This is a genomic window from Streptomyces sp. NPDC044064 (assembly GCF_056434245.1).
In genome coordinates this window covers 1-55856 of sequence record NZ_JBWKFN010000017.1, presented here as the reverse complement: position 1 = coordinate 55856, position 55856 = coordinate 1, and the positions used below count along the sequence as shown (strand labels likewise).

52 protein-coding genes and 5 pseudogenes are annotated in these 55856 nt (G+C 68.7%); 22 read left to right on the top strand and 35 right to left on the bottom strand.

What is annotated here, in order from left to right:
* The first annotated feature begins 882 nt into the window (after positions 1 to 882).
* From AC07DS_RS26420 to AC07DS_RS26400, 5 genes are read left to right on the top strand one after another with little or no spacing between them, the layout of a single operon-like run.
* Complete coding sequence (locus tag AC07DS_RS26420; protein WP_479149092.1) at positions 883 to 1779, top strand: TauD/TfdA dioxygenase family protein; 897 nt, start codon at positions 883 to 885, stop codon at positions 1777 to 1779.
* Positions 1776 to 2669 carry an ABC transporter permease gene (locus AC07DS_RS26415; RefSeq protein WP_479149091.1) on the top strand — a complete coding sequence of 298 codons (894 nt, stop codon included), beginning with the start codon at positions 1776 to 1778 and terminating at the stop codon, positions 2667 to 2669. Before AC07DS_RS26420 ends, AC07DS_RS26415 begins: the two co-directional genes overlap by 4 nt.
* Positions 2666 to 3397 carry an ABC transporter ATP-binding protein gene (locus AC07DS_RS26410; protein ID WP_479149089.1) on the top strand — a complete coding sequence of 244 codons (732 nt, stop codon included), beginning with the start codon at positions 2666 to 2668 and terminating at the stop codon, positions 3395 to 3397. Before AC07DS_RS26415 ends, AC07DS_RS26410 begins: the two co-directional genes overlap by 4 nt.
* A 42-nt stretch (positions 3398 to 3439) precedes the next feature.
* A complete protein-coding gene (locus tag AC07DS_RS26405; RefSeq protein WP_479149088.1) occupies positions 3440 to 4492 on the top strand; it encodes an aliphatic sulfonate ABC transporter substrate-binding protein in 1053 nt (350 codons plus the stop codon).
* 38 nt (positions 4493 to 4530) lie between these two features.
* Positions 4531 to 5859 (top strand): LLM class flavin-dependent oxidoreductase, encoded by a 1329-nt coding sequence (locus AC07DS_RS26400; protein ID WP_479149086.1) that lies wholly within the window; start codon positions 4531 to 4533, stop codon positions 5857 to 5859.
* A 71-nt stretch (positions 5860 to 5930) separates the two neighbouring features.
* On the opposite strand, the gene infA is transcribed toward AC07DS_RS26400, so the two are convergent.
* Both infA and AC07DS_RS26390 read right to left on the bottom strand, forming a co-directional pair.
* Complete coding sequence (gene infA / locus AC07DS_RS26395) at positions 5931 to 6155, bottom strand: translation initiation factor IF-1 (protein WP_145883924.1); 225 nt, start codon at positions 6153 to 6155, stop codon at positions 5931 to 5933.
* A 95-nt stretch (positions 6156 to 6250) separates the two neighbouring features.
* Positions 6251 to 7048 carry a GNAT family N-acetyltransferase gene (locus AC07DS_RS26390; protein WP_479149084.1) on the bottom strand — a complete coding sequence of 266 codons (798 nt, stop codon included), beginning with the start codon at positions 7046 to 7048 and terminating at the stop codon, positions 6251 to 6253.
* Positions 7049 to 7449: 401 nt separating this feature from the next.
* Between AC07DS_RS26390 and AC07DS_RS26385 the strand changes: the two genes are divergently transcribed.
* Entirely contained in the window at positions 7450 to 8037 is a 588-nt protein-coding gene (locus AC07DS_RS26385) for a hypothetical protein (RefSeq protein ID WP_479149082.1), read from the top strand.
* A 19-nt stretch (positions 8038 to 8056) separates the two neighbouring features.
* Complete coding sequence (locus tag AC07DS_RS26380) at positions 8057 to 8974, top strand: ribosome-inactivating family protein (RefSeq protein WP_479149081.1); 918 nt, start codon at positions 8057 to 8059, stop codon at positions 8972 to 8974.
* Positions 8975 to 9330: 356 nt separating this feature from the next.
* Here the strand turns inward: AC07DS_RS26380 and AC07DS_RS26375 are convergent, their stop codons facing one another.
* On the bottom strand, positions 9331 to 10398 hold the full coding sequence (locus tag AC07DS_RS26375) for a DNA polymerase III subunit beta family protein (protein ID WP_479149079.1): 1068 nt from the start codon (positions 10396 to 10398) through the stop codon (positions 9331 to 9333).
* Positions 10399 to 10579: 181 nt separating this feature from the next.
* On the opposite strand from AC07DS_RS26375, the gene AC07DS_RS26370 reads away from it, so the two are divergent.
* A complete protein-coding gene (locus AC07DS_RS26370; protein ID WP_479149078.1) occupies positions 10580 to 11143 on the top strand; it encodes a dihydrofolate reductase family protein in 564 nt (187 codons plus the stop codon).
* Between the two features lie 52 nt (positions 11144 to 11195).
* Here AC07DS_RS26370 and AC07DS_RS26365 read toward each other — a convergent pair whose 3' ends face one another.
* Together AC07DS_RS26365 and AC07DS_RS26360 are read right to left on the bottom strand one after the other, a co-directional pair.
* Positions 11196 to 11615 carry a VOC family protein gene (locus AC07DS_RS26365; protein WP_479149376.1) on the bottom strand — a complete coding sequence of 140 codons (420 nt, stop codon included), beginning with the start codon at positions 11613 to 11615 and terminating at the stop codon, positions 11196 to 11198.
* A 128-nt stretch (positions 11616 to 11743) separates the two neighbouring features.
* Positions 11744 to 12259: a hypothetical protein gene (locus AC07DS_RS26360; RefSeq protein ID WP_479149076.1), complete on the bottom strand. Its 516-nt coding sequence runs from the start codon at positions 12257 to 12259 to the stop codon at positions 11744 to 11746.
* Between the two features lie 235 nt (positions 12260 to 12494).
* Here AC07DS_RS26360 and AC07DS_RS26355 point away from each other — a divergent pair, with 235 nt between their 5' ends.
* The gene (locus AC07DS_RS26355; RefSeq protein WP_479149074.1) at positions 12495 to 13826 is read left to right on the top strand and encodes a cytochrome P450; all 1332 of its coding nucleotides are present in this window, start codon (positions 12495 to 12497) and stop codon (positions 13824 to 13826) included.
* 350 nt (positions 13827 to 14176) lie between these two features.
* Here the strand turns inward: AC07DS_RS26355 and AC07DS_RS26350 are convergent, their stop codons facing one another.
* Positions 14177 to 14839, bottom strand: a complete 663-nt coding sequence (locus AC07DS_RS26350) for a response regulator (protein ID WP_479149072.1) — start codon at positions 14837 to 14839, stop codon at positions 14177 to 14179.
* Positions 14814 to 15986: a sensor histidine kinase gene (locus tag AC07DS_RS26345; protein WP_479149070.1), complete on the bottom strand. Its 1173-nt coding sequence runs from the start codon at positions 15984 to 15986 to the stop codon at positions 14814 to 14816. Before AC07DS_RS26345 ends, AC07DS_RS26350 begins: the two co-directional genes overlap by 26 nt.
* A gap of 175 nt (positions 15987 to 16161) precedes the next feature.
* Here AC07DS_RS26345 and AC07DS_RS26340 point away from each other — a divergent pair, with 175 nt between their 5' ends.
* Positions 16162 to 18423 (top strand): MMPL family transporter, encoded by a 2262-nt coding sequence (locus tag AC07DS_RS26340; RefSeq protein ID WP_479149068.1) that lies wholly within the window; start codon positions 16162 to 16164, stop codon positions 18421 to 18423.
* Positions 18424 to 18493: 70 nt separating this feature from the next.
* Here AC07DS_RS26340 and AC07DS_RS26335 read toward each other — a convergent pair.
* Positions 18494 to 19287, bottom strand: a pseudogene (locus tag AC07DS_RS26335) (transposase); the annotation flags it as partial.
* Positions 19288 to 19360: 73 nt separating this feature from the next.
* Positions 19361 to 20305, bottom strand: coding sequence for a helix-turn-helix domain-containing protein (locus tag AC07DS_RS26330; RefSeq protein WP_479149066.1), 945 nt, complete (start codon positions 20303 to 20305; stop codon positions 19361 to 19363).
* Between the two features lie 103 nt (positions 20306 to 20408).
* Here AC07DS_RS26330 and AC07DS_RS26325 point away from each other — a divergent pair, with 103 nt between their 5' ends.
* Positions 20409 to 21440 (top strand): saccharopine dehydrogenase family protein, encoded by a 1032-nt coding sequence (locus AC07DS_RS26325; protein WP_479149065.1) that lies wholly within the window; start codon positions 20409 to 20411, stop codon positions 21438 to 21440.
* Between the two features lie 120 nt (positions 21441 to 21560).
* Here AC07DS_RS26325 and AC07DS_RS26320 read toward each other — a convergent pair whose 3' ends face one another.
* Positions 21561 to 21890 carry an integrin alpha gene (locus tag AC07DS_RS26320; RefSeq protein WP_479149063.1) on the bottom strand — a complete coding sequence of 110 codons (330 nt, stop codon included), beginning with the start codon at positions 21888 to 21890 and terminating at the stop codon, positions 21561 to 21563.
* On the opposite strand from AC07DS_RS26320, the gene AC07DS_RS26315 reads away from it, so the two are divergent.
* Complete coding sequence (locus AC07DS_RS26315) at positions 21889 to 22101, top strand: hypothetical protein (protein ID WP_479149061.1); 213 nt, start codon at positions 21889 to 21891, stop codon at positions 22099 to 22101. The genes AC07DS_RS26320 and AC07DS_RS26315 overlap by 2 nt on opposite strands.
* Here the strand turns inward: AC07DS_RS26315 and AC07DS_RS26310 are convergent, their stop codons facing one another.
* From AC07DS_RS26310 to AC07DS_RS26295, 4 genes are all read right to left on the bottom strand, one after another.
* The gene (locus tag AC07DS_RS26310) at positions 22102 to 22401 is read right to left on the bottom strand and encodes a trypco2 family protein (protein WP_479149060.1); all 300 of its coding nucleotides are present in this window, start codon (positions 22399 to 22401) and stop codon (positions 22102 to 22104) included.
* 510 nt (positions 22402 to 22911) lie between these two features.
* Positions 22912 to 23085 carry a hypothetical protein gene (locus AC07DS_RS26305; protein ID WP_479149059.1) on the bottom strand — a complete coding sequence of 58 codons (174 nt, stop codon included), beginning with the start codon at positions 23083 to 23085 and terminating at the stop codon, positions 22912 to 22914.
* The gene (locus tag AC07DS_RS26300) at positions 23082 to 23207 is read right to left on the bottom strand and encodes a hypothetical protein (protein WP_479149057.1); all 126 of its coding nucleotides are present in this window, start codon (positions 23205 to 23207) and stop codon (positions 23082 to 23084) included. Before AC07DS_RS26300 ends, AC07DS_RS26305 begins: the two co-directional genes overlap by 4 nt.
* A 488-nt stretch (positions 23208 to 23695) precedes the next feature.
* Positions 23696 to 24085, bottom strand: a complete 390-nt coding sequence (locus tag AC07DS_RS26295; RefSeq protein ID WP_479149056.1) for a DUF6221 family protein — start codon at positions 24083 to 24085, stop codon at positions 23696 to 23698.
* 504 nt (positions 24086 to 24589) lie between these two features.
* Between AC07DS_RS26295 and AC07DS_RS26290 the strand changes: the two genes are divergently transcribed.
* Positions 24590 to 25222: a hypothetical protein gene (locus AC07DS_RS26290; protein ID WP_479149054.1), complete on the top strand. Its 633-nt coding sequence runs from the start codon at positions 24590 to 24592 to the stop codon at positions 25220 to 25222.
* Positions 25223 to 25371: 149 nt separating this feature from the next.
* Here the strand turns inward: AC07DS_RS26290 and AC07DS_RS26285 are convergent, their stop codons facing one another.
* The 3 genes from AC07DS_RS26285 to AC07DS_RS26275 all read right to left on the bottom strand — a co-directional run bounded on the left by AC07DS_RS26285 (position 25372) and on the right by AC07DS_RS26275 (position 29314).
* Complete coding sequence (locus tag AC07DS_RS26285) at positions 25372 to 26577, bottom strand: ISAs1 family transposase (protein WP_479149052.1); 1206 nt, start codon at positions 26575 to 26577, stop codon at positions 25372 to 25374.
* A 227-nt stretch (positions 26578 to 26804) separates the two neighbouring features.
* On the bottom strand, positions 26805 to 28217 hold the full coding sequence (locus tag AC07DS_RS26280) for a M1 family metallopeptidase (protein ID WP_479149050.1): 1413 nt from the start codon (positions 28215 to 28217) through the stop codon (positions 26805 to 26807).
* A 245-nt stretch (positions 28218 to 28462) separates the two neighbouring features.
* Positions 28463 to 29314: an alpha/beta fold hydrolase gene (locus AC07DS_RS26275; RefSeq protein WP_479149049.1), complete on the bottom strand. Its 852-nt coding sequence runs from the start codon at positions 29312 to 29314 to the stop codon at positions 28463 to 28465.
* A gap of 103 nt (positions 29315 to 29417) precedes the next feature.
* Between AC07DS_RS26275 and AC07DS_RS26270 the strand changes: the two genes are divergently transcribed.
* Complete coding sequence (locus AC07DS_RS26270) at positions 29418 to 29831, top strand: winged helix-turn-helix transcriptional regulator (protein ID WP_361811258.1); 414 nt, start codon at positions 29418 to 29420, stop codon at positions 29829 to 29831.
* A gap of 20 nt (positions 29832 to 29851) precedes the next feature.
* Here AC07DS_RS26270 and AC07DS_RS26265 read toward each other — a convergent pair.
* A pseudogene (locus AC07DS_RS26265) lies at positions 29852 to 30680 on the bottom strand (IS5 family transposase).
* Positions 30681 to 30824: 144 nt separating this feature from the next.
* Here AC07DS_RS26265 and AC07DS_RS26260 point away from each other — a divergent pair.
* The gene (locus AC07DS_RS26260) at positions 30825 to 31169 is read left to right on the top strand and encodes a hypothetical protein (protein WP_479149047.1); all 345 of its coding nucleotides are present in this window, start codon (positions 30825 to 30827) and stop codon (positions 31167 to 31169) included.
* Positions 31170 to 31314: 145 nt separating this feature from the next.
* Here the strand turns inward: AC07DS_RS26260 and AC07DS_RS26255 are convergent, their stop codons facing one another.
* Entirely contained in the window at positions 31315 to 32148 is an 834-nt protein-coding gene (locus AC07DS_RS26255) for a PIG-L family deacetylase (protein ID WP_479149045.1), read from the bottom strand.
* Between the two features lie 249 nt (positions 32149 to 32397).
* The gene (locus AC07DS_RS26250; protein WP_479149043.1) at positions 32398 to 33591 is read right to left on the bottom strand and encodes an FAD-dependent monooxygenase; all 1194 of its coding nucleotides are present in this window, start codon (positions 33589 to 33591) and stop codon (positions 32398 to 32400) included.
* 102 nt (positions 33592 to 33693) lie between these two features.
* On the opposite strand from AC07DS_RS26250, the gene AC07DS_RS26245 reads away from it, so the two are divergent.
* Both AC07DS_RS26245 and AC07DS_RS26240 read left to right on the top strand, forming a co-directional pair.
* Positions 33694 to 34410 (top strand): TetR/AcrR family transcriptional regulator, encoded by a 717-nt coding sequence (locus AC07DS_RS26245; RefSeq protein WP_479149041.1) that lies wholly within the window; start codon positions 33694 to 33696, stop codon positions 34408 to 34410.
* A gap of 171 nt (positions 34411 to 34581) precedes the next feature.
* The gene (locus AC07DS_RS26240) at positions 34582 to 35178 is read left to right on the top strand and encodes a hypothetical protein (protein WP_479149039.1); all 597 of its coding nucleotides are present in this window, start codon (positions 34582 to 34584) and stop codon (positions 35176 to 35178) included.
* A 55-nt stretch (positions 35179 to 35233) separates the two neighbouring features.
* Here the strand turns inward: AC07DS_RS26240 and AC07DS_RS26235 are convergent.
* A pseudogene (locus AC07DS_RS26235) lies at positions 35234 to 35492 on the bottom strand (NmrA family transcriptional regulator); the annotation flags it as partial.
* 175 nt (positions 35493 to 35667) lie between these two features.
* On the opposite strand from AC07DS_RS26235, the gene AC07DS_RS26230 reads away from it, so the two are divergent.
* Positions 35668 to 36033 (top strand): DUF6210 family protein, encoded by a 366-nt coding sequence (locus tag AC07DS_RS26230; protein WP_479149374.1) that lies wholly within the window; start codon positions 35668 to 35670, stop codon positions 36031 to 36033.
* Positions 36034 to 36054: 21 nt separating this feature from the next.
* Here the strand turns inward: AC07DS_RS26230 and AC07DS_RS26225 are convergent.
* From AC07DS_RS26225 to AC07DS_RS26215, 3 genes and pseudogenes are all read right to left on the bottom strand, one after another.
* Positions 36055 to 36152: pseudogene (locus tag AC07DS_RS26225) on the bottom strand.
* A gap of 104 nt (positions 36153 to 36256) precedes the next feature.
* Positions 36257 to 37183 carry a phytoene/squalene synthase family protein gene (locus tag AC07DS_RS26220; RefSeq protein ID WP_479149037.1) on the bottom strand — a complete coding sequence of 309 codons (927 nt, stop codon included), beginning with the start codon at positions 37181 to 37183 and terminating at the stop codon, positions 36257 to 36259.
* 206 nt (positions 37184 to 37389) lie between these two features.
* Positions 37390 to 37884, bottom strand: a complete 495-nt coding sequence (locus AC07DS_RS26215) for an NUDIX hydrolase (protein WP_479149035.1) — start codon at positions 37882 to 37884, stop codon at positions 37390 to 37392.
* A gap of 140 nt (positions 37885 to 38024) precedes the next feature.
* Between AC07DS_RS26215 and AC07DS_RS26210 the strand changes: the two genes are divergently transcribed.
* Positions 38025 to 38555 (top strand): hypothetical protein, encoded by a 531-nt coding sequence (locus AC07DS_RS26210; protein ID WP_479149034.1) that lies wholly within the window; start codon positions 38025 to 38027, stop codon positions 38553 to 38555.
* 54 nt (positions 38556 to 38609) lie between these two features.
* On the opposite strand, the gene AC07DS_RS26205 is transcribed toward AC07DS_RS26210, so the two are convergent.
* The 11 genes from AC07DS_RS26205 to glyA all read right to left on the bottom strand — a co-directional run bounded on the left by AC07DS_RS26205 (position 38610) and on the right by glyA (position 52522).
* Complete coding sequence (locus AC07DS_RS26205; protein WP_479149033.1) at positions 38610 to 40097, bottom strand: sialidase family protein; 1488 nt, start codon at positions 40095 to 40097, stop codon at positions 38610 to 38612.
* A 211-nt stretch (positions 40098 to 40308) separates the two neighbouring features.
* Positions 40309 to 40956, bottom strand: coding sequence for a class I SAM-dependent methyltransferase (locus AC07DS_RS26200; RefSeq protein WP_479149031.1), 648 nt, complete (start codon positions 40954 to 40956; stop codon positions 40309 to 40311).
* Positions 40957 to 41091: 135 nt separating this feature from the next.
* A complete protein-coding gene (locus tag AC07DS_RS26195; protein WP_479149029.1) occupies positions 41092 to 42336 on the bottom strand; it encodes an SUKH-4 family immunity protein in 1245 nt (414 codons plus the stop codon).
* 259 nt (positions 42337 to 42595) lie between these two features.
* On the bottom strand, positions 42596 to 43360 hold the full coding sequence (locus tag AC07DS_RS26190; RefSeq protein WP_479149027.1) for an alpha/beta hydrolase family protein: 765 nt from the start codon (positions 43358 to 43360) through the stop codon (positions 42596 to 42598).
* Between the two features lie 522 nt (positions 43361 to 43882).
* The gene (gene purU, locus AC07DS_RS26185; RefSeq protein ID WP_479149025.1) at positions 43883 to 44737 is read right to left on the bottom strand and encodes a formyltetrahydrofolate deformylase; all 855 of its coding nucleotides are present in this window, start codon (positions 44735 to 44737) and stop codon (positions 43883 to 43885) included.
* Positions 44738 to 44748: 11 nt separating this feature from the next.
* Complete coding sequence (locus AC07DS_RS26180; RefSeq protein ID WP_479149024.1) at positions 44749 to 46146, bottom strand: L-serine ammonia-lyase; 1398 nt, start codon at positions 46144 to 46146, stop codon at positions 44749 to 44751.
* The gene (locus tag AC07DS_RS26175) at positions 46146 to 46736 is read right to left on the bottom strand and encodes a sarcosine oxidase subunit gamma (RefSeq protein WP_479149022.1); all 591 of its coding nucleotides are present in this window, start codon (positions 46734 to 46736) and stop codon (positions 46146 to 46148) included. The genes AC07DS_RS26180 and AC07DS_RS26175 overlap by 1 nt, the downstream gene beginning before the upstream one ends.
* Complete coding sequence (locus AC07DS_RS26170) at positions 46726 to 49596, bottom strand: 2Fe-2S iron-sulfur cluster-binding protein (protein WP_479149020.1); 2871 nt, start codon at positions 49594 to 49596, stop codon at positions 46726 to 46728. The genes AC07DS_RS26175 and AC07DS_RS26170 overlap by 11 nt, the downstream gene beginning before the upstream one ends.
* Complete coding sequence (locus tag AC07DS_RS26165; RefSeq protein ID WP_479149019.1) at positions 49593 to 49928, bottom strand: sarcosine oxidase subunit delta; 336 nt, start codon at positions 49926 to 49928, stop codon at positions 49593 to 49595. The genes AC07DS_RS26170 and AC07DS_RS26165 overlap by 4 nt, the downstream gene beginning before the upstream one ends.
* A gap of 15 nt (positions 49929 to 49943) precedes the next feature.
* Positions 49944 to 51188 (bottom strand): sarcosine oxidase subunit beta family protein, encoded by a 1245-nt coding sequence (locus AC07DS_RS26160; protein ID WP_479149018.1) that lies wholly within the window; start codon positions 51186 to 51188, stop codon positions 49944 to 49946.
* Positions 51188 to 52522 carry a serine hydroxymethyltransferase gene (gene glyA / locus AC07DS_RS26155; protein WP_479149016.1) on the bottom strand — a complete coding sequence of 445 codons (1335 nt, stop codon included), beginning with the start codon at positions 52520 to 52522 and terminating at the stop codon, positions 51188 to 51190. Before glyA ends, AC07DS_RS26160 begins: the two co-directional genes overlap by 1 nt.
* A gap of 100 nt (positions 52523 to 52622) precedes the next feature.
* Between glyA and AC07DS_RS26150 the strand changes: the two genes are divergently transcribed.
* From AC07DS_RS26150 to AC07DS_RS26140, 3 genes and pseudogenes are all read left to right on the top strand, one after another.
* Positions 52623 to 53288 (top strand): GntR family transcriptional regulator, encoded by a 666-nt coding sequence (locus tag AC07DS_RS26150; RefSeq protein WP_145883899.1) that lies wholly within the window; start codon positions 52623 to 52625, stop codon positions 53286 to 53288.
* Between the two features lie 199 nt (positions 53289 to 53487).
* Positions 53488 to 54624 carry a sugar ABC transporter substrate-binding protein gene (locus AC07DS_RS26145; protein ID WP_479149014.1) on the top strand — a complete coding sequence of 379 codons (1137 nt, stop codon included), beginning with the start codon at positions 53488 to 53490 and terminating at the stop codon, positions 54622 to 54624.
* Positions 54625 to 55034: 410 nt separating this feature from the next.
* A pseudogene (locus AC07DS_RS26140) lies at positions 55035 to 55856 on the top strand (hypothetical protein); the annotation flags it as partial.

Below are 55856 nucleotides of genomic sequence, written 5' to 3'. Positions count from 1 at the left end.
AGGTGTTCGTGGACCAACGACTTGGTGCATGGCGTTGGCCGGGAACGACCGTCACGGGCGGCTGGGGGCACAGAGGCAGGAACGGAGCCGCGGGGGAGCGACAGGGCACCTGGCGTGCGGCGTCACCGTCCGGCGGAACAAGCCGTGGTCGTGACGCGCACGTAGTCGACGTGGCGGCGGGTCACGAGCACGGTCATGAGGCCAGCAAACCACAGCCGCCGCGAACCACACCAGTGACACGATGAGGAAGCAGTAGCCGCCGTACAGGGGACTCGATCACCCGGAGGTCATACGTCTCGGCGAGGCCCGTCGTCAGCTCTCCCTGTCCGCAATGCAAGACCTGCCCGGAAGTTCTTGACCGACATGGTGGACGTCTGCTGAACTCCCGTTTCATGAACCCGCGCGTGGACCTGACTCGGCGGCGCCACATCGATCTGGCGCACGTCTCCAGCGCGTTTTGTTGTCGCTGATCCGGCCAGTGGTCCCCAGCAGCAGCCGGTGTGCACCGACGGTGCGCCGGTCACAGGCGGTGCGAAGTCGCCCGTAATGCGGCGCTGTTCTGTGGGATCGCCGTATCCGCCTCCTGAACTCCTCTTTCTCCGGCTCCTGCGCACATCTCTCCGTCCCGGCTGTGGGGAGAAGTGTCGGCGGAACCGGGGATCGCACGGGCAAAGAGGCTGTTCGAGCAGGCCGAAGCGGTCACTGAAGACAGTCGAGCCGTCAGCCGGTTAGGGCCGACCGAGCAGCGTGCCATCAGGTTCGGCGGGTCGCCGCCGGCCGTCCGGCATACCCGGTGATCGGCCCGTCTGCCGATCGTTCACTCCCACCCTTCACCCCTCAGCACCCGGTGGTGCGCCCGCTTCCCCCGAGAAGGACCTCCTCATGTCTCTGTCCATCCGCAAGCTCACCGGCCGCGTCGGTGCGGTCGTCGAGGGCGTCGACCTCACGGCGCCGCCCGATCCCTCGACGGTCACGGCACTCCGTGACGCGCTGGGCGAGCACAAGGCGATCGTCTTCGACGACGTCGACCTCGACAACGCCGGTCAGGAGCGCGTGGCCCGGTGGTTCGGCGAACTCACCACCGCCCACCCGAACGTGCCGGCTGCCGACGGCACGACCCACGTGCTCGCCGTCGACAGCGAGACGTCCAAGGCGAACGAGTGGCACACGGACGTCACCTTCGTGGTCAACCCGCCGCAGCTCACGACGCTCAGGTCCATCGTGACCACGCCCTACGGCGGCGAGACGCTCGTCGCGAACGCCGGCGCCGCCTACCGCGACCTGCCCGAACCGCTGCGGGCCCTCGCGGACTCGCTGCGCGTCGTGCACACCAACCAGTACGACTACGCCCGCCCCGACGCCACGATGCAGCAGCAGCAGGAGTACGACCGGATCTTCGTCGCGACGCCCTACGAGGCCGAGCACCCGGTCGTGCGGGTGCATCCGCTGACAGGCGAACACGGGCTGTTCATCGGCGGGTTCGCCAAGCGGATCGTCGGCCTGTCGAGCAGCGAGTCGGCCGACCTGCTGCGCATCTTCCAGTCGTACGTGACGCGTCCGGAGAACATCCTGCGCTGGACCTGGTCCCCCAACCAGCTGCTGATCTTCGACAACCGGATCACCCAGCACTACGGAGTGGACAACCACGACGACCACCCGCGCCGCCTCAACCGGGTGACAGTCGCGGGAGACACACCGGTCGGTGCCGACGGCCGTCGCAGCGAGCAGCTCGTCGGGGACGCCTCGCACTACAGCGGTGTGCCGGCGGTGGCGGCATGACCGAGGCACACATCCTGGCGCCGGTCCTCACCAAGGGCCCCGACGCCGAGACGAGGAGCGCGCGGCAACGCGAGGTGTTCCTGCCGGGCGACGCCCGCCGTCGGACGCCGATCAGCACACTCCGCGAGCGACTGCGCTGGCCATTGGGCATCTACACGACGCCGGTCGTGATCCTCATCGCCTGGGAGGTGCTCGCCAGGGCCGGAGTGCTGGCGAAGACCTACGCTCCGGCACCGACCTCGATCGTGAAGTCCGCCGCCGATCTGTGGCAACAGGGCGTCCTCGGCCCGGATCTGGCCATCTCGCTGCAGCGGGCCGGCATCGGTCTCGCGATCGGACTGACAGCAGGCATCGTCACCGGTGTGCTCGGCGGGCTGCTGCGCAGTGGTGAGTACCTGTTCAACGGCGTCGTGCAAGTGCTCAACACGATCCCTCTCCTTGCGGTGCTGCCGCTGATGATCGTGTGGTTCGGCATCGACGAACTCACGAAGGTGCTGCTGATCTCCTTCGGAGCCGGCGTCCCGATCTATCTCAACCTGTTCGCCGCGATCCGGGGCGTCGACCAGCGGCTGATCGAGATGGCACGCGCAACGGGCGCGGGTACCTGGCGCCTGGTGACGCGCGTGCTGGTGCCCGGGGCCCTGCCGGGGTTCCTCGTCGGTCTCCGGTCCTCTCTCGCGTACAGCGTTCTGGGCCTCGTCGCAGCCGAAACGGTCAACGCCGACCAGGGACTCGGCTTTCTCATCACTCAGGGGCAGACCTACCTGCAGACCAACCAGGTCTTCGTGGGGCTGGTGATCTACTCGCTCCTCGGTCTGCTCGCCGACCAGTTCGTCCGGGTTCTCGAGCGGGTACTGCTGCGGTGGCGACCCAGTTATGAGGCGTCATGAGCAGCGCAGTTGCGACGGAGCCCCGTCGGCAGACCGGGGTCGTCGTCGAGCAGGTGGTCCGTCAGTTCGGCGACCGAGTGGTGCTCGACCACCTCGACCTCGCCATCGCCGACGAGGAGTTGGTGATCCTGCTCGGCCCCTCCGGCTGCGGCAAGAGCACCCTCCTGCGTCTGCTCGCCGGACTGGACCGGCCCGACGGAGGGCGCGTGGAGGTCCCGGCGAAGCGGGCGATCGTCTTCCAGGCCGACCGGCTGCTGCCGTGGCAGCGCGTCCTGCGCAACGTCACGCTCGGCCTGCACGGACCCGACGCGGAACAGCGGGCCCGCGACGTGCTGGCCGAGGTCGGGCTCGCGGGCCGTGAAAAGGCATGGCCCAAGGAGCTCTCCGGCGGCGAGGCCCAGCGGGTGTCGCTCGCGCGGGCACTGGTCTCGGAGCCCGAACTCGTGCTGCTGGACGAACCGTTCGCCGCACTCGACGCCATCACACGGCTGCGCATGCACGACCTCGTACGCAGGCTGCGGACCAAGCACCAAGCCGCCATGTTGCTCGTCACCCACGACGTCGACGAGGCGATCGCCCTTGGAGACCGCATCGTCGTCATGAGCAACGGCCGTATCGGCACCTCGCACGAGGTCCACCTCTCCGCCACGGACCGCGAAGCGAGCGTCGCCCGCGAGGAACTGCGCGCCCGCCTCCTGGCAGACCTCGGCCTCGCCGGCCAGCACTGACCTGCCCGAACACCCTCACCCAGCACAGAAGGCACGACAGACATGCGCACCAGAACCACCAGAGTCATCGGCACCGTCGGCCTGCTCGCCCTGGCCAGCACCCTCGTCGCCTGCGGATCGGAGTCGGACACCGCCGCACCACTGAGCAACGTCGGCGCGGCGAGCACCGCCAAGCACCCCGAGTGGAGCAGGTACACCTTCACCATCGGCGACAACGGCGGTGACGGCAGCCAGGCCCTGGCGAAGCTGACCGGCGTGTTCGACAACGCCTCCTACAAGGTCAAGTTCGCCCGCTTCACCTACGGCCCGCCGCTCGTGCAGGCTGCCGCGTCTGGCGACATCGACCTGGGCAGCGTCGGTGACGTACCGCCGATCACCGGGGCCGCCAAGGAGTACGGCTTCAAGGTCGTCGCCGTCAATCGCTCGCTCACGCCCGATCAGGCGGTGGAGAACATCATCGTGCCGAAGGGCTCGCAGCTGAAGACGGCCGCCGACCTCAAGGGCAGAAGGATCGCTGTTCCGCAGGGCAGTTCGGCTCATGGTCTGGCCCTGAACGCACTGAAGAGCGTCGGTCTCACCCCCAAGGACGTGAAGCTGGTCTTCCTCGACCCGGCGGCCGCAGCAACGGCGTTCAACACCGGCAAGGTGGACGCCTGGTCGATCTGGAACCCGCAGTCGGCGATCGCGGTCAAGAACGGCGCCCGGATCCTGGTGAAGGGTCTCCCGCCGATCGACCAGACGAGCAGCTACTACGTCGCAAGCGCCACGTCGCTGACCGACAAGACCAAGCGCGCGGCTCTCACGGACGTCCTGAAGAGGCTCTCGCGAGAGTTTGCCTGGGCGGTCAAGAACCCCGACAAATACGCGCAGGCACTCTCGCAGGAGCAGGGCATCCCGCTGGACGACGCCAAGACGTCCCTGGCTGCCTACTCGAACCGGGTCACTCCGGTCGAGCAGTCGGACATCGCGCTGGAGCAGAAGCTCGCCGACGCCTTCCTGGAGGCGGGGCAGATCACCAAGAAGGTCGACGTCGCGTCGATCACCGACAACCTGCTCCCGGCCGGCTACGACAGCTCGAAGCTCGCGGTCGACTGAGCCTCGCCGTCCACCTCGAAACGCAAAGGAGAGAACCCATGAGCCCGAGACGGCGACAGCTCCATCTCAACGCCTTCCTCATGGAGGCCGGCCACCACGAGGCAGCGTGGCGGCTCCCGCACAGCAATCCCCGGGCGGACTTCGATCTGCGGCACTGGATCGAGCTGGCACAGCTGGCCGAGAGCGCCAAGTTCGACTCGCTGTTCCTCGCGGACGGCCCGGCCCTCATCGGCACCGGCGAGTTCCGGCCGCCGGGCCAGCTCGAGCCGTTGACACTGCTGACCGCGCTGTCCCAGGCGACCAGCAGGATCGGCCTCATCGCGACCGTCTCGTCGACGTACAACGAGCCGTACAACCTCGCCCGTCGGCTCGCGTCCGTCGACCACGTCAGCGGCGGCCGCGCCGGCTGGAACATCGTCACCTCGGCAGGGGCGGACGAGGCGGCCAACTTCGGCCTGGACGACCGCCCCGACCACGCCGAGCGCTACGCCCGCGCCGACGAGTTCCTGAAGATCGCCAAGGCGCTGTGGGACAGCTGGGAGTCCGAGGCCGTCGAGGCGGACAGGACCACGGGCCGCTACGCCGACCCCGGGCGCCTGCACCGGATCGGTCACCAGGGGAGGTACTTCAAGGTGGCCGGCCCGCTCAACGTCGAGCGTCCGCCGCAGGGCTACCCGCTGCTCGTCCAGGCGGGCTCCTCCGAGGACGGCAAGGACTTCGCGGCCCGCCACGCCGAGGCCATCTTCACCGCCCACACGACCTTTGAGCGCGCGTCCGCCTTCTACGCCGACATCAAAGCGCGGACCAGCACTGCGGGGCGCGACCCGGAAGGCGTCATCGTCCTGCCGGGCATCGTTCCGTACATCGGATCGACCGAGGTGGAGGCCCGGGCGCTTGCGCAGGAGTTCGACGAACTGCGCGTCCCGGAGTACGGACTGCGCCAGCTGGCCGCCGTGTTCGAAACCGAGCCCTCGGTCTTCGAACTCGACGCGTCCCTGCCGGACTTCATCCTAGCCAGGCCCAAGCTGGAGGGCTCGCAGAGCCGTTCCGACCTCATCATCGATCTCGCGGTGCGCGAGCGGCTGACGGTCCGGCAGATCATCTCCCGGCTCGGTGGCGGGCGCGGCCACTTCGAGTTCGTCGGCACGCCCGAACAGGTCGCAGACACGATCATCGACTGGTTCGAGGGCGGTGCCGCGGACGGGTTCAACATCATGGCGCCCGCCCTGCCGTCGGGCCTCGCGGCCTTCGTCGAGCACGTACTGCCGATCCTGCGGAGCAAGGGGCTGTTCCGCGAGGAGTACGAGGGCACGACCCTGCGCGAGCACTACGGGCTCCCGGTCCCGGCGAACCAGTTCCACGACTGACCTGCCGGCGACTCCCACCGCTTCCCACAGCGGCGGGAGTCCGCCCGCGCCGGCCCGGCAGGGTCGTTCCGCTACGCCCTGTACCGGTAGCGGATCCGTCCGCGGGTCAGGTCGTAGGGGCTGAGTTCCACGAGCACCCGGTCGTAGGGGAGGATCTTGATGTAGTTCTTCCGGATCTTCCCGCTGATATGCGCGAGCACTGTGTGCCCGTTCTCGAGTTCCACCTTGAAGGTGGCATTGCGCAGGCACTCGACGACTGTGCCTTCGACTTCTACACCCCCTGATGTTTTTGTCATGGTCTCTCACTTCTCCTGTTCTGTGACGGTGTATTCGGCAGGAAACGAACGCGGTGCGCGCTCGGCACGGTCGCTCTGCGCGATATGAGGGAACATCAGCGGCGGACGAACTCCAGAGTTCCGGCTGCGCGCCGGGCACCGATGCTCTCGAAGAGTGCGGTAGCCGCCGCGTTGGACTCGTTCACCTCAGCCCACGCCGAAGCGGTCCCGGAGCGGTGCAGCGAACCCAGAGCGTGGGCCAGCAGCGCCAGGGCGATGCCGTGGCGTTGCCAGTCGGCTCGGACCGCGATCAGCCCGATCCGTGGCTGCCGGGTCAGCGGCGCTACCCGGACCAGCCCCACGTACTGGTCGGAGTGCTGCGCGACCGCGTACTTGGACGGATCGACCACGGTGGTCCCCGCCGGCCGTGGCAGCACCTCGGCCGGCATCGTCTGCCATCCGACGGCGGCTTCGACCTCGTCGCGGATGATGCGGTCCAGGGCACGCAGCGGGCCCTCCTCCGCCTCACCGGCAGGCACGATCGTCACGCCCGACGGGGGCCGAACCGAACCGAGCCCGGTGACCTGTGGGTCGGTGGGCACGTCATAGCCCCACTCGCGGCGTACAGCGGTGAAGCCGGCCCGCTCCCAGGCGGACCTCGAGTCGTGGTCGGCCTCGTCGACGACGGTGTAGAGCGGTGTCTTCAGGTCCGCCAGCATGGCATCGGCGATGTGGTCGAAGACCGCGCCGTGCCACGCGTCGACACTGATGAAGAGCCGCCCGTCGGGCCGACGTGAAGCGTCGCCGCGGCCGACCGCCCGATCGTCCTCCACGGCGGCCCACTGCATGTCCGAAGTCCGCGTGACCACGACCGCGTGGTTGGGCGTGCCCGGAGTGGAATGCGCAAAGTTCATAGGTGTTGCCTCTCAGGAGTGCCTTGTCCGAGGCGCTCCCGGCGACACCTAAGTCAACCGCCCACCGTGACGAAAAGGGGGAGCACCCACACCGATACAGCCTTCATGGGTCTCACCTCCTCGCGTTCTCTCACGGCTGCCCAGACGGTACCAGCGACTGCCGGTCCGCCCAACTCATTTAGACCGTGGCCTACGTGGTGACGCGGACGAGTCGCTTGCAGCAGCACCAAGGAGACGATGTCTTACCAGGCCGGTCGACCAAGTGGAACGACATCGAAGATCGTATGCCTTGCGTCCATGCGTGAAAGGCTCGCGTTTAGCGGTCGTCAAAGGAACGTTGACAGCTGCTCCCTAGCGTTTCCGGTGCATCGGTCACCGATCAACGACAAGGTGGAGTGCGCATGTTGTTCCGTACACGAGACAAGGGCAAGATTGCTTCCTTATCCGCCGGGGTGAACACGCCTCGGCGGCGGGGCGCCGTCGTAGCCGGGGTGCTCGCGTGTGTGTCCGTGGTGGCGCTGGGGACGTCCACCGCGGCCTCGCAGTCGACGCAGGCGGCTGTGTCGGCGGCTCCGGCTGCCGACTCGGCGCGTGAGCACTGGCAGCCGCCGACGCACCAGGACAAGGCTCTCGGGACGGCCGGGGCGCAGCAGGAGAGTCTCAACACCGACTTTCTGATCAACGATGTGACGCCCGCGCAGTTCCGGGGCTCGTGGTACCAGTCCCACATCAAGGGGATCAACGTCACGTGGATGGCCCCCTCGGGGCGGGACGCGTACGACCGCTGGGACTGGATCGAGATCGTGAACAGTGACGGCAAGCGCGTCGCGTGGGACTGGGCCTGCGGCAATGCCCACTGCGCCGCGTACGGCTCGACGCTGATCGACGTGAGCCTGCAGCACGGCAGGGAGTTCAAGGCTCGCTACTGGAGCGACGCAGGCCGGGTCAGCCAGGGCCGGCTGCAGGCCGAGTTCGAATTCTGGGTCTGACGTGGAAGGCCGAGAAGAGATGACGCGAGGAGCTGAACACCGCTCGCTGCGGAAGCGATTGATCGGTGCCACGGTCGTGGTCTCCGTACTGGCGGGCACTCTCGGTGCGGGAAGTGCGGTCGCCCAGAGCAGGCCGGAGGCCCGGCCGCGGACGCAGGCCCAGCCGCAGGTGCGAGCAGCGGACGGCGACGAGGAGTTCGCCAACCTCTACACCCACACGGTTCAGAACGTCCGGAGCGCGATGCTGGGGGACGAGGCCGTCCGGATGCCCGGGACCGGTCATCTGATCCGGAACCCGGACCCCACCGCCTTCCAGTCGATCAACATCGGACGGCTCGCCGAGGCCAACGGCATCGAAGGCGGCATGGTGCGGGGACTCTTCCGCCGGTCCGACAACTATCTGCTGGGCTTCTACGTGCGCAACGGGAACCGCGAGACCGTCTACACGTTCACCGAGGGCGGGAGCGACATGATCCCGCCAGGCGTGTACCAGAGCGTCCAAAGGTCGCGCTTCCCCTTCCCCGTCACCTATCGCGACCTCCCCAGCATCCAGATCAGCCGTGGCCTCCTGCGGGATGCCGTACGGCAGCTGTTCGTCAATGACCCCGGCACGAGCAACCACGGACTGCGGGATCATGTCGAGAGGCTTGCCGTGGCCCTGTCCGAAGGGGCGCGGTTCCAGGTGATTCCCGGGCTGATCGCCCAGCACATCCGGGGCGGGCAGACCTGGACAGTGGGCAACCACGAGCAAGAGATCCATGACTGGAGCGATCGGTCGACGGTCGTCGTGAACGCGCACGCTGCCGACCCGAGCGGCACTGTCGACTCCGTATGGCAGCGGCAGCGCCGTTACAACTGGAACGGCGCCAGTGTGCTGCTGACCGCGCTGGATCTGGCCCGCCGGATCTACCTGATCAAGCCGCCACCGAGGCGCTGACCCACCGACCCGGTCACCGAGGGCTGCCGCCGCCGTGCTCCACCTCGTGCTGGAGGAGGCGCCGCTGCCACTGCGCCAGTGCCTCGGCGCGGCAGCCCCCCGGTGCCCCCGGCGGTGACGATGAGCCGCACGGCGTCCACGCGATGATCTACGCGCTGGTCAGCGGGTGCGCCTGGCGAGCGTTGCCGCCCTGTTTTCCCCGCAGCCCTGACGGCTTCCATGGGCGACCCGGACACCATGGGGCAGGTTCGTTCGATCGACAGTGGCGTGTCTGTCGCCATCAATGGGTTCGCCGGCACCCTGACCCGGCTGCCTCCGACTTGGTCCGGGCGAGTCGGATCAGGGTGAGCGAACCGTCAGTCCTCCAGGCGGACCGGCATCAGGATCGAGAAGGTGCTCTCGTCGTCGGGCCGGCGGATCGCGATCGGCACTGTGGGGGTGCCGAGCTCGAGAATCAGTCGGTCCCGGGCCCCGGCGGCCAGCGCGTCCAGCAGGTACTCACGGTTGACGGCGATGCGGTTCGGCTCCGCGTCACCGTCTGTGCAAAGGGTCGCCGTGCCGCCATCCTCCACCCTGATCACGCTGAGGTCGGGGGCTCCGGCCTCTGCGGAACGGACCGGACCGGTCTCCAGGGCCTTCCGGAAGGCCGCCACCTCGACGACGGCGCGGCGCCCTGTGGCCCGGGGGAGGAGACGACGGTAGTCGGGGAAGTCGTGGTCGAGGCACGCACCGGCTGCCTGCCTGTCTCCCGCCTCCAGCGCCACGCGGTCACCGTCGACCGACAGCCGCACGGCTTCCTCGCTGTCCAGCAGCGCCCGCATCGCGTCGACGAGCGGGGTGGGCACGATGACCTGCACTCGGCTCCCGTCGTGCCCGGCGATACCGGCCTGCGCGACAGCCATTCGGTAGCGGTCAGTAGCCACGACGTGGAGTCTCTCGCCCTCGATGTCGAACAGGACCCCGCCGAGCATCGGCAGTTCAGGGTCGGTACTTGCCGCGAAACGGACCGCGTCCAGCGCGGCTGCCAGCTCGGGTGCGGCGCTTGACAGCCGGACGGTGGCGATGCGGAGCGACGTCATGGCATTCTCCCGGTGATCGAGTAGTGCTCGGAGCGCGGAGAACTCGCTGCGGGCATCGGACAGTCCCTGTTCCAGACGGCACAGGTGCGCCTTGAGCAGTTTTCGCACCAGATCGGTGTCTGCGCCGGACCAACTGGCCAGCACGAGCCTGATGTCCGGCAGTGGCATCCCGGCCCGGCGCAACCGGGCCAGCAACCGGGCCTCTTCGAGTTGCCCGGGTTCGTACCAGCGGTATCCGCTCACCGGATCCACCCAGGCCGGGACCAGCACACCGGCACGGTCGTAGAACCGCAGGGTGCTCACGCCCAGACCGCTGTCGCGGGCCATCTCGCCAATGCTGTGCATGTCGTTCTCCACACCCAGCACTCTGGGCCCTGCACAAGGTCGAGGGTCAACCGGGCTCGGGAACGGATGTCGCGACAGCGGAAGAGAGGTGCTGCGGCTCGACGGCACTGAAGCGAGACTGTTGGCGGAGAAAGCTGTCCCCAGGGTCGTACTGTCGAGGCCGAAGCGAGGAGGAATTCTGATGCGCAGGGTGACCTATTCGATGGGCGTCTCGCTTGACGGCTACATCGTCGGGCCGGACGGCGACTTCAATTGGACGGCGCCCGACGAGGAGGTCTTTCGCTTCGTCACCGACGAGATTCGAGAGGTGAGCTGCCACCTGCTGGGACGAAGGCTGTACGAGACGATGCTGTACTGGGAGACCGCCGACCAGGATCCATCGCTCGACGACTCGATGCTCGAGTGGGCCGCGATCTGGAACCCGCTCCCGAAGGTGGTGTTCTCCACCACGCTGTCGACGGTGCAGGGCAACGCCCGCCTGGCCACCGGAGGCCTGGCGAAGGAGATCGAACGGTTGCGAGCCGAGCCGGGGGAGGGCCACATCGCGATCGGCGGTGCGACTCTCGCCGCCGAGGCGGCCACGTTGGGCTTCATCGACGAGTACCGGGCCAGGGTCTACCCAGTGCTGGTAGGCGGTGGCATTCCGTTCTTTCCCCAGCGAGAGCGCCGGGTGGATCTCGAACTCGTCGAAACCCGCACCTTCAGCTCGGGAATCGTCTACCTCCGCCACCGCGTGGCGCGTTAGCCGGTTCGTCCGGCCCGACCACGACGCGGATCACCGTGCGCACAGGGCCCAGTCACCCGGCGGCGGACAGGCGACGCAGCAGCTCCTCCTGCGAGACGTCCTCCACGTGGGTCAGAAATACCCAGATGTGACCGGAAGGGTCCTTCAGGATGACGGTGCGGTCACCGTGGAACATGTCCTTCGGCGGCTGGATGATCTCAGCGCCTGCGGCTTCCGCGCGCTCCGCCAGGCTGTCGACGTCCGGCACGAAGACGTGCAGCGTGACGGACGTACCTCCGCCGAGTGAGGTCGGCGCGGCGAAGAAAGCGGCCTCCGTCTCGCCCGCGCCGGCGTCGCCCAGCATCAGGGTCGAGCGTCCGATGGTGATCTCCGCGTGCAGAATCCCACCGCCCGGAGCGTCGATCCTGAAGTCCTCACCGGCGCCGAACGCCCGCTGGTAGAAATCGATCGCCGCGGCGGCGTCGTCGACCATGATGTGCGGGATCACGGCATAGCGGTAGCGGTCGGGGATCTCGATGTGGGTTGCGTGCTCGGTCACTGCGAACCTCCCTGAAAAGGCGCCGCTGGTCGTTCCTGCGGCTCTGGAAGGAACCTAGAAACTCAAGCTTGGTTGAGGTCAAGCGGCGATGTGGCCCTGCAAGCGGTCTCCTCCGACGCTTCTGTTGGCGGATGAGAACTCAAGTTGGTTTCCTGCGCGAAGCGGGATGCTGTATCCGGGTCGGTGCCGATGGCGCCGGCCGAACGAAGCGCACGCCCGAGGTCTCCGGTGAGGATGCGAGGGTGTCGCCGCCACCACCACAGGTCGGGGCCGGGCAGCCTCTGGAACTGTTCGAGGGCTTGGCCGTCGTCGTCGACGGTCGCGGCCTTGTACCGGTTGTCCAGAGCTTTTATCCGCTCGGTCCAGAGCTGGACGATGTGTTCGTCCAGCAGGAGCCACGCCTCGTGCAGCCAGTTTCGGCAGTAGAGGTCGTTGGTGTACTCGTAGATGTCGTCGTCGTAGCCGTGCTCGATGACGTTCACCAGGGCAGCCCAGGCGTTCACCCTCTCAGCGACCGTGAATGCCGTTCGCCAGCCGCGCTGGTGCAACAGCGCCCCCACCTCGGTTTCAGTAGCCACGTGCGTGAGGCTCTCACGCCCGGGCGAGGCCGTGCTCCTGCACGTGCGCCTGTGCGCTGTGCGGGGCACCTTTCGGGGTGCCTGCAGAGGGTGATGGTCTTCGTCAGACCGTGTCCCACAGCGCAGCGTCCCAACTCGGCGGCGTACCCCGTGAACGATGCACAGAAAGGGCACTGCGACGATGACTGCCGGGCATTCCACCACTGATATCGAGCCCCGGGACCACCCCGCGACGTTGGCCACTGCCCCCGGGGGTCTTCCCCTGCTCGGACATGCCTGGCAACTGCGTTTCCGTCCTCTGCGGTTCCTCGACTCCCTCCGCGGACAGGCCGACCTGGTCGCACTCCGGCTGGGCCCGATCCCGGGATACCTGGTCAACGAGCCCAGGTTGGTCCACGAGCTGCTCGTCGTACGCAACCGTGAGTTCACCAAGACCGGAAGCCCGCTGTACGAGACCGTGCGCGTCCTGGTGGGCAACGGCCTGGGTACGAGCGAGGGCGAATCGCACATGCGGCAGCGCCGCACGCTCCAGCCGCTGTTCCAACCCCACCGCATGGAGCACTACGCCCAGATCATGACGGCTGTCGCCGAGGAACGCAGCACCACTTGGCGCCATGGCCGGCGCCTGCGCATCGACCGGGAGATGTACCGGATCGCCGCCACCGCCCTGACCCGCTGCCTGTACTCGGCACGCCTGCCCGACGACGCGGTCCACGAGATCACCACATACCTGCCTGTCGCCTTCGCAGGCGTCGGCAAGCGCGCTGCGCTGCCCATTCCCTGGCTCCACGCACTGCCCACCCGCGAAAACCGCGCCTACACCACCGCCGTACGCCGATTGCACGCCCTGGTGGCGCAGCTCATCGACGACCGCCGGAACGACCCCACCCCCAGCCCCGACCTGCTGACCGCGCTGCTCGCCGCCCGAGACGAACACACCGGCCGGCCCCTGCCCCAACAGCAGATCCACGACGAGGTCATGACCCTCCTCCTCGCGGGCACCGACACCACCGCGGCTCTCCTCGCCTGGACCCTGCACCTGCTGGGGGCACACCCCGACATCGACGAACGCCTCCACGCCGAACTCCGGCACGAACTCGGTGACAAGCTGCCCACCCCGGACGACCTGCCCCGTCTCGGCCTCCTGCGCCGGGTCGTCGCCGAGGCCCTGCGCCTGTACCCACCGGCCTGGCTCACCCCACGCCGTGCGGCGACCGACGCTCAACTCGGCGGACACAGAATCCCGGAGGGCGCCTACGTCTTCTACAGCCCCTACGCCCTCCACCATGCACCCGGCCACCACCCCCGTCCGGACGACTTCGATCCGGACCGACCCGAGGCAGAGCTGTCCTACACCGGTGCCGGCTGCGCCTTCCTGCCTTTCGGCGCGGGCCCCCACAAGTGCATAGGCAATGCGTTCAGCCTCGCCCAAGTCCACCTGACCCTGGCCACCATCCTGCCCCGCTGGCGCCTGAGCCCGGACCCGTCCCACACCGTCCGCCCCCGCGCTTTCACCACGCTCATTCCAGGCCCGCTGCTGATGCGCACCGAGCAGCGCACGCGTTGAAGGCGGTCGTCCCCAACTGCGGGACACCGGAGATGAGTTCGGAGCGGCACAGGTAGCTGGGCAGGACACTCCGGCCGACGCGGTTGCTGACGCCGGGGGACTAGGGCGCGTATCGAGTCGTGATCATCGGGTGGTCCTGGTGAGGTCTTTGATCCAGATCATCGAGGCGTGCAGGTGGAGACTGGCGAGGTAGCTGTCGGGAGTCTTGTCGTATCGAGTGTCTCACCGTCCCAGTTCCGGCCTCCTGGTACGTCACGCTCTGGGGCGGGTGAGGCACGTGGAGCCGACGTGAGCCGACCGGTGCACTGATATCCGGGCGGGGACTCATGGGACATGGCCCGGCACCCGGCTCAGGTTCCGGGGAGGATACGGCGCGTTTCGTAGGCCCACATCGCGATCTCGACCCGGTTGCGGGCGCCGAGTTTGGCCATCAGGCTGGCCAGATGCGTCTTCACCGTGCTGAGGCTGATGTGCAGTGCATCGGCGATCTCGGTGTTGGTCAGCCCGCGAGCGACGGCGAGGAGCACCTGCTCCTCGCGGGCGGTGACGGGGGAGACCGGCTGGGCCACGGGCCGGCCGGCGGGCAGGTCCGCGAATGCCTGGAGCAGACGGACGGTGACGCTGGGCGCGATGAGCGCCTCACCGCCGGACGCCGACCGTACGGCCTGGGCCAGAAGGTCCGGTCCCGTGTCCTTGAGGAGGAATCCGCGGGCGCCGGCACGCAGCGCGCCGTAGACGTACTCGTCGAGGTCGAACGTGGTGATGACGACCACGGCCAGCGGGTCGGCGACGCCCGGGCCGGCGACCAGCCGGGTGGCCTCGAGCCCGTCGAGTTCGGGCATGCGGATGTCGAACAGGCAGACATCGGGGCGTAGTTCGCGGGCCAGACGTACCGCTTCCCGCCCGTCGGCGGCCTCGCCGACCACCTCGATGCCGGGCTGGGCGTTCAGCATGATCCGCAACCCGGTGCGGATGATCGTCTGGTCGTCAGCGACGAGGACGCGAATGGACACCGCTCTCGCTCCTCGCTCTCGGCAGTTCGGCGTCGACATGCCAGCCCCGGTCGGTACCCGGGCCGGCTCGTAGTGTGCCGCCGAGCAGGGTCGCGCGCTCGCGCAGTCCGGTAAGTCCGTATCCGTCGCGACCCCGGCCGGTGCGCCGGCCGTTGTCGCGCACGCTCACCCGTACCGTGTGCCGTTCCGCGGCGACCCGGACGACGAGCTCGGTCGCGTCGACCGCATGGCGCAGCGCGTTGGTCACCGACTCCTGCACGATCCGGTAGACGGCCGCGTCCACGGCCGGGGGCAGCGCGTCCAGTTCGCCGTCGAGCCCCAGGTCGACCCTGAGACGACCACCCGGCGCGCGCACCAGGCGCTCCAGATCCGCGACACCGGCAGGCGGCGCCAGCTCGGCGCCGACCCCGCGGTCGCGCAGCGCGGCGACCATGGCGCGCATTTCCTCCAGCGTGCGCGCCCCTTCCTCCTCGACCCCCTCCAGAGCCTCGACGGCGGCGGACGGGTCGGTGCCCGCGAGCACCCGGCCCGCCTGGGCGATGATCACCATGGCCGACACGTGGTGGGCCACCGTGTCGTGCAGTTCCCGGGCGAGCTGCTCGCGCTCGCGGGAGCGCACCTGCTCCAACTGCCGCTCGCGAGCGGTCACCCGGAACCGCACGGCAGCCCCGACCACGCCGGGCAGCAGCAGGAAGACGAAGCCCACGACCTTTTCGACGACCGGGGTCTCGTCCGTGACGACACACAGCGCGCCGGCCGCGAGGATCACCGCGCCGCCCAGCACGATCTCGCGTCCCGATCCCCACCGGGGCAGCGCGTACACCAGCACGAGCACGATCGCGCCGGTGTACAGGCCGACGGGCTCGCGCGGTGCGGCGACGAGCGAGGCCACCGGCTGCAGGACCACCGAGCCGAACGCCAGCGTCACCACCGCCAGCGGGCGGGTCCGGCGCCACAGCGGCAGCAGGCACAGCCATACGGTGAACACCACCGCCACCGGTCGCCACACGACGTTCTCGCGCAGGGTGGCCTCCAGCGCCACACCGGCAAGGCCCGCGGCGAGCAGCACCCAGTCCCGCCGCACCCGGGCGGGCGCGTCGGGCGGCCGGGGTTCGGTCCACAGGGTTCGCAGGTCGTCTCGGAGCACGGTTCTCAGCCTAGGGACCGCGGCGTGCCGCGCATCGGCCGAAAGGACGGGTCGTCACTCCGCCCCGGGGCCGACGGATCCGCGGCCCGCGGGCCGATGCCGCGGAGCGCCGTGGCGACGAGCCTCGGCATCGGCGGCCGTACAAGGACGGCCGACGAGGTGGTTGGAGGACCCGATGCTCTCGAAAGCCCTGTTGCGCCTGGGCACAAGCGCCGCCCGCCATCCCTGGCGGGTGATCGCGGCATGGCTGCTCGCCGCCACGCTCGCCGTCCTCGCCGCCCTCGCCTTCGGCGGGCGGACCGCGGACTCGATGACCGCTCCGGGACTGGACTCCCAACGGGCCGCGGAACTGATCGAGCGGGCCGGCACGGGTCAGGAGGGGATGACCGCCCAAGTGGTCGTCACCCCCCTCGACGACGGTGCGACGTTCTTCGACGACGACGGCGCGCGCACCGCTCTCACGCGGCTGCGGGCCGAGGTGCAGCGGCTGCCGCACGTGCTCGGCACGAGCGACCCGGCGCGGGCACTCGACGCAGGCCGGGACACCGCCGTGCGCGGCGGACTTGTCTCGGCCGACGGACGGATCGCGGTCGTCCGGGTGCAGTACCCCGACCAGAGCCGACTGTCGGCCGAGGACCTCGACGCCCTCGTCGATCTCGGCGACCGGCTGCGCACCGAGCTGCCCCTGCGGATCGAGATGGGCGGGAGCCTCTTCTACGCCTTCTCCGACCCCGACGGCGGCGCAAGCGAGTTGATCGGGATCGTTGCCGCCGCCGCGATCCTGTTCCTGGCGTTCGGTTCGCTCGTCGCCGCCGCGCTCCCGATCGGCATGGCGGTCTTCGGGCTGACCGTCGGCGTTGCCACGATGACGGTACTGGCGGGGGTGACGGACGTCCCCACCTTCGCACCGGTCCTGGGCAGCATGGTCGGGCTCGGAGTGGGCATCGACTACGCGCTGTTCGTGCTCGCCAGACACCGGGAGTACCTCGCGCGCGGGCTCGATCCACACGAGGCAGCCGGACGGGCGGTGGCCACGGCGGGGCGGCCCGTGGTCTTCGCCGGCGGCACCGTCGTCGTATCGATCCTCGGCATGGCGGTCGCGAACGTGCCGTTCATGACGGTGGGCGGCCTGGCAGTCTCGATCGTCGTCCTGACCATGGTGCTCGCGTCGGTGACGCTACTGCCGGCCTTCCTCGGCGCGGCCGGCCCGCGGCTGGGCCAAGCCGGCCGGATCGGCCGGGCACTTCGGGCCGGGCGGTCGGGCCGCCTCGGCCGACGGCGGGACACGGCGGCGGGCGCCGTCCCCGCCGTCGGGTGGCGGCGCTGGCTCGGGCACGTCGGCCGGCACCCGGTGCCGTACGCGGTCGGCTCCGTGGCGCTGCTGCTGACGGCGACGCTGCCCGTGCTCGGCCTGCGCGTCGGCCTGCCCGACGACGGCTCACTGCCGCAGAGCCGTACCGAGCGCCGGGCCTACGAACTCGTCGCCGAGGGATTCGGCCCGGGCACCAACGGTCCCCTCGTCATCGCCGCGGACCCCGCGGGTGATCCGGGAGTGGTGGACCGTCTCGTCGCGGGGGTCGCGGCGGATCCGGGGATCGCGTCCGTCGCACCGGCGCGCATCGATCGGGCCACCGGCGTCGCGACCCTCGTGGTGTTCCCGACCACCAGCCCTCAGGACGAGGCCACGGCCGACACCATCGTCCGGCTGCGCGCCGAGGTGCTGCCCGCGGCGATCGGGCACGGCCCGGCCAGGGCGCACGTCGGCGGGGCCGCCGCGAGCCTGTCCGATGTGGGCCGACGCACCAGCGAACGTCTGCCGGTGTTGGTCGCCGCCGTGCTGGCGATGTCGTTCCTGCTGCTGATGCTGGTCTTCCGCTCGGTCGTCGTACCGCTCAAGGCGGTACTGCTGAATCTGCTGAGCATCGGCGCGGCCTACGGCATCATGGTCGCGGTCTTCCAGTGGGGCTGGGGAGGCGCACTCATCGGGCTGGAGGCGACGGTTCCGATCGTGTCGTTCATCCCGATGTTCCTCTTCGCCATCCTGTTCGGCCTGTCGATGGACTACGAGGTGTTCCTCCTCTCCCGCGTACGCGAGGAGTACCTGCGCACCGGCGACAACGGCACGGCGATCGTCGAGGGCGTCTCGCGCACCGCCCGGATCATCACCTCGGCCGCCCTCATCATGGTGGCGGTCTTCCTGTCCTTCGCCGTCGCCGAGGACCCCTCCACCAAGATGTTCGGGCTCGGCCTGGCCACCGCGATCTTCATCGACGCCACGGTCGTACGCATGGTGCTGGTACCGGCGACCATGACACTCCTCGGCCGGACCAACTGGTGGCTGCCGAAGTGGCTGGACCGGATGCTTCCCCGCGGCCCGGTCGGCACCGACGCGGAATCCACGGGTGAGGCGCCGCGTCCACGGCTGGTTGACCGTTGACTCAACTCCCGCCCGCCCTTGGCGTCCGGCACCTCAGCGCGTCACCCAGGGGCATTTCGAGTCGTGATCGCCGGGTGGTCCTGGTGAGGTCCTTGATCCAGATCATCGAGGCGCGCAGGTGGAGACCGGCGAGGTAGCTGTCGGGAGTCTTGTCGTATCGGGTGGCGATGCCTCGCCATGCTCTGAGCTTGTTGATCAGGCGTTCGACGGTGTTCCGCTCCTTGTTGAGATCGGCGTCGTGGCTGACGGGTCGGCCACCTCTGGAGCCCTTCTTCTTCCGGTTGGCGGCCTGGTCCTTCTTCTCCGGGATGACCGCCTTCTCCGGGATGACCGCCTTGATACGGCGTTTACACAGGTGGGCACGGTTTCCGCGGGACGAGTACGCCTTGTCCCCGGCGACCGCGTCCGGCCGGATGCGGGCTCGGCCGACGGGCCCGCGTACCCGTACCTTCTTCAGGACGGGGATGACCTGGCCTTCTCCTCCTCGGCCGCGGCTTTCTCCAGGGCGGTGACGACGTCCTCGTCGAGGTACATCCCGGCCGCGTCGTGGTGGGCTCGGGCGGTGGTGGAGTCGATGCTGACCAGGGACAGGTCCACCTCACCCCGCTTCGCGGCTTCCGTGATCAGGCCCTCCAGCAGAGCCTCGAAGACGCCGGCGTCACGCCACTGCCGGAAGCGGTTGTGGACGGTCGACCAGGCGCCGAACTCCGTCGGCACCTCCCGCCACTGCCCGCCCGTCTTGAACCGCCAGATCACGCCCTCGAACTGCTGCCGCAGTCGCTCGGGGTACGGGCCGTACTCGCCGATCGGCAGGTACGACTCGATGAACTCCCAATCCGGATCGGTCAGTTGTGCTCGCGTCACGTAAGACCGTCTATCGGACCGGACCGTGCCACGAAGGCCCATCCCGCAAACTGATCACGACTCGATACGCGCCCTAGTGGGTGCGTGAGCGGAAGGTGCGGCGGTAGGTGTCCGGAGGGACGCCGAGAGTGCGGTTGAAGTGACGGCGCAGTGTCGTGGCGGTGCCCATGCCGGTGGCCGCTGCGATGGTGTCGATGCCGTCGTCAGTCTTCTCCAGGAGCTCCTGGGCGTGGCGGATCCGCTGGGCCAGCAGCCATTGCAGGGGAGTGGTGCCGGTTGCCGCGCGGAACTGGCGGCCCAGGTGGCGTGAGCTCATCCGGGCCTGGCGGGCCAGGTCCTCCACGCTCAGTGGTTGGTCGAGCCGCTCGATGATCCAGGGGAACAGGGCGGTGAGCGGGTGGTCGTCCTGAGCGGGCACCGGGGCGGTGACGAACTGGGCCTGGCCGCCGGAGCGGTGCGGTGGGACGACCAGGCGGCGGGCGACGGCGTTGGCGACCGACGAGCCGTAGTCGAGGCGGACCAGGTGCAGGCACAGGTCCAGCGCGGCGGCCTTGCCGGCGGAGGTGAGCACGCTCCCGTTGTCCACGTAGAGCACGTCCGGGTCGACCTGCGCCTCGGGGTAGCGGGCGGCCAGCACGTCGGTGTGCGCCCAGTGGGTGGTGGCGCGCTTCCCGTTCAGCAGGCCGGCTTCGGCCAGGACGAACGCGCCGGTGCACAGGGAGGCCACGCGGGCACCCGCGTCGTGGGCCGCGCGCAGTGCGTCGACGAGTTCGGCCGGTGGGTTCACGTCGATGTCGGCCCAGCCGGGGACGATCACGGTGCCGACGTTCTGGAGGTGGTCGAGGCCGTGGTCGGGCTCCAGGCGGAACCGGCCGAAGGGCACGATGTCCGGCCCGCAGACCGTGAGGTCGTACCAGGGGACGGTGACCGCTGCCGGGGCGGAGCCGAAGACCTCGTGGGCCACGGACAGTTCGAAGTGCAGCATCCCGTCGGTGACGGCCAACGCGACAGCTTTCATGTCCGAAACTGTACGGGACATGTCGTTCCAGACACTCATGATTGACAGTTCAATCACGCGAGGATGGATGCAGTCGATCAGTTCGGAACACGGGAGAGAAGTCATGGCAACGGGGCAGACGGTGACGGTGTACGGCGCATACGGGCACACCGGCCGGTTCGTTGTGGCACACCTCCAGGAGCGCGGATTCGTCCCGGTCCTGGCCGGGCGCGATGTCCACAAGCTGCAGGCTCTGGCGGACGAGTACCCCGGACTCGACGTCCGTCCTGCGTCGGTCGACGACTCGGTCTCGCTCGATCGCGCGCTGGACGGCGTGGCAGCCGTCATCAACTGTGCGGGGCCCTTCGCCACAACGGCCGCTCCGGTGATCGAAGCAGCCCTGCGCGCTGGAATCCCGTACGTCGATGTGGCGGCCGAGATCGAGGCCAACGCCGACACCTTCGCTCACTTTGCGGACCGCGCCCACGACACGGGCGCGGTGATCGTCCCCGCGATGGCCTTCTACGGCGGCCTCGGCGACCTGCTGGCCACCGCCGCGATGGGCGATTGGACCAAGGCCGACGAGGCTCACATCGCGTACGGACTCAACAGCTGGGAGCCCACGCAGGGGACGCGCGCCGCGGGCAAGATCTCCGTCGAGCGGCGTGGTGGCCGTCGTGTCCGCTTCAAGAACGGGCAGTTGGAGTACCACGACGACCAACTGCCCACCCTGAAGTGGCCCTTCCCCGACCCGATGGGCCCCCGGGCAGTCATCGGCGAGTTCACGATGGCCGACGTCGTCACCATCCCCAGCCACCTGTCCATCCCCGAGGTGCGCACGTACATGACGACCGAGGCAGCCGGCGGTGTCGTGGCCCCGGACACGCCGACCCCGACCGCGGTCGACGAACACGGGCGCTCCGCACAGACCTTCCTCGTCGACGTCGTCGTACGCTCCGGCGACACCGAACGGCGCGCCGTGGCCCGGGGCCAGGACATCTACGCTGTCACCGCACCGCTCGCGGTGGAAGCGGTCCACCGCATCCTCACCGGCCGGACCAGGACGGTCGGCGTGGCCTCAGCCGGCGAGATCTTCGACGCGCCCCACTTCCTGAGCGCACTGTCCCCGCACATCACCCTGGACCTGCGCCCGTAACGGTCGGCCCGCCCACACGGCCCGCTTCACGTACCGATGACCGGGACGATCCCCGCGGACTCGGATCACCGTCGCGGAAAGGATCCTGTTTCGCATCGTTGTTGCGACTTCTCGTGGTAACTAAGTCGGTCGGTGTGAACGGGTGTGGTCAGCGGGCGAAGACATCCGCGAACTTGCGGCCCTCGACCACCGGATAGCGTCCGTCGCGTTGAAGGCGGTTGCATACGACGTCGTCAGGCCCGAGGTCATGCCGCGCAGCACCCACGCCGCCCCGTCGTCGTACCCCCGAGGCACCACGTCCTCATCGAACGCGCCGATCGCCAGGTCCGCCCCGCCGTTGCCGTTGATGTCACGCAGCCGCAGCGAGGAGCCGAAGTGGTCGCCGGCCTCGGCGGCGCCCGGTACATCCGGCGTGACCTGGTGGAAGGACTGGCGCGTCAAGGGGCGCATGGCCAATGTCCAGCGGGAGTTGGCCGAGCTGGCGGTGAAGACGAACGTGATCGAGATCGGGACGGTCGAGCTGCGGGCCGGGTGGAAGAACTACTCGGTGCCCCGAAAGCAGGCGGTGCACCGGGGCCTGATCGAGGAGGTCATCATCCATCCCGCGACCAGGCCGTTCAACGTCTTCAATCCGATGCGGATCGAAGTCCGCTGGAAGTGATCAGCGCCCACGCCCAATATGTGCGAACGGGCCCGGCTCCCAGCCCGGGCCACGGGGCACGATCGACAAGCGCACGGTGTGCGTAGTCCTTTCCTCGGATGCCCCCTTCGCCGCTCCCTCAACAACCCAGACCTTCACGCCGCCGGATTTCTCCTTGGACTCCGCCATCTCCACGGTGAACTCCATCTCGATGGCCTGGTACTCGAAGTTGAGGTCCGGCTGAGCAGGGATCTCCGTGAGCGCCTCGTGCATCTCCTCGTACGCTGCCTGGATGGCCTGTTTCAGTCCAATGCCTGCCATGGGGCTACCTCCATCTGAGACGTCAGGATCCGAGACGACAGGGAAGTGACACACGGTTCCGAAGTAGCTACGCGGAGCGGCGAGCGGCCCGGATCAAGCCGCCCTTCGTACGCCGGAGCATCTGGGTCTGGGTGACCGTCAGGGGCGGGGCCATCGCCAACTGGCTCTCGACCCACTCGTCCATCAGCTCCTTCTTCAGGCTGGCCTACTCGGCGTCCTTGACGAGGCCGTGGACGAGCTTCTTCATGGCCGGGGAGGCGATAGTCCGGCCGTTCACCACGGGATCGTATCGGACCTGTCTGCGGCCTCCAGGGGCCTCCGGGTCGATGATGACGAGACCCTCCCCTGGAGGGATTCCGGCTGTGCGCGCTCGTATCCGTTGGCCCCGACGACGGGGCACAGAGCCGAGCCGTCCTCGTGACTCCGGGGCGGGCGGAGGGCCCCAGCCCGCGGCTATGTCGGTGGCTGGGGACTCGACGGCCGGCTCATGGCATTCGGGGCATCGGGCGCTCATGCCTGGGGCTCCACGTAGAACGACCAGTTGGGGTGCTCGGCCTTCACCCGCTCCACGTGAGCGTCGGCGTACTCCTTGGTCACGTCCACGACCTCGTACACCGCACCGCCGCTCGGCTTGAACTCCGGCTCGTTGCTGAAGACCCGGATCTTGTACATCTGCTCGCTCACAGGGAACTCATCTGCCACTTCTGGCGGGAGTCGTACCGCAGACCCTCGCGCCTCTCGGCCTGCGAGCGGGAAGTGTTGAAGACCTCCTGGGCCCGCTCCGGGTCGACCCTGATCACCTGCATCGAGCAGTGCAGATCGGCGTACGCCCACGCCAGCGTTCAGCGGCCGTCATCCAGCGCGAGCAGACCGACGCGGTCCCCACCACTCGCCTTGTAATACGCCTTCTGCGTCCATTCCAAGTGGTTACTCATCGAACTCCCCCTGTTTCATCAGCTCGCCCAGCGCCTGGTCCGAGAAGCTCCCGGGGGGTGCAGGCTTCCCTGGGGGCCTGAATTCTCTCTAGGAATTACTGGTAAGGGCGCCCCTTTCCAATTCCAGCGGCGTGTATCTCGGCGGAGAAGGCCTCGATCTGGATGCACCGGCAGAACTCTCAGCGGACCGGATCGTCAGAGAGCAAGGCCAACATCCGGACCGTCTCCGGATCCCCCTGCTTCCCTAGGTCGAGAGCCCGCCTGGAAGCCCTCTGGAAGCCCTGCGCGGTCAGCTCGAAGCCCGTCCTGGGTCTCCGTCAGGCCGTGGCGTCTCAGGGCTTCCTGGCGGACTTCAGGGTTCACCGACGCTTTGCCTGATCGGCGGGCTCGCGCTCGTCCTGAACCTCGACCAGCTTCCACTGGGGCCGGAAGTCGTCGTGGCCTTCATACGCCGCAACAAGTCTGGAGATCACCGGGCTACGGAAAAACTCAGGGACACCGGCGATCACGTCCACGATCGCCTTCTTCCAGAGGGGGAGGCCCTTGGCCTCAGCGTTCGCCTTCCATGTCGTCCCCTGGTTGGCCTCCACCCAGGCCACGAGGCTGCGCTTCGCTTCGACGTCGGCGAGGACCCGGGCCTGCAACCGTGCCACTTCCTCATTCTTGACGGGCTTCAGTGCGCGTGCAGCAGCTTCGTCCTCGCGAAGACGGGCCTTGAGGAACTCCATCGCAGCCGCGAAATCTCTCATCGTCTACTCTCCTGTCGGCATTGCTGAAGGCGCCATCGTCTACCTGGATCACACCCCATCAGAACCTCTGCCCTGAGGTTCCTGTCTGCTGCGGGCCTTGCAGCAGTAGGTGGTAGACGGACAACCATCGCCTTGGAGGCACCGATGCGCATCGCGCAGTACACCTGGCCCATCTTCCACCGCGGCTCCGACCAGCGCCCCGTCCTCCCCGAGCTGCTGGACGAGGTGCGGAAGGCCGAGGAGGACGGTGGTGTCGTCACCCTCCCCCCTCTGCGAATCCTCTTGGCACATCGTCCACGGGCGTCAGGCCGAGCGGACCCCGGACACCCTCCGACGCATGGCGGCCCGGGCTTCCTGCTGGTCCTGCTTGGAGAGGGCCATGAAGCGCTGGGCCCCATGGATTCCTGAGCCGGCCGCTCCAGCTTGCCTGGCTCGGCAACCTCGGCGACCAGTACCTCCGGGGTGCATGGGACGGGCCCGGCTTCGGAGACGCCTGCACTGAGCGTGAACGGCCACTCCCTGAACCGCGAGGCCGTCACCGGCAGGCCTCCGCTCGGGTCCTTCGCCTCGGAGCTGCTGTGCTGCGAGGACTGCTCGGTGCTGGTGTCGGTGTCCGAACTGCTTTCGCCGTCCGAACTACTCGGCCAGCACGACGCCGCCACCGCCATCACGATCACGAAGAACACCCCCAGCGCCAATCCATTCCCCACGCCTGTACTGGCGCCTCTCGGTCGTCGGATCCCCCCTCCAGATCGAAAGGGCCACGCTAGAGCCAGGAGTGCACGAAGCGCAGCAGGTGTGCAGAAGCCGACGCAGCCCGGTCACCCGTCACCACACGCACGTGAGGGGGGTGAGCTGGCTGTGGCCCGAACCTTCTCCGCAGAGGACGAGGAGCGGCTCCGTCAGCTCCACGCTGACGGTGTCAGCAGGAACGAGATCGCCCGTCAGATGGACTGGGCAGTCGGCACCATCACGAAGCACGCCAACCGGCTCGGGCTCCCCTTCGACAGGGAGGCCGTCAGGGCCGCCACTGACGCCCGTCAGGTCGTCCTGAGGGGCAGACGTCAGCGGAACCAGGAACAGCTTCTGGATCTGGCCGAGACCCCACGGACGTGGCGAACCAGCTTAACCTGCTGAGCCAGGCCGGTGGCGTGTCGACGTACGAGAACGTCCGCCGACTCAACCCGGGGGGCGGACGAGTTGTGTGGTTCGTCCTAGGGCGTGTATCGAATGTCAGCCACGCCCCGGTCCAGGGCCGCGTCGTTCAGGTGATGTGTCCTGGTTGATCACATGCCGAGGGTGATCAGTGGACGGTTGGCGTCGCGGGTGTGGTGGCGGAGGCCAGCGGCGATGTTCGTCTGGTTGGCGAGTCGGAGAGCGCCGATGGCCAGGTTGCGCAGGGATGCCATGGCACGTGGAGCGGTGCCGGTGCGTGCACGGGAGGCGTCCTCGGCGTACGTGGTGTCCCTGACGTGGTGGATCTTGTTCTCGATGCCCCAGTGGCCGCGGACGCGGCGGGCGATCTCGGTTGCGTCGGCCTGCTCCGCGGTCAGGTCGGTCACCCCGTAGATGCGTTCCAGGGTGACCTTGCCGGTGGTGGCGATCCGTCGGCGGCGCACGATCTGGACGGCCTGCACCGCGTGTGGGAACGCGATCCCGGCGACGGCGGCGGCCTTGATCCGGCGGATCTCGTCGCGGCCGTGCGCGGTGGCCCGCGTCTTGTCCAGGAGTGGCACTTCCCGCCATGGCAGGGCCTTCAGCCGCTGGTGCAGGGTGGGCTGATTGCCCTTGATCAGCGCGATGTAGTGGGCGTGCTTGTCCTCGACGAGGAAGCGCGCGTGGGCGGTCTGCGAGTGGAGGGCGTCGAAGGTGACCACCGTGCCGTGCAGGTTGAGCGGGGCAAGCAGGGGCTGGAAGACGGTGATCTCGTTGGTCGTGGCGTCCACCTCGCGCTGGGCGGTGACCAGGCCGGTCCCCGTCATCGCGGCGAGCAGATGGACCTGGGTGCCGTCGGTGCGGCGGGCACCGCGCACGGTCTTGCCGTCCACGGCGAGGGAGGGCAGGGGTCGCCGGTCGCTGTCGTTCTCCTCCTGGCCGGCGGCGCGTTCGCGCCCGGCGAGCCAACTTCCGACGGCTGTATCCAGCGCGTCGCCGTCGATGCGTTGGAGGACACGACGCACGGTGGCCTCGGCCGGGGCGACGGGGCCGCGGCCCGGCTCCCGGCATGGGCCACCGAGCCGGGCCAGGACGTTGGGCGGGGCGTCGGCGGCCCACTCCGCGATCGCGGCCAGGGACTTCGCTCCGGCCAGGACCGCGCACGCGGCCAGGGAGAGGACGAAGGCGAGCGGGTGGCGTCGGCCCTGGTCCCGGCGGGGATCGGGCACCTGAGCCAGGCAGGTCAGCAGGCCGGGGAGGTCATCGGGGACGGTCGGCGCGGTGTCGGCGAGTTGGCCCAGAGGGCGCGGGATGAGCGAGGATGAGCGGGCAGGCACGGTCTTCCGTCGTGGTGATCAGGGACTCGATACCTCATGATCACCGGAAGTCGCGCCTGCCTCCGCGTCAGCCCCCGCCGACCACCCCGCAGTCCTGCCCCAGCTCCTGAAGCCCCATCAACCCGGATGCACCGCCGGAACGACGCCGCCCTGCCCGCGTACTCCGTCGGTCACCGTCATCGTGGCGCCGACGGGGTACGCCCGTCACCCGCGAGCGGAGTGCGACTTCAGCGGATGCGGTGCTTCCGCCAGAAGGGGCCGAGGTCCCTGTGCGTCATCGACTGTGCGGCCTTCTTGAAGTCGACGGTGGTGGAGACGCCGTACCAGTGGTCGTGGGCGTACTTCTTGATGAGGCGCGCCATGGTGCCGGCCCCGAGGACGTGCTCCAGGTCGGCCAGGACGCAGGGGCCGATCCCGTACACGACCTGGGAGTACTCGCCACGGTGTGTAGACCAGTAGGCCATCGAGTTGGTGAGCGCGGCGGTGGCGCTCGGCCAGGAGTCGTCCGGCGAGCACTCGAACCCGTCCCAGCGGTAGTAGCGCGCGTTGGCGTACTGAGCGAAACTCTCGTCCAGCCAGGGTGAGTTGTACTCGTCGTTGCCCACGACGCCGTACCACCACTGGTGGGCGATCTCATGGACGGTGGCGCCGCCCTCCTCCTCGGTGCCGAGGATGACCAGGCCGGGGTACTCCATGCCGCCGGCGAACCCGGGGGTCATCACGAGGTCTATCTCGCCGTACGGATAGCGGCCGAACTCCCTGCCGAACCGGTCGATGGCGGCGACGCCGTCCTTGCGGTTGAGGCGGACACCGGCGGCGGGCGTGTTCGGCGACCAGTACGACTTCACGCGCACGCCGTTGGGCGAGGTCTGGGTCGCGGTGCGGAACGGGCCCGCCGCCCATGCGAAGTCCCGCACCCGCTTGGCGACGCTGTGGGTGACCGTACGCCCGGTACCGCCGGGGCGGGTCCATGTGCTGCCGGTCGCCGGGACCTTGAGGGCGGACGGGTGGTCGAGGCGCACCCGGAAGTCGCTCGCCAGGGTGTAGAAACTCTCGCCGTACGACACATACGGATCGAGGTGCCACCCCCTCGCGTCGTGCACGGCGAGGACCGGCAGCGCGTTGCCCAGGAAGCGGAACGCGCCTTCGCGGCCGAAGCGGTTGTTGCGTGCGGGCACGGTGAGGGCCACGTCGAAGGAGACGGCCGTCCGCTCACCGCGTGCGAGCGGCCTCGGCAGAGCGATGCGCAGCGCCGTGCACTTCACGCCGGGGCGGCCCGGAGTGCCGCCGCGCACGTGGGAGACGCGGACGGGGGACGGTCTTCCGGATGTCCCGCAGCCGTCCTCGCCATTGCCCCACAGGCGTATGTACACCTCACGCAGGGGCCGGCTGGAGGCGTTGCGGAAGGACACCGTCTGCCGGCCCGCCCAGTGGGAGCCGTCGGCGTCGGCGCGCAGCTTCACGTCGTAGCTGGGGCGGTCGGGCGTCGCGCGTTCGGCCGCTCTCACCGCGACGCCGGGCGCCGGGCCGGACGGCGTGCCGGCCTCGGCCACGGTGGAGCCTGCTGTCGCGAGCAGCGCGAGCAGGGCGACCAGCAGACGGCGACCGGTTCTTGAGGGGCCCGTGGGCAACGAAGGCATGGCAGACGACATGACAGATGACATGCCAGCGGATCTTGTCACAGGGTTCCCCACGGCCGACACAGGCCCGCGCGAAGAGGGGAGGTGCAGGCCGTCCAGATCGTGCGCCGCCGACGGATCGCCAACCAGACGAACATCGCCGCTGGCCTCCGCCACCACACCCGCGACGCCAACCGTCCACTGATCACCCTCGGCATGTGATCAACCAGGACACATCACCTGAACGACGCGGCCCTGCGCCCCGGTCACGCTGCTTTCGCGTCCTCACTGGCCAGGAACGGATGCAGCAGCGTGAGCAGGGCGTGCGGCCGGTGCAGCGGGATGATGTGGCCGCAGTCTTCGATGACGTGTCCGGTGAGATGGTCGGTGACCGGGCGGAGTTGGCGTTCTAGCGCAGGACCGACGGGCCGGGCGCCCAGCGCCATCGTTGGCACCGTCAGGCGGGCAGTGGCGACCGCCTGCTCGATCTGTACTGCGCTCTCGGGCAGGGCCCGGTAGTACGAGAACGCGCAGCTCAACGCCTGGCGGCCGGTGTATGCGCGGACGAACGCGTCCCGGAGGGCGGGGCGCACACCGTCGCCGAGCGTGCCGGCGCTCAGAAACCAGTCGACGTAGGCAGCCTCGTGGCCCTCCAGCACGGTCTCGGCAAGGCCGGGCGCGGCGGAATGGAAGCCGAACCACCACGGCGGCCCGTAGGCGAGGAAGTCCTCGGCGCCGGGCAGCCTGCCCAGAAGGGACTCCATGACGACCAGGCGCCGGACGAGACCAGGGCGGCGCAGGGCGAGGAGGAAGGCCGGCGCGGTGCCCGCGTCGATGCCCACCACCGCGGCCGAGGACACGCCGAGCGTGGTGAGAAGCGCCGCGGCGTCCTCGGCCAGGGTGCCCGCGTCGTACCCGGAGGCGGCCTGGCTGCTCGCGCCGAACCCGCGCAGGTCCGGCGCGATGACGCGGTAGCGGCAGGACAGATCGGCCATGACGTCCGTCCACAGCTCCCAGGTGTGCGGGAAGCCGTGCAGCAGCAGGACAGCCGGGCCCGATCCGGAGAGGGCGACGTTCAGTTCGACACCGTTGGCGAGGACGCGTCGCAGCTCGGGCATGGAGGGACTCCAGGTGCTTGGTGAGTGATGGTGACCAGGTCACGCTAGGGAACTACCCTGGTCTCCCCAAGACGGCACTTTCCCTTCAGGTGGTGAGCCCCAGGTGACCACGTCGAGGCCCGGCGGACGTGACCAGCGACCCGGTGAGCGCGGGGACCTGCTGGATCCGCGCTGCCCGACTCGCCAGTTGCTCGACCGTATCGGCACCAAGTGGACGTCGATGGCGGTCAAGGTGCTGGCCGAGGAGGCTCCGGGGGAGCTCCGTTTCGCGGAACTGCGGCGTCGTATCCCGGGCATCTCACAGAAGATGCTGTCCGTCACCCTGCACAGCCTGGTCCGCGATGGTCTGGTCGCGCGCCGCGTGGAACCCACCGTGCCGCCCGCCGTCCACTACCGGCTCACCGAGCTCGGCCTGTCCCTCGAAGGACCGCTCTCCGCCCTACGGGTCTGGGCCGAGACGCACATGCCGGAGATCGACCGCAGCAACCAACTCGCCGACGAGTCACCCCCCAATTAGCCGTGGATCGAATGTGCTGGTCACAGCCACTCGTTGATGGCCGCGACAAGGACGGTCGCCTCATAGCGGACCGCTGACTTGTCATACCGCGTGGCTACGGCCCGGTGTCTTTTGAGGCGATTAATACCGCACTCGACCGCGTGCCGCTCGCGGTAGTCAATCGGGTCGAATTCCGGCGGCCGACCGCCAAGCGAGCCGCGTTTCTTGCGGTTGCGGGCCTGGTCGGCCTTGTCCGGGATGGCGCAGTGGATGCCACGCCGTCGCAGGTAGGCGCGGTTCTTGCGAGAGGCGTACGCCTTGTCCGCGCGGACCCGCCGTGGCCGAGTGCGGGGCCTGCCCGTCCCCAGCCGGGGAACCCGGATGCGGCCCAGGACGACCTCGAACTGCGGGGCGTCCCCTCGCTGCCCTGCGGTGATGGCGATCGACATGGGCTTTTGTCGCTGCTCGACGGCTAGGTGCAGCTTGGTGGTCAGGCCGGCGCGCGAGCGTCCGAGGTCATGGTCGACCGGCCCGGCGGCGACGCCGCCGGGCGGCTCCTTCTGCAGATCCCCCCTTTTCGCGCCCCGGCAGCGTGCTGGTGGGCACGGACGATGGTGGACTCGACGTTGAGGTCCCAGGCAATCAGGTCCTTCGCGTCGGCCTGGGCCCGCAGTTCGGTGAAGATCCGCTCCCGGGTGCCGTTCCGCTGCCAGCGGCGGGACAGGTCGTACGCCCAGGGCCATACCGCTCCGGCACATCCCGCCGCGGGGTACCGGTGCGGACCCGGAAGCGTATGCCGTCGATTAGCTGTCTCCTGGTCCGTATCGGCGGCCGGCCGGATCTCTTGCCCTTCGGCAACAGCGGCTCCAGTACCGCCCATTACTCCTCTGCCAGATCTCCACGCGCCACGAACCAAGATCATTTCCCGTTCAAGATCCACTTTCGATACATGCCATAGTGCCGGACTCCAACAAATCTGAAGTTGTCCGGGGCAGATGGGGCTACCGTCCCGACATGGACGATTCGCTCTCCTTCGAGAGCTTCTTCAAGGGCGCCAAGAAGGCCGCGCACAAGGCTATGGACGACCATGCGCGCAGCGAGTACGACGAGTTCGCCCTCCACGCCGGAGTCGCGATTGAGCGTCTCGCCAAGGCGGCCCTGTGCAAGATGAATCCGCTCTGCATCGCGAGCGGCAAGGTGCAGGTCGTGACTGGACAGAAATGGTGGGAGGGGCTGTGTTGGGCGGCCCGCAGCTCGACGTGGACACCGCCCAGCAGTCCGTCTGGTCGATCCCCGCCCAGCATGTCGAATGCTCCCGCTCAGCAGCCCTGCCCGGTTGGTCCGACTGCGTCCTCGTAACCGCCACGCAACCGAGCAGGACCACTCTGATGATCAAGAGGCCGTCGGAGCGGAACTCGCGTGAGCAAGCCTGCGGACGGACGAGTACGCCAACGAGCCGTACGGACCATCCATGAGCTCTCAGACCACCCGGTGGGCGAGTGGATCAGCGCAGTCCGGCGAAGAGGTCGTTCTCGGGCACGGCTGCTCCGGTGGTGTCCTGGACACGTACGAAAGTCTCGACGCCCATCAACTCGGTGAACCTCTCGCGGCCCATCTTGAGGAAGAAGATGTTCTCGCCCTGGCTGGCATGTGCGGCCAGTGCGTCGAACTTCTGGCCGCCGAACGCGCTCGTGTCCACCCAGGTGGTGATCTCCTCGTCAGGGAGTCCGATCTCGGCCATCGCGGCGGTCTCAGCGGGATCCGGCTCCGGCGCGTCCGCGCTGAACTCGCGCATGACCTCGCCGAACCGCTGCATCATCGAGCGGGGCGCCGTCGTCCAGTACACCTTGGGTGTCAGAGCGGTCATCGCCAGTGCCGCCATCGTGATGCGGTTGGCCTGGATGTGGTCGGGGTGGCCATAGAAGCCGTTCTCGTCGTAGGTGACGACCACATCGGGCTGATAGCGTCGAAAGAGTTCCGCGAGCCGGGCCGCGCCTTCCTCCACAGGTGTCTGCCAGAAGGAGCCGGGGGCGTCATTGGTCGGCCAGCCCATCATCCCGGAGTCGGCGTAGTCCAGCATCTCCAGATGACTGACCTTCAGGACTTCGCAGCTTGCCTCGAGTTCCTGACGCCGCATCGAGGCGACGGCCGCCGGATCGTGCCCGGGATCGCCCGGCTTGACACCCCCCGGTCCGTCACCGCAACCGCCGTCGGTACAGGTCACCAGGACCGTGCGAATGCCCTCCGCCGCGTACCGCGCGAGGACACCTCCTGTGCCAGTGGCCTCGTCGTCGGGGTGGGCGTGCACCGCCATGAGCGTCAAGGGCCGGTCATTCATAAAACAGTCCTCCTGTGTGAAAAAGCCTAGGTCCGCGTGTGCGGCGGACGTAAAGGCGGTCGTCCCTCAATATCAGATCCCGGATGACGGGGTACCGCGGACCCGAAGGCCCCGGATCACGTCGGGACGGCCTGTTGGTCTCTGTGTTCCCCGCTCGCGTGGCGCCGGTCTCTTGGGCGGTGCAACGCTCTCGGCCCGGCCTGCTGTTCCCGCTGCACACCGGAACACCCCTGGTCCTTGGCCTTCGCGTCATCGGCTGACGCGGCTGGGGTCGGTCGGATAGTCGGGCAGGGCCACGGTGCTGCTGACTCTCTCCCCGAGCCTGAGCATTGCGTTCAGGAACAAGGGACGGGACAACAGGGCGTTGCGGAAGCGTATGCCGGCGGCGGTGCCGGGTGCGAAGAACTTCCCGGTGCGGTCACCGCCTGCCTGACAGCCCTTGGCGTACTTGCGGAGCCTGCTTTCGTATCGGGTGAAGGCCACCCGGTGGTCGCCCTGGGCCCGGGCGAGTTCACCGGCCAGCACATAGGCGGCGACCACCGCAGTTCCCGTGCCCATGCCGCCGATCGTGGCTCCGCAGGCGGCATCCCCGACCAGGCACACTCGCCCCGTGGACCAGGTATCCACGTCCGCCCGGCTTATCGAGTCGAAATACGGGTCCTGAGCCTGGTGCAGCGTGCCGAGAAGGTGGGGCACCTCCCAGCCGAGACCGGAGAACGCGTTGCCGATGAGACGCTTTTGCTGCTCAGGGTCGTGGCGGTCGTACGACAGCTCCGGCGAGGCGAATACGAAGAACGCCCCCGCCTTGGCCGCGTCCCGGTGGTCGGCGCCGACGGAGGCGAACCGACCCGGGACGGTGTAGCCGATCGACCCCTTTCCCAGGCCCAGGTCGTTGGGCAACTGCCAGGTGGCGGCGTAATAGCCGAGGTGGCTCACATAATCCTCCTCCGGGCCGAAGGCGAGACGACGGACGTTGGAATGCAGTCCGTCCGCCCCGATGACCAGGTCGAAGTCGCGTGATGCCCCGCGTTGGAAGCCGACCCGCACGCAGGAGGACGTCTCGGCGAGGCTGGTGATCGAGTCGCCGAAGATGTACTCGGTGTACGGGAGGCTGTGTTCGTACAGCACTCGGGCCAGGTCTCCGCGAAGTACCTCTATGTCGCCGCCGGCGAACTCGGCCGGCAGACGCAGCAGGGTGCGGCCGACTTCGTCGACGAATCGCATCGGGCTGCCGCCGGTCTGGATGCGTCGTAGTTCGGGGATCAGGCCCATGCGCTCCAGCACGGTCAGATGCGTTTCACCACGGAAGTCGACGGCCTGGCCGCCCTGGCGCAGGTGCGGGGCGAGTTCGACCACGGTGGGCCTGAAGCCGTGGCGTCCCAGCCAGTAGGCCAGCGCCGGGCCGGCGGTACTCGCGCCAGAGATGAGCACGTTCCTGTTCACAGGTTCCTCCGCTCCAGAAACTGTGTCCCACGGACACTTATAATTACTGTGTACCTTGGACACAGTTGGTTCGGCAAGGACGGGGAAGGAAGGGCGGCAGACATGGATGGCGAACAGGCCGAGGTGGTGCGGCTGTTGTGGGGTCCGCATCCCAAGCCCGCGCGGGGTCCCCGACCGAAACTCGACCTTGATCGCATCGCGCAGGCCGGGACCGAGATCGCCGACTCGGAGGGGTTGGCCGAGGTGTCCATGCAGCGCGTCGCCATGCAACTCGGCGTGACCAAGATGGCGCTATACCGGTACGTGCCGGGCAAGGCGGAACTGGTCGCTCTGATGGTGGACGCCGCGATCGGCCCTTACCCGAGCGCAGAAGCGCGGCGCGGTGGCTGGCGGGAACAGATGGAGGCATGGGCCCGCCAGCTGATCACCGTATTTCGCCGCCACCCCTGGGCGCTGGACGCCACCGTCGGGCCGCGGACCCCGGGGCCTGGAGAGCTGTCCTGGCTGGAGCACGCCATCTCGGCTCTGGACGGTACTGGGCTGAGCGGTGCCGAGCGGATGGACGCGGCCGTTCTGCTGGTGAGTCACGTACGCGGCATCACCCAACATATTCGTGCAGCGGGCCCCGCGGGCAATCCCGAGGCCCAACTGGGCGCCGTGCTCGCCGATCTGATGCAGGCACACGGCGAGCGATTTCCCGCGCTCGCCGCGGCCCTCGCCTCAGCGGCCGAATCCGACGGACACGATCAGGCATGGGAGTTCGGGCTGCAGCGCATTCTGGACGGCTTGGCCGCACTCATCGACAAGCGCGCACGTTGATCGCGGCTTGGACAACCCCTCGGTGCATTGCCGGTCGCCTCAGGCGCACCCGGCCGATGCCAGTGCCGGCAAACGACTATGGCACCGGATCGGCGCACCCCCTGGGAAATCGGCAGGCTTCGCCGGGGCGGATCATGAGAAGGTGCGGTTCGACCCGGCAGAGGGGGAAGAATGGGGCTGACCTACGGCTACGACATCTACCTGCATCCCCAAAACGTCGCCAAGGCACTGGCCAATCTGGCCGCGCTGGCGCCACCGGCCACTCGCGTGCCGCCGCTCGAGGTCACCCTGCCCGGCGGTGAGCGGCTCGTCCTCCCGTTCACGTCCCACTTCAAGAGCGAGCCGGTCGACTGCTCCACGAGCAGCACGCTCAAGCTCGACACATCCATCATGTTCGACGTCGATGACGCACTGCGCGAGTACACGAAGACGGGCGGCCCTGAACCCGACGCGGACGGGCGCATCCAGATCGGTTATGTCTACGCGACGATCCGGTTCGAGTCCCTCCTGCACCCCGGTTACGCGTCGCTGGAGTGCTGGGCAGCGACGTCGGGGATGAGCCGCTTGTTCGCGCGGTCGCGCAACGTCAGGAGGGCATTCACCGACCTCACCGCCGCCAGCGGCGGAGTGTGTTGCCTGTTCGACACCGGCGACGGCGGCCCCGAGCAAGTGTGCTGGCTCAACGGTGAGATCAGCCAGGAGACGGTCTCCGGTCCCCGCTTTCCGGATTGGCGAGCCCTTGTGGCGACTTGGCCGCAGGCTAGCTGAGTCCGCTGGGCTTGGTTCGCCGAGCTGCTTGTGCTCCGGCGCCGAGGGCCGGACTTCAGGAAAGGACGGCGGGCTTGAGGGTCCCGGCGCACCACTGCTCGAAACTGGTGGGGGGAGGCGGTCTCCGGAGTGCGGGCGATGCCGGCGTCGAGGCCCTCGTCCTTGGCACGCTTCATGTCGACGATGCCCTGGACGAACGCCTTGTCGAGGCCGTGGCCGACGAGGGTGGCGGACAGCTCGTCGAGCGGCTGGCGTTCGTAGCGGACGGGGCGGCCGAGCTGTTCGGTCATGATGCGGGCCAGGTCGTTGGGGGACGCCCGGTCGCCGCGCCGGCCATCACTCGCGCCCCTTCACCCACGGCCCGTACCTGTGATCTTGAGGTGGGCAAAGTCGTTGAAGGAGCGGCCAGATATCGAGAAGACTGCCGCCGTGACCTCTCGATGCTTCGTAACTCTTGATCAGGACGACACGGCCGACGGAGGGCTGCACGTGGTCGTCGAGGCACAGACCGGCGTCTTCTACCACCAGCAGTACGGCGGTCACGTATGCCGACAGGGGCAGGTCGAGGGCTTCCTCGTGCCGGTGTTCGGTCCTGATGCGCTGGACTCGCTGCGCCAACTGTTCGAGGAGGAGTTCGGCGGCGGGGGCACGTGGAGCTACCTGTGGGCGGACGATGAACGCAGGAAGCTCCGCGGAATCGTCGAGACCGTCCCCTACTGGTCATTCGACGGACACGCTGAGGAGCGGCATACCTTGAGACTGGACGAAAGCCGAATCCGTGACGCTGATGAGTCATGGATCCCGGTGATCACGCCGGATGGACCGGGAGTGCTGTTGTGGGGCAACTCGGACTGACGACACAACCCGTGGACGTACTGGCGGAGAGGGCAGGATTCGAACCTGCGTGGGCCTCGTGAGGCCCGACCTTGAGGCGTGCTCGCTGGTCCCCGATCAACCACTCCGGGCACCTCTCCCTGCTCCCGGCCTCGGGGTGACCCGCGCCGTTCACGTGAACAACATTGGCAGACCCCACTGACGCCGGCCTGACGTGGATCTGCCTTGCGTTGCCAGGACGTCTTCAGTGCTGAAGCTTCCTGAACGCCCGATACTCCTGCCAGAGGATCTTCAGAGTCGTTGAAGCGGCTGGGCGCGCCCCGTTCTTGAGGACAGAGCCACCAGCAGCCTCGACCGCCAGAAGACGCAGTCTTTGGACGGCCATCAGGGCGCGCAGGAACGGGCGATACTGCGGCTCCACGAGTGCGGGCAGCTCCCGAGCCTGCGAGAACACTCGATCAGCGAGAGCCGTTTGGGCGTTCACCACTCTCTCCATCGCAGGCACGCATGCCTCGGGCCGTTCACGAAGATCCTCAACGTCCAGACCATGACGCAGCAGCTCGTCCCGCGGAACGCCGATATGCCCCTGTTGCAGATCCTCGGGCAAGTCGGCCAGGAAGTCGATGCGCTGCATCGCTTCGATGAGCTTGCGGCACCCCCTCTCGAACGCCTCGTACTGTGCAGCCCCTGGAAGTGGGCCTATGAGGCAGGCCGTGAGCATCAGGGCCGGCATTGAGTAGCGGTCCACGTAAATCTGCAACTCGGCCTCGCTCTCAAAACCGCGCCAGGCCGCCTCTACGGGAGTTCCGTCAAGGAAGTCGCACACACGCTCGGCCATCTGCGCATGGCGACGCACTGTGTCTTCCAGGGCGCGGAGTGTGTCCTGGTCGGTTTTCGCGCCGTCCAGGACCGCCCTCACCTCGCTGTTCCAGGAGCGAAGAGCCTCGTTCCGAGCGCTGACGTCTCCGAGGTCGATTCGGCGGTCCGTTTCGTGCATGAAGGCAACTGCGGCCAGGACGTACGGGCGAAGTTCGGCGGGAAGCAGCAGGCGAGCCGCGAGGTACTCCTCACGGCGGTAGCTCCGTACGAGCTTGCGTTGGACGTCGTAAGCGCGCCGCATTTCCTGATCGCTGACGCCGGCCTGGTCAAGGGCGGCGGACCATCGGGACAATGATCGATCTCCTCGCGTGGTGGCTGGTTCCTGGAGGTCCAGGAAGTCATGGGTCCCGGGTCGGCAGAGAGTTCAGGCGGCAACGCGATCTGACTACCAAGATCCTTCATACGAGAGCAGCATAAGGCGCTTCCGGGGCCCTACATCTGCCGCGGGTCCAAGCGAGGCCTCAGCAGTCCTGCACGCGCCACGAAGGGAGTGTCCGTTCACAGACCGAGGTGGATGGGCGCAGACGGAGCACCCGCGGTGATCAATGCTGTCAAGGAGGTCGCGAGGTCACGCGGGGAGAACAGGTCGGTTCCGTCATAGGAAACGATCTCGCGCGGGTGCCACCACTTCAGACCGCTGATGTTCTCCGCGGCGAGCTGGTCGTCGGACAGGGTTCCGCGTGGGTCGAATGGGGGAGTGCGTACGAGGAAGTAGTCGTTGATGACGCCGTCGTAGCCCTTGGCGTGCCCAGGGGCTACGACTTCCTGGTGCCAGACGTGCGGCGGATCGGTTGGGACGGCAAGACCGACCTCTTCCTGGAGTTCTCGCCTCAGCGCGGCAAGCGGCGTCTCGCCCGGTTCGATTCCGCCGCCGGGAGTCGTCCACACCACGGTTCCTGCCGGCTCCGGAATCGCGAACCGGCAGAGAAGGATTCGCTCGTCCTCGTCGAGGATGATCGCGCGGACTGAATGACGCAGGTTCACAGTCGGCATCCGGACACGCTAGCTGCCTGCAGCAAGCGGTGCGATCGAACAGGCAGGTCGAGCCCAATGGCTCACGGAGAACGAGCCTCTCGGTGAGGCGCAGGCGCCCTGGACTGGCTTGTCGGAAGCGGTCAGTAGCCTCAGGCACCATGGGCATACAGATCGATGTAGTGGTGGGGTATCCGATCAACGATGAGATGGAGAGGGTGCTCGGGTTGGCCGAGGTGGTCGGCGAGCCCGTCTCTGTCACGTTCATGTGGGAGGGGCGTGACAAGGCGGAACGCGCGGTGCTAGTGCCCGCGGCCACGTTGGCGCTCTGGGAGCACTGGGCGCCCTCCGCCTACCCGACGAGTGTCGCTGAGGAAGAGGAAGAGGAAGAGGAAGAGGAAGAGGAGCAAGCTGTGGTGGAGGAGCGGGAACTGGGCCACCCAGCGGAATTCGGTGCGTACACGCTCTTTCGTCGTCGCGTAGGAGGGCGCACGGCGGTTGCTCGCCAAGGGGTGGTGGTCGCAGAGCTGCTGGACCCCGACGAGGCGCACTGGCTCCAGGAGCAGGCCCGCACTGTCCGCCAAGGCTTCATGGATCCGAAGCAGAAGGCGGCATTCGAGGAGTTCCTTGCCCGGCAGGAGCCGGCCGGATCCGGAGCGGGCGTCACCGAGGAGTCGGGCGGCTCCGGATGAGCGATGCCCCGGATGACACCGCCTGCACGTCCCGCCTCACCGGCTCCTGCACCGTCAGCGCGTACGCAGGCTACCGCTGTACACGTCCGTGCGGTTGTGCGGAGCACCGGAGTTGGTCTCCGTCAGCACTGCCCGTACCCCGTTGCCGGCGGCGGCCAGGCCCTGGTAGTCGCCGAGGAAATAGCCCCCGGCGTTGGGCGCCTGCAGCCAGTCGAAGATTCGGGAGATGCGTCGCTCTGAGCGGCGGCCCGGGTCACCGTGCGGAAGAGTGGCCAGTTGATAGGCGGTGGGCAGTGTGGTTGTGTTGCCGGGCTTGAGGAAGCGCAGGTCGTAGTAGGTGAGTGCGACAGTGCCCCGCTTGTCGACGGCGATCGACGGTGAGAAGGCGGGCACGCCCTTGGGGCTGATGAGCGCCGGAGTCCGGCTCCAGGTGCGCCCGCCGTCGGTGGAGCGCACGAGTTGGACTGAGTTGTACGCGCCGCCGGAGAAGTCCGAGCCCTCGTAGGCCATGTACAGCGCGCCGGTCTTGGGATCGATGGCGGGGCTGGGCAGGGTGGCCCCCGCGCGCAGCGTCTTGGCGGGGTCGTTCGGATCGACCTCCGGCACAGAGGTGTCCCGGGCCACGGTGGTCGGAGCGCTCCAGGTCCTGCCGCCGTCGGTTGAGGTCACCACGGCGTAGTGGGCCTCGGTGACGGTGCTCAGGTCGTCGGAGGAGGTGATCCAGTCGAAGAAGTCGTACAGCGTGCCGGTGCGCGGGTTGACGACGATCACATGGCCGATGGTCTGCGTGTTGGGCACGGTGCTGGTGTCCACGAAAAGGCGTGCCTGGCTCCAGGTACGGCCCCTGTCCCGGGTGAGGGAGATGTAGCCCGGACCGTCGATCGAACTCGGCTCGGGAGGGTTGTTGTTGAGGCGGTCCCAGACCTGGTAGGCCGTGCCCCTGCGGATGGGGTCGGCGGTGATCGAGGGCTTGTCGTTGAAGAACGGCTCTTCGTCGACGTGTGTGGTGGTGAGGTTCTCCCAGGTGCGGCCGCCGTTACGGGACGTGACGGCCAGAAGGGCGCTGCGCGTGCTCTTCGTGAAATCGACGCCTTCCCCACTGGCATAGACGGTGCCGTCCGGCCCGGTGCTCACCCAGGGGTCGGAGGCCCGCTCGTAGTCCGCGCCGCCCGGGGCGCACGCGCTGAAGGGCAGCGTGCTCTCGTGGAAGGTCCGGCCGTCCTTCGTCCAGCTGGCCGCCAGTCCGCGCGCGGCGCCGTCTGACCAACGGTCCTGCTGGAACACGGTGACCACGCGCTTCGGATAACGCGGATCGACGGAGAGGTACGGCTCGACCTCGGTGCCGGGGTAGACGACGCTGTCGGGGGACCTGGCGCCGATGGTGCAGTTGGCGTACGGGTCGCCGAAGGTCACCCTGTCCAGCAGTCCACTGCCGCGAGCATGGTCGGCTGCGGCTGCGGCTGGAGCGGCGCCGGTGACCGCAGTGAGCAGGAGCGCGGCGGCAACGGCAGCCGTGGTGGTCATGGGCAGGCGTACAGGCATGCAGGGTCTCCTGTGGGCCTCGGCCGCCGAGGGACGGCACTGCAGGCATCGGGGCTGCGTGAGCGCAGAGTCATGCCGGAATGCCTGGAAGGACGACTCCGCTCGATCTCCTTCGGCGTCACGACCGGTGGTCTTGATGGGCCGGACGGCGGAGTCCTGGGTGCGGCGCCGTCGTAGGCTTGAGCTGCAGCGCCATGAGTGGCTGTGACCGCTACCGCTTGCGGGCCAGCAGCTGCACCGCCTGCGACAGGTGGCCGTTCATCGTGGTCGCCTCGATCCTGCGCTCATCCACCAGGTCGAAATCCGACAACAAAGCGCGCAGCTCCGCAATGTCGTGGTGTCGGCACACCGCGCCGTCGTCCGTGGCGAACACCCCGTACGGTGTGCCGAATTGCCGGGCGTAGGCCGCGTAGCGGCTGTGGTTTCGCTCATCGTCCTGTAGGACCATGTCGCTGATGTAGAGGAGCCCACCAGGTGCGAGGACGCGATTGAGCTCGCGGACCAGCGCCCGCTGAGCACTGGTGTCGGGGATACACGTCAGCACTGCGAACAGCAGGACGACATCGAAGCTCCCCGAGGCGTCAATCAGGTCCGGTGGCGACTCCAGGACGGCGAAGCGCAGGTCAGAACGCAACTGACGGCCCCGCTCGATGAGTGCGGGAGACAAGTCCACACCGGAAACGTCACGGAAGCCGTGCTCGCTCAGCTCGGCCATGACACGACCGTATCCACAGCCGTAGTCCAGGACCCGAGCGTCCGGATCCACCCCCGCCAGCCAGCTGAGATTCACCGGATGGGTGAACGTCTTCGTCGCACCCACGCCGTCCCAGTACGCGAGCTGACTACCAAGATCCTTCATACGAGTGCAGCATACGGCCCTCCCGGGGCCGTACATCACTACGTGATCCACTCCCGAAACAGGCTCATGGTCACCTGCTGCACACCCCTCGGGCCGGCATCCCCGCCCAGCCGTCCCGTGCCGGGGCGTCCGGTGTCAGAAGCCCCACGGGCTGAGTTCGACGATGGCTGCGAACAGGTGCTCCCAGACGTTCTGTGCGGGCGTCTCCTCGTCCACTGAGAGCGGTTCGAGGACGGCAACTTCACGCAGGAAGTCCCGCTTGCCGTACTCGCCGGGGTATGGGTTCCAGCAGGCGCCCATGAATCGGTACACGGTCTCCAGCAGCCGTACGAAGGTCTCGGTGTCCCGGGCGAAGGGGAACGGCCCCTGGCCGTTGCGAACCATCGACACCGTGCCCGTCTCGGGGTGGACGAGAACCCGGCCGGTGTCGGCGTACGCCAGCTCGAAGGTGCCCAGGTGCAGCAGGCCGTTCTCGTCGGGCTCCAGACCGTGCGCCTGCTCGTCGCTCCAGGCCAGGGTGAACGTGGCGACTCCGGCGGCGAACCACGTCGGCAGACCCGCAGTGACGGCCAGCTCCCGTGTCGGCGCGTGCGTCAGCGCGGCGGGCAGTTGATCCTGGGTCAGCAGCACCATCCCGTCCGTATCGAACGCCTCCTTGAGGCGGGCGGCGTCCAGAGGAGCTTCGGCTGCCGTCGGCCCTGTGAACCACGGGCCGCCCTCGCCCCAGGAGACGGCTTCGGAGTCCGTCGGCCCGTCGGCCGCCGCGCCATTGCGCTCCAGTACTACGACGCCGCGCGGCTCGAAGAACATGACACGGTCGTCTCCGAGGGGAACGGGCTCCTCCCAGGTGTCGGGCTGGTGGAGGCCTTGGTCGTCGTCCGGGTCGAAGAGGATCGGCCCCTCGGTGGGGGCGTCGTAGGGTCGTTCGGCGAACTCGCCGTCGGCGGGGGCCGGGACGCGTTTGCCGGTGGCCGGGTCGAGCCAGTGCTCCTGGGTCCATTGCGACCACAGCTTCAGCAGGAGACGGCCGTCCGGCGCCTCGTGGACATCGATGTTGGCGTCCCCGCTCAAGTTCGGCTTCGCCCGGTAGGCGCCGACCGGCCGCCACCACGCCCAGACGGTTCGCCACGGCATGCCCGGCTCGGCTTCGGCGACCAGGTCGGCGTAGGCGTCGTGGCCCAGGACCTTCGCGCCGAAGTGCAGCCACGAGGCGAACTCAGCCCGGGGCACCTCGGCCCCGTCGAGGATCGTGACGGCCTGGCCGTAGGCCTCGCGGCCCGCTCCACCCCCTGTGGCGGGCAGGTCCCGAACGGCCTCGGGGCCGACGGCGAGCAGGGCCGCGGGGGAAGCGAACAGAGCGTCAAGATCGTTGCGAGTCATACGGACATGCTGCCAGCCGCCGCTGACAGCATCGCCCGCAGGCCAGGCCAGGCCAGGCCAGGCCAGGCCAGGCCAGGCCAGGCCGGACCGGCCCAGGCCGGGCCGGGCCGGGTCGATCGGGAGTGGAAGCACGACGCGGCGTGCTGGCGCCGAAGGCCCGTGCCCTGAACCGAACTCGGCTGTCCAGCGCCGCCCGCGAGTTGTACGCCTCGACTTCCGGGACCGTCCGCTTGGGCCGCCGCCTCCCCTCTCGCTCGCGTCAGGCCGACGCGATGACCGCTACGCCGAGGTGCCGGGCGAAGAACCTCACCGCGCTGTCGACCTCGAACCGGGGCAGCTCCTTGTGCTTGCCCGAGTTCACGTGCAACGACTTCTCCTTCGAGGCGAAGGCGTCGAACAGCGCGAGACCCTCCTCGCGCGAGATGTGCTCGTCGTCCCACTGCATGTCGAACTCGATCGGGATGGTGATCTGCTTCGCCTTCTCGGCCAGGACATCGGGCCAGTGCTGACCGAAGACCGCGGCGGTGATCCTGGGTTCCGCCGCGACGAACGGAATGCCGATCGCGGTGCCCATGTTGATGCCCCAGTAGCCGACCGGCCCGTCGGTGCCGATCTCGGGAAGGTCCTGCAGAGCGTCGAGCGTCGCCAGATACTCGGGTACGGCGAGCTGCGCCAGGTGGGCGTTGTAGCGGACGACGATCGGGCCTTCCGGCTCGCCGGCCGCCCGCGCCCGGAACAGCTCGGCGATCTCTGCCTCGTCGTGCGCGGTGCGCGGCCGGTCACCGTGTCCGGGCGCGTCGATGACCGCGGCATGGAAGCCGCAACCGGTCACCAGGCGCCGGGCCCGGCCCGACATCGCCGGATGCTTCTTGTGATTGCCGCCGCCGTGGCCCATCAGGACCAAGGGCGCGCGATCGGCGCCGGAGGCCGGCGACCAGAGGACGCCGGGGACCTCGCCCACGGTGAAGTCGCGCTCGATCACGTCGTTCGACGACGACTCGGCGGTGAACTGCAGAGACGGCATCGGTGTTGCCTTTCAGGAGTGCCTTGTTGTCGAGGCGCTCCCGGCGACACCTACGTCAATCGCCGGCCGTGAGGGAGAGGGGGAGCACCCACGTCGATACAGCGGTCACGGGTCTCACCTCCTCAGGCGTGTCACGGTCAACCGAAAGCTACCAGCTTGATCATTATCCCTTCAACGCTTTTCTCTGCCGCACACGCACGACAAGCTCGCCGCTGATCTGCCCTGCCCTGCAGCGCTCGAGCGTTCGGCCGCGCGCGTCCCCAAGCGGCCAGCGGCTGGAGCGAACAGACCCTGTGCGTCCCGGCCGGCACTGGTCTCGTCTCCCATCTCGCCATGCCGGGTGGCCGGCACGCCGACCTATCCTGACTGCTGCCGAGCAGCAGGGTGTCAGCCCGGAGCTGCTCAGCCCCTACTTCGAGCTGAAGCGCCGCCGCCTGGCCGAGGGCAGTGGTGAGGAGGGCCTGACAGGCGTGATCGACCTGCTGGTGCACTGACCGGCCAAGTGCCGCCCCAGCAGCGGGGTCAGCTGAAGACCACGGTCCGGTTGCCGTGGATCAGGACACGGCCCTGGCAGTGCCAGTTGACGGCGCGGGCCAGCGCCAGGCGTTCGGCGTCGCGGCCGACGGTGACCAGCCGGTCGGCGCCGGCACGGTGATCGACCCGGATGATCTCCTGCTCGATGATCGGTCCCTCGTCCAGATCGGCCGTGACGTAGTGGGCGGTCGCGCCCACGAGCTTCACCCCGCGGCGGTGGGCCTGGTGGTACGGCTTGGCTCCGGCGAAGCTCGGCAGGAAGGAGTGGTGGATGTTGATGGCCCTTCCTTCGAGCCGCTTGCACAGGTCGTCGGAGAGCACCTGCATGTAGCGGGCGAGGACGACGAGGTCGATGCGGTGTTCCTCGACCAGAGCGAGCAGCCGGGCTTCTGCCTGCGGCTTGGTGTCGGCCGTGACGGGGACGTGCTCGAAGGGCACGCCCTCGGCCGTCGCCAGCGGTTCCAGGTCGGGATGGTTGGAGGCCACCAGGACGATCTCGGCGTCCAGATCCTTGCTGCGCCACCGGTAGAGCAGGTCGGCCAGGCAGTGGTCGAACTTGGACACCATCACGAGCACGCGCGGCTTGAGTGCCGAGTCCCTGAGCTGCCAGTCCATTCCCCACTCGGCGGCCACGGGCGCGAAGGTGTCCCGCAGACGGTCCAGGGACACTTCGGTGCCGGGGGCGGCGAAGCCGGTGCGCAGGAACACGATGCCGTGGTCGGCGTCGTCGAACTGCTGGTGCTCGGTGATGTCGCATCCGTTCCGGAGCAGGAACGACGTCACAGCGTGGAGGATGCCGGGACGCTCGGGGCAACTGAGGGTGAGGACGAACTCGTTCTTCATAATCGGGCTCCTCAGCACTCGACGACGTTGAGGGCGAGACCACCGCGGGCGGTCTCCTTGTACTTGTCCTTCATGTCGGCTCCGGTCTCCCGCATGGTCTTGATCGCCTGGTCGAGAGACACGTGGTGGGTGCCGTCCCCGTGCAGGGCCATCCGCGCCGCGGTGATGGCCTTGAGGGAGGCCACCGCGTTGCGTTCGATGCAGGGGATCTGGACCAGGCCGCCGACCGGGTCGCAGGTCAGGCCGAGGTTGTGCTCGATGCCGATCTCGGCGGCGTTCTCCACCTGTTCCGGGGTTCCGCCGAGGACTTCGGCCAGGCCCGCCGCCGCCATCGAGCAGGCGGAGCCGACCTCGCCCTGGCACCCGACCTCGGCGCCGGAGATCGAGGCGTTCTCCTTGAACAGCACACCGATGGCGGCCGCGGTCAGCAGGAAGCGGACGATTCCGTCCGGCCCGGCGCCGCGTACGAAGCGTTCGTAGTAGTGCAGGACCGCCGGGACGATGCCGGCCGCCCCGTTGGTCGGGGCGGTCACCACCCTGCCGCCCGCCGCGTTCTCCTCGTTGACCGCCAGGGCGTACAAGGTGACCCACTCCATGGCGTGCAGGGAGTCGGTCTCGGCCTCGGACGTCAGCAGCTTGCGGTGCAACGCGGCCGCCCGGCGGCGGACCTTCAGCCCGCCGGGCAGCACCCCGTCCTGGCCGCAGCCCCGGCGTACGCACTCCTGCATCACCGACCAGATGTGCAGCAGGCAGGAGCGGACCTCGTCCTCGGTGCGCCAGGCCAGTTCGTTCGCCATCATGATCGAGCTGATCGGCAGCCCGGTGGCCCTGGTGTGGGCCAGCAGTTCGGCTCCGGTGCCGAACGGGTAGCGCACCGGAGTGCTGTCCGGGACGATCCGCGGGCCGTCGGCCGCACTGTCGTCCGCTCTCTCGTCCGCTCTCTCGTCCACGACGAAACCGCCGCCGATGGAGTAGTACGTGCGCCTGGCCAGGCAGCCGCCGTCGCGGGCGGTGGCCTCGAAGGTCATGGCGTTCGCGTGGAAGGCCAGCCGCTTGCTGCGGTGCAGGACGACGTCGGCGTCGGCCTGGAAGGCGATGGTGTGCTTGCCCAGCAGCCGCAGACTGCGCGTTTCCCGGATCCGGTCCATCGTCGGCTCCGCGATGGCGGGGTCTACGAGTTCGGGAGCCTCGCCCTCCAGCCCCAGGACGACGGCCTTCACACTGCCGTGCCCGTGACCGGTGGCGCCCAGCGAGCCGAACAGCTCGACATGTACGCGGCTCGTCTCCTCCAGCAGACCGTCCTGCTCCAGGGCGTACACGAAGGAGAGCGCCGCACGCATGGGGCCGACGGTGTGGGAGCTGGAGGGGCCGATGCCGACCTTGAACATGTCGAAGACGCTGATGCTCATCAGGTGCTTCCCCGGTATTCCGTGCAGGCGTCGACCAGCCAGGAAGCCAGGTAGGAGGCGAACGAGGAGCGGACCAGCAGCCAGATGCCGGAGGCAGTTTCACCTCGTACCACGAGGGTGACCGGTGCCTGCGCCAGCAGCGTGGTCAGGCAGGAGCCGACGGGAGTCACCCGCGGATCCAGGTCGACCGCACAGCCCTGGGCCAGCACCTTGCGGACGAGGTGACCGGACAGGGCCAGCGTGGTGCGCTGTGCCGAGACGTCGGTGACGGTGGCGAACTCGTCGCCGATGGCCGAGCGCAGCCGCGCCAAGAGGTCGTCCTGCCGGCCGGCGGGGGCCACCAGCAGCCATTCGTCCGGGCCCATCCACAGCACCTTGACGTCACCCGCCAGTTCGGCGCGCAGGGGGCCCGGCAGGGTGACGCCCAGGCAGGACTCGACGGCCTTCGCCGCCGCGCCGCCGGGCTCCAGACGGAGGGTGAGCTGGGTCAGACACGGCAGTTCCTGCACCTGGATTCCGGTCGGCAGCTGGGCCAGGGCATTCTGCGACTCGGCGAGCGGGCTGAAGCGAGCGGGTGTCTCAACCGTCACGGCGAGCTCCCTCCTTGTCGAAGAGCACGGGTTCGGTCACGGTCACGGGGACGGTCCGGCCGTCCAGCGGGACGTAGAGGGTCTCGCCGATGCGTTGGGTTCCGGAGCGCACCAGGGCCAGGGCGAACGTCCGCTGCAGGGCGTCGCTTCGGTAGCTGGAAGTGACGTGGCCCAGCATGGGTACCGGAGGCTCGGGGATGTCGCTGGTGGCGATGATCTGGGCGCCTTCGGGAAGAAGTACGCGCTCGTCGGCCGGCAGCAGGCCCACCAGTTGTTTGCGGTCGTCGCGCTGGTTCTCCGCGCGGGCGAAGGACCGCTTGCCCACGAAGTCCGGCTTCTTCTTCGAGACGACCCACGACATGCCCAGGTCCTGCGGGGTGATGGTGCCGTCGGTGTCCTGCCCGATGATCGGGTAGGCCTTCTCGGCGCGCAGGACATGCATCGTCTCGGTGCCGTAAGCCGTGATGCCGAACGCCTCGCCGGCCGCGTAGAGGGCCTTCCACACGGTGATGCCGTACCAGGCGGGCACGTTGATCTCGTAGGCGAGTTCACCGGAGAAGCTGATACGGCACACACGAGCCGCCACCCCGGCGACGGTGGTGTCCTGCCAGGACATGAAGGGGAAGGCGTCGTTGCTCACGTCCAGGCCCGGGGCCACCAGGGCCAGCACGTCGCGGGAGCGCGGGCCGACCAGGGGGATCGTGACCCAGTGCTCGGTGACTGAGGTGAGGTGCACACGCAGGTCGGGCCACTCCGTCTGCAGCCACTCCTCCATCCATTCGAGGATCTTGGCCGCGTTGCCGGTGGTCGTGGTCAGCAGGAACTCCTGTTCGGCAACCCGGATCACCGTGCCGTCGTCGATCGCCATGCCGTCGACGCCGCACATCACGCCGTAGCGGACCCGGCCCACCTTGAGGGTGCTCATCAGGTTCGTGTAGAGCCGGTCCAGCAGTACGCCGGCGTCCGGGCCCTGCACATTGATCTTGCCGAGCGTGGAGCCGTCCATCATCGCGACGCCGGTGCGGGCGGCCCGGCACTCGCGCAGTACGGCCTCCTCCATGGTCTCCCCGGCCCGCGGGTAGTACCAGGGGCGCTTCCACTGGCCGACGTTCTCGAACAGGGCGCCCTGCTCGACATGCCAGGGGTGGATCGCGGTCACCCGGACCGGGTCGAACAGTTCGCCGCGGTTGCGGCCGGCGAGGGCGGCGAAGGAGACCGGCACGGCGGGTGGACGGAAGCGGGTGGTGCCGAGGTCGGCGACATCCACGCCCAGCGCCTCGGCGACGATGCCCGAGGTCATCACACCCGAGGTACGGCCCTGGTCGTGGGCGGTGCCGATCGTCGTGTACCGCTTGACGTGCTCCACCGACCGCAGGCCCGCTCCGGTCGCCCGCAGCACGTCGGAGACGGCCGCGTCGCGCTGGAGGTCGACGAACTGCAACGCGCCTTCCTGACCGTCGTGACCGTCCTCGGGGCTCGGCACCCGCCAGAGCACCCGGGTCGGCGCTCCGGCCGGGAGCGGAGCGGTGGCAGGCAGGGCGATCGTCCGACCGGTCCGGCCGAGGGCCGACAGAGCCTGACCGGCCGCCTCCATGCCGTCCGCGAGACAGCCGGAGAGGGTGAACGTACCGCCGACTGCCCCCGCCGTACGGACGTTGCCGGGCGCGCCGGCAGGGACGAAGGCGCCGATCGCGTCGTCGTAGCGCAGGGTGCCGCGGGCCTGGCTGAACAGAGCCACCGCGGGGTTCCAGCCGCCCGAGACCAGCAGCAGATCGCAGTCGACGCCCTGCCGCTCGCCGAGGTTCCCTTGGCCGAAGCGGGCGACATGGGCACGGGTGACGCGCTCGATGCCGCTGGTGCCGGTGACCACATGGCCCGCGCGGATGCCGATGCCACGCTCGTCGCAGGCGACGCGCCAGTGCTCCGGCACCTCCTCGCGTGCGTCGATCACCGCGGCGATCCGCACGCCCGCGTCGGCCAGTTCGAGTGCGGCCGGGTAGGCGCTGTCGTTCGTGGTGAACACGACGGCCCGCCGGCCGGGCAGGACGCCGAAGCGGTTGAGGTAAGTGCGGGCCGAGCCGGCCAGCATGATCCCGGGGCGGTCGTTGTTGTCGAAGGCGACCGGACGCTCGTAGGCGCCGGTGGCGTACACGACCTGACGGGAGCGGATCCGCCAGATCCGCTGCCGTGACACATGGGCGGGCGCCGCTGCACCGAGGTGGTCGGTGCGCTTTTCCAGGGCCAGGACGAGTCCGTCGTCGTAGTGGCCGAAGGCGGTGGTGCGTTGCAGGATCTGTACGTCCCCGAGGCCGCCGAGCTCCGCGACGACCTCGCTGACCCATGAGAGCGCCGGTGCGCCGTCGATCAACTCCTGGCTGCCGAGCAACGACCCGCCCGGTTGGGGGAGTTCGTCGACGAGGATCACCCGGGCTCCGGCCCGGGCCGCTGCCAGGGCGGCGGCCAGTCCCGCAGGGCCCGCGCCGACGACCAGGACGTCGCAGTGGGCGTGCATGGTGTCGTAGCGGGCGGTGTCCGGCTCGCTGCTCAGCCTGCCCTGGCCGGACAGACCCCGGGCGACCAGGCCGTCGTACAGCTCCACCGTGGTGGCCGTGAGCATGGGCTCGGGGAAGGGGAACTCGATCTGCACGAGCGCGTTGGGTTCTTCCGCTCCGGCGGCCAGGAATCCGCGCGGGCGGCCGTACTTGATGCCGTTGGCCACATGGTGCACGCCGTTGGCCAGCAGGGCCGAGGCGAGGGTGTCGCCGGGGTGGCCGGTGTAGGCGGTGCCGTCGAAGGTGAAGGAGAGGCTGGTGTCGCGGTCGACGTGACCGTGGCCGGGGGCGCGGAAGGGGGTGTTCATCGGCTGGCCTCCTGGCCCTTCGTCCGCGTCTGCGGTACGGCGGGTGCGGTGCTCGGCGGGATGGAAGGGCGCTCGGCGCCGATCTCGTACACGGAGAGGAACTCGTGGGAGACGGTGTCGCGCACGGCGTTGAACCAGCGTCGGCAGCCGGCCGAGTGCACCCACCGTTCGGCGAACGGGCCCTTGGGGTTGTCGCGGAAGAAGACGTACTGGGCCCACTGCTCGTCGTCGATCGCGTAGGGGTCCTCGGGGTAGGCGACGTGCGCCTGACCGCCGTAGTGGAACTCGATCTCCTCGCGGTCACCGCACCAGGGGCAGGTGATGAGCTGCATGTCGGTACTCCTCGGCTAGTGGGCGACGGCGGCTGCGCCGTGCTCGTCGACCAGGGCACCGGTGGTGAAGCGGTCGAGGGTGAAGGGCGCGTTGTAGGGGTGCGGTTCGCCGGTGGCGACGGTGTGCGCGAAGCACCAGCCGACGCCCGGTGTGGCCTTGAAACCGCCGGTGCCCCAGCCGCAGTTGAGGTAGAGGTCCGCAACGGGCGTCAGACCGACGATGGGGGAGGCGTCCGGAGTGGTGTCGACGATGCCGGCCCAGGTGCGCAGCATGTGGGCACGGGCGAAGACGGGGAAGAGCTCCAGGGCGGCCGCCATCTGGCGCTCCAGGATGTGGAACGCGCCGCGCTGCCCGTACCCGTTGTAGCTGTCGATGCCGGCACCCATGACCAGCTCGCCCTTGTGCGCCTGGGAGACGTACACATGGACGGCGTTCGACATCACCACGGTCGGGTGCACCGGTTCGAGGAGCTCGGACACCAGGGCCTGCAACGGGTGGCTCTGCAGCGGCAGCCGAAGCCCGGCCATGCCGGCCAGCACGGAGGAGTGCCCGGCCGCCGCGAGCGCGACCTTCCCGGCCGCGATGGGCCCGCGCGTGGTCTGCACCCCGCGCACCCGGCCGTCGACGATGTCGAGGCCGGTGACCTCGCAGTCCTGGATCAGATCGATGCCGTACGCGTCGGCCTTGCGGGCGAAACCCCAGGCGACGTAGTCGTGCTTGGCGATGCCCGCGCGCGGCTGGTAGGTGGCGCCGAGCACCGGATAGCGCACGTCGGGGGAGATGTTGACGATGGGACAGACCTTGGCCACCTCGTCCGGCTCGAGCCACTCGGCGTCGATGCCGTTGAGCTGGTTGGCGTAGACGCGGCGCTTGCTGTCGCGGATGTCCTGCAAGGTGTGGGCCAGGTTGAGCACGCCGCGCTGGCTGAAGAGGATCGGGTAGTCGAGGTCCTCTTCGAGGGTCTCCCAGAGCTTGAGTGAGTGCTCGTAGATGCCGGAGCTCTCGTCCCAGAGGTAGTTGGAGCGGATGATCGTGGTGTTGCGGGCCATGTTTCCGCCCGCGAGCCAGCCCTTCTCCAGCACGGCGACATTGGTGATGCCGTGGTTCTTGGCCAGGTAGTAGGCGGTGGCCAGGCCGTGTCCGCCGCCGCCGACGATGACGACGTCGTACGACCGCTTGGGGTCGGGGTTGCGCCAGAGGAACTCGGGGTGGTCGGGGAGGACGTCGCCGGGCGTGGCGGGAGCGGTGTCGCGGTGCATCACTGAGCAGCCTCCTCGGCCACGAGCTGCGGGTCCACGGGGTAGAGCGGGAAGCGGTCGGTCAGGACCTGGACGCGTCGGCGCAGCTCGGCGGCGACCGGGTCGTCGAATCCGGGCAGGAAGGCCGTGGCCACGATGTCGGCGACCTCCGTGAATTCCGCCGCCCCGAAGCCCCGGGCGGCGAGGGCCGGGGTGCCGATGCGGACACCGGAACTGACCATCGGAGGGCGCGGGTCGAAGGGGACGGCGTTGCGGTTGACGGTGATGCCGACCCGGTGCAGCCGGTCCTCGGCCTGCTTGCCGTCGAGTTCGGAGTGGCGCAGGTCCACCAGGACCAGGTGCACGTCGGTGCCGCCGGTCAGCACGCTGATCCCGGCCGCCCTGGTGTCGTCGGCCAGCAGTCGCTCGGCCAGGATCGCCGCCCCTTCCAGGGTGCGGGCCTGACGCTCCGCGAACTCCGGCTGGGCGGCCATCCTGAAGGCCACGGCCTTCGCCGCGATGACGTGTTCGAGGGGGCCGCCCTGCTGGCCGGGGAAGACCGAGGAGTTGATCTTCTTGGCGAGTTCGCCGGTGGAGAGGATCACGCCGCCGCGGGGGCCGCCGAGGGTCTTGTGGGTGGTGGTGGTCACCACATGCGCGTGCGGTACGGGGGAGGGGTGCAGACCGGCGGCGACCAGACCGGCGAAGTGCGCCATGTCGACCATCAGGTAGGCGCCGACCTCGTCCGCGATACGGCGGAACTCCGCGAAGTCGAGGTGGCGGGGGTACGCCGACCAGCCGGCCACGATCAGCTTCGGCCGGTGCTCGTGGGCCAGCTTGCGGACCTGGTCCATGTCGATGCGGTGGTCGTGCTCGCCGACCTGGTAGGCCGCCACCTTGTACAGGCGCCCGGAGAAGTTGAGCCGCATGCCGTGGGTGAGGTGGCCGCCGTGTGCCAGGTCCAGCCCCAGGATGGTGTCACCGGGCTGCAGCAGGGCCGCCATCACGGCCGCGTTGGCCTGGGCGCCGGAGTGGGGCTGCACATTGGCGGCCTCGGCGCCGAACAGCGCCTTGATGCGGTCGATCGCGATCTGCTCGACGGCGTCGACGTGCTCGCAGCCGCCGTAGTAGCGGCGTCCGGGATAGCCCTCGGCGTACTTGTTGGTCAGGACCGAGCCCTGGGCCTGCATGACCGCGAGCGGCGCGAAGTTCTCGCTCGCGATCATCTCCAGGGTGCCGCGCTGCCGGGCCAGCTCCGCGTCGATCGCCGTGGCGATCTCGGGGTCGAAGTCACCTAGCTGGGCACTGAGAACCGCGGAACGGGCCGCTTGCTGGTCGGGGGCGTGGGCAGTCATGAGAACTCCCTGGAGACCGGCTGAAAGGCGACTGATATATCAACCTGCTGCTGCGATACGCTAAGAGGACGGATCGGCTCGCGTCAAGGGAGGGTTTCGCGTGGATTCGTCGACCGTCGCCGGTCAGAGTGCTGGTCAGGGCAGTGGAACGCTGGCCGACCAGGCCTACCGCGCCATCTCGGACCGTCTGGTGACCCTCCAGATCCGCCCCGGCGAGCCCATAAACGACGAGCGGATCGCCGCCGAACTCGGCTTCGGGCGCACTCCGGTCCGAGAGGCCCTCAAACGCCTGGAGCGCGAGAGCCTCATCGTCGCCTACCCCCGGCGCGGAACCTTCGCCACCGAGGTGCAGATCGCCGATCTCGGACACATCTCGGAAGTCCGCAGGCAGCTGGAGCCCCTCGCCGCGGGCCTGGCGGCGCGGCGAGCCGGTGAAACCGACCGCGCTGTCCTCGACCGGTTGCTGGCCGAGCTGGCGGACGCGTCCGGCGCCGGCGCGGACCTGATCCGGCTCGACATGACCCTGCACCGCGCCATCTACGCGGCGACTCGCAATCCCTACCTCGAAGACACGCTGATCCGGTACGACAACCTGGCCACGCGGATCTGGTGCCTGTTCCTCGACCGGTTGCCGGGCCTCGCGGGTCACGTGCACGAGCACGGGCCACTGCTGCGCGCCATCATGGACGGCGATGCGGAGAAGGCCGCGGCGCTGGCAGAGGGACATGTGGAAGGGTTCGAGGCGGCGATCCGCAGCGTCATCTGAGCCGCGTGCCGCAAGGTGCTCGCTGCCCCCTATTCGTTCTGACCTGTGCGAACCGTTGCCTGGCCGGTCATCGAGGGTCGATATGAGCGACAAGCTTTAACTGTCTTGTTGTCCTTACGTCTTGACGTCTCTTGTAGTTTCCGCGTTTGCTTCCGTCACTGGGTTGCCATGATGCTCCCTCATTCGGAAGGCACCTGACTTGAGCGCTCACACCACCTACAGGACCCCTGCACGTCATCTCGCGATAGCCCTGACCGCCTCCGCATCGGCTCTCACACTCACCGCGTGCGGCGCCTTCGACAGCGCCGGCGGGAGCGGCAGCCCCTCATCCGCGAAGAAGGGCGACGACATCACGGTGGGGCTGCTGCTGCCCGACAAGGACACGGCGCGCTTCGAGAAGTTCGACTACCCCATCATCAAGAAGGAGGTCGCCTCTCTCACACACGGCAAGGGCAAGGTCGTCTACGCAAACGCCGAGGCGAGCCCGGCCACGCAGAGTCGGCAGTTCCAGCAGATGGTGGACGCCAAGGCCGACATCGTTCTGGTGGACCCGCTGGACGCCAAGGCCATCGCGCCGGAAGTCCGGAAGGCGAAGGACGCCGGCATACCGGTCATCGCCTACGACCGGCTCGCGCAGGGCCCCATCGACGCCTACGTCTCGCACGACAACGAACTCGTCGGCGAGGTCCAGGGCCGAGCCATCATCGCGGCACTCGGCAGCAAGGCGGCAACCAGCAAGATCGTCATGATGAACGGCGACCCCGCGGACCCGAACACGGCGAAGTTCAAGGACGGCGCCCTCGGCGAACTCCAGAACAAGGTCCGGATCGCCGAAGAGTACGACACCGACAAATGGTCGCCGGAGGTCGCCAAGGCGCACATGAAGAAGGCGATCCAGGCCATCGGCCTCAACAACATCGCCGCCGTCTACTCGGCCAACGACGGCATGGCGGGCGCCGTCATCGACGCGCTGAAGGAGGCGGGCGCCACCAGGATCCCCCCGGTGACCGGGCAGGACGCCAACCTGGACGCGGTGCAACGGGTCGTCTCGGGCGAGCAGTACATGACTGTCTACAAGTCGTTCCTGGACGAGGCCACCCATGCCGCGGAGATGGCGGTGTACAAGGTCCAGGGCAGGGACATCCGGTTCGACGCGCTGACTCGCGACACGGTCGACAGCCCGACGGAGAAGAAGATCCCCGCGATGCTCGTGCCGGTGGTTGCCCTCACCAGGGACACCATCAAGGACACGGTGATCGAGGACGGCGTCTACTCCGTCAAGGACATCTGCACCCCGAAGTACGAGGCGGACTGCGCTGCAATCGGCCTGAAGTAGCAGCCGCCCTCCGCCGAGCGCCATCGCTTGCCCCCTCCGGGCGGCCAAGGCCCCTGACGTCCGCTTGCGGTCCATCTGCCGCACTTTGCCGCGGTGTTGGTGAATTCGCCGTGGCCTTCTGACGATCGTCGCCCTGTGTCGGGCTCTTCGGACGTGCCAAGCGCCACCGGGATGGCGCCGAACTGCACGTCGTCCACGTCGAGGACCGGCGTGGTCCCGCGAGTTCTGCGTAGAGCACTGGCTGGTCCTCATCGTCGGTGACTGCCCGGGCCCGTGCCCTGAAGCAGCTCACCATTGGTTGACCGAGTGGAGGGCGCGTGAGGTCTGCCCGGCCGAGCCCAGCTGCCCCCGTCCGCTGCCCTCTCGCGCTCGCCGCCGTCGTTCCTGATGTGAGAGAGGACGGGATCGGTGTGAGACTGGGCACGGAAGGGGTGATCCCCGTGCCGGACCCACCGCACGCGTCCTCCGGCCCCGACGCCGCCGTCGACGAGCATCGGCTGGAAGAGCTGATCATCGAGGCGCAGACTGCTCTGCCGGTCGAACTGCCGGATCTGGCGATGCGGTGCGCCTCGGCCCTTGGTCTGGGCACTGCACTGATCTACCTCGTCGACCTGCAGCAACGGCTGCTCATCCCGCTCGACGAGTCCCTCGAGCCGCTGCCGGTGGATCGCTCGTCGGCGGGCTGGGCGTACCGAACGGTCTCTCCGCGCGTGGCCGAGGCCGACGACGGCTTGATCGTCTGGATGCCTCTGGTCGACGGTGCGGAACGGCTGGGCGTGCTGGAGGTGCGGACCGGCTCGCTCGACGGGGTCCGGATGCGCCGCACCCGGATACTGGGTCATCTGTTCGCCATGCTGATCACCTCCAAGCGTGCCTACAGCGACTGGCTCGCCGCCCGCACCCGCACCGCGACCATGCGGTTGCCCGCCGAGATGCTGCGCGCCTTCCTGCCACCCCACACCATCGGCAGCAGCAGGTGCGTCTCGACCGCGGTCCTGGAACCGGCCTACGACATCGCCGGCGACGCCTTCGACCACTCGGTGGTCAAGAACATCCTGCACACCATGATCCTCGACGCCATGGGTCACGATCTGACCGCCGGCCTGACCACCTCGGTCGCCATGGCCGCGGGGGGGGGGGGGGGGGGGGGGGGGGGGGGGGGGGGGGGGAGGGGGGGGGTGGGGGGGGGGGGGGGGGGGGGGGGGGGGGGGGGGGGGGGGGGGGGGGGGGGG

Bases quoted from the DNA above. Each gene is read 5' to 3' on its own strand.
- AC07DS_RS26205 (WP_479149033.1), bottom strand. From the start codon at position 40,097: ATGCCTGTACGCCTGCCCATGACCACCACGGCTGCCGTTGCCGCCGCG.
- AC07DS_RS26340 (WP_479149068.1), top strand. From the start codon at position 16,162: ATGCTCTCGAAAGCCCTGTTGCGCCTGGGCACAAGCGCCGCCCGCCAT.
- AC07DS_RS26375 (WP_479149079.1), bottom strand. From the start codon at position 10,398: ATGCACAGCATTGGCGAGATGGCCCGCGACAGCGGTCTGGGCGTGAGC.
- AC07DS_RS26165 (WP_479149019.1), bottom strand. From the start codon at position 49,928: ATGCAGCTCATCACCTGCCCCTGGTGCGGTGACCGCGAGGAGATCGAG.
- purU (WP_479149025.1), bottom strand. From the start codon at position 44,737: ATGAAGAACGAGTTCGTCCTCACCCTCAGTTGCCCCGAGCGTCCCGGC.
- AC07DS_RS26170 (WP_479149020.1), bottom strand. From the start codon at position 49,596: ATGAACACCCCCTTCCGCGCCCCCGGCCACGGTCACGTCGACCGCGAC.
- AC07DS_RS26210 (WP_479149034.1), top strand. From the start codon at position 38,025: ATGGGCATACAGATCGATGTAGTGGTGGGGTATCCGATCAACGATGAG.
- AC07DS_RS26400 (WP_479149086.1), top strand. From the start codon at position 4,531: ATGAGCCCGAGACGGCGACAGCTCCATCTCAACGCCTTCCTCATGGAG.
- AC07DS_RS26325 (WP_479149065.1), top strand. From the start codon at position 20,409: ATGGCAACGGGGCAGACGGTGACGGTGTACGGCGCATACGGGCACACC.
- AC07DS_RS26365 (WP_479149376.1), bottom strand. From the start codon at position 11,615: ATGGTCGACGACGCCGCCGCGGCGATCGATTTCTACCAGCGGGCGTTC.
- AC07DS_RS26320 (WP_479149063.1), bottom strand. From the start codon at position 21,890: ATGCGCCCCTTGACGCGCCAGTCCTTCCACCAGGTCACGCCGGATGTA.
- AC07DS_RS26390 (WP_479149084.1), bottom strand. From the start codon at position 7,048: ATGAACTTTGCGCATTCCACTCCGGGCACGCCCAACCACGCGGTCGTG.
- AC07DS_RS26310 (WP_479149060.1), bottom strand. From the start codon at position 22,401: ATGGCAGGCATTGGACTGAAACAGGCCATCCAGGCAGCGTACGAGGAG.
- AC07DS_RS26195 (WP_479149029.1), bottom strand. From the start codon at position 42,336: ATGACTCGCAACGATCTTGACGCTCTGTTCGCTTCCCCCGCGGCCCTG.
- AC07DS_RS26215 (WP_479149035.1), bottom strand. From the start codon at position 37,884: ATGCCGACTGTGAACCTGCGTCATTCAGTCCGCGCGATCATCCTCGAC.
- AC07DS_RS26415 (WP_479149091.1), top strand. From the start codon at position 1,776: ATGACCGAGGCACACATCCTGGCGCCGGTCCTCACCAAGGGCCCCGAC.
- AC07DS_RS26420 (WP_479149092.1), top strand. From the start codon at position 883: ATGTCTCTGTCCATCCGCAAGCTCACCGGCCGCGTCGGTGCGGTCGTC.
- AC07DS_RS26330 (WP_479149066.1), bottom strand. From the start codon at position 20,305: ATGAAAGCTGTCGCGTTGGCCGTCACCGACGGGATGCTGCACTTCGAA.
- AC07DS_RS26260 (WP_479149047.1), top strand. From the start codon at position 30,825: ATGGACGATTCGCTCTCCTTCGAGAGCTTCTTCAAGGGCGCCAAGAAG.
- AC07DS_RS26245 (WP_479149041.1), top strand. From the start codon at position 33,694: ATGGATGGCGAACAGGCCGAGGTGGTGCGGCTGTTGTGGGGTCCGCAT.
- AC07DS_RS26280 (WP_479149050.1), bottom strand. From the start codon at position 28,217: ATGCCTTCGTTGCCCACGGGCCCCTCAAGAACCGGTCGCCGTCTGCTG.
- AC07DS_RS26405 (WP_479149088.1), top strand. From the start codon at position 3,440: ATGCGCACCAGAACCACCAGAGTCATCGGCACCGTCGGCCTGCTCGCC.
- AC07DS_RS26295 (WP_479149056.1), bottom strand. From the start codon at position 24,085: ATGAGAGATTTCGCGGCTGCGATGGAGTTCCTCAAGGCCCGTCTTCGC.
- AC07DS_RS26240 (WP_479149039.1), top strand. From the start codon at position 34,582: ATGGGGCTGACCTACGGCTACGACATCTACCTGCATCCCCAAAACGTC.
- AC07DS_RS26370 (WP_479149078.1), top strand. From the start codon at position 10,580: ATGCGCAGGGTGACCTATTCGATGGGCGTCTCGCTTGACGGCTACATC.
- AC07DS_RS26315 (WP_479149061.1), top strand. From the start codon at position 21,889: ATGGCCAATGTCCAGCGGGAGTTGGCCGAGCTGGCGGTGAAGACGAAC.
- AC07DS_RS26190 (WP_479149027.1), bottom strand. From the start codon at position 43,360: ATGCCGTCTCTGCAGTTCACCGCCGAGTCGTCGTCGAACGACGTGATC.
- AC07DS_RS26410 (WP_479149089.1), top strand. From the start codon at position 2,666: ATGAGCAGCGCAGTTGCGACGGAGCCCCGTCGGCAGACCGGGGTCGTC.
- AC07DS_RS26300 (WP_479149057.1), bottom strand. From the start codon at position 23,207: ATGCAGGTGATCAGGGTCGACCCGGAGCGGGCCCAGGAGGTCTTCAAC.
- AC07DS_RS26385 (WP_479149082.1), top strand. From the start codon at position 7,450: ATGTTGTTCCGTACACGAGACAAGGGCAAGATTGCTTCCTTATCCGCC.
- AC07DS_RS26380 (WP_479149081.1), top strand. From the start codon at position 8,057: ATGACGCGAGGAGCTGAACACCGCTCGCTGCGGAAGCGATTGATCGGT.
- AC07DS_RS26160 (WP_479149018.1), bottom strand. From the start codon at position 51,188: ATGCACCGCGACACCGCTCCCGCCACGCCCGGCGACGTCCTCCCCGAC.
- AC07DS_RS26200 (WP_479149031.1), bottom strand. From the start codon at position 40,956: ATGAAGGATCTTGGTAGTCAGCTCGCGTACTGGGACGGCGTGGGTGCG.
- infA (WP_145883924.1), bottom strand. From the start codon at position 6,155: ATGACAAAAACATCAGGGGGTGTAGAAGTCGAAGGCACAGTCGTCGAG.
- AC07DS_RS26275 (WP_479149049.1), bottom strand. From the start codon at position 29,314: ATGCCCGAGCTGCGACGCGTCCTCGCCAACGGTGTCGAACTGAACGTC.
- AC07DS_RS26180 (WP_479149024.1), bottom strand. From the start codon at position 46,146: ATGAGCATCAGCGTCTTCGACATGTTCAAGGTCGGCATCGGCCCCTCC.
- AC07DS_RS26255 (WP_479149045.1), bottom strand. From the start codon at position 32,148: ATGAATGACCGGCCCTTGACGCTCATGGCGGTGCACGCCCACCCCGAC.
- glyA (WP_479149016.1), bottom strand. From the start codon at position 52,522: ATGACTGCCCACGCCCCCGACCAGCAAGCGGCCCGTTCCGCGGTTCTC.